At 29.8% G+C, this 57671-nt stretch carries 61 protein-coding genes and 1 pseudogene (1 of these 62 running past the window's edge); 59 read left to right on the top strand and 3 right to left on the bottom strand.

The window, feature by feature from the left end; genetic code table 11:
• The 38 genes and pseudogenes from ACQRC6_RS03215 to ACQRC6_RS03030 all read left to right on the top strand — a co-directional run.
• Window positions 1–428, top strand: partial view of a RelA/SpoT family protein gene (locus ACQRC6_RS03215; protein ID WP_427847717.1) — the 3' portion only. It extends 1717 nt beyond the left edge of the window; only the last 428 of its 2145 coding nucleotides appear in the window; its start codon lies beyond the left edge, outside the window; its stop codon occupies window positions 426–428.
• Between the two features lie 4 nt (window positions 429–432).
• Entirely contained in the window at window positions 433–882 is a 450-nt protein-coding gene (dtd, locus tag ACQRC6_RS03210) for a D-aminoacyl-tRNA deacylase (RefSeq protein WP_427847716.1), read from the top strand.
• 7 nt (window positions 883–889) lie between these two features.
• On the top strand, window positions 890–1516 hold the full coding sequence (locus ACQRC6_RS03205) for an MBL fold metallo-hydrolase (RefSeq protein WP_320850360.1): 627 nt from the start codon (window positions 890–892) through the stop codon (window positions 1514–1516).
• On the top strand, window positions 1513–2841 hold the full coding sequence (gene hemZ, locus ACQRC6_RS03200; protein ID WP_427847715.1) for a coproporphyrinogen dehydrogenase HemZ: 1329 nt from the start codon (window positions 1513–1515) through the stop codon (window positions 2839–2841). The genes ACQRC6_RS03205 and hemZ overlap by 4 nt, the downstream gene beginning before the upstream one ends.
• Window positions 2842–2844: 3 nt before the next feature.
• Window positions 2845–4380, top strand: coding sequence for a Mur ligase family protein (locus tag ACQRC6_RS03195; protein ID WP_427847714.1), 1536 nt, complete (start codon window positions 2845–2847; stop codon window positions 4378–4380).
• A 145-nt stretch (window positions 4381–4525) separates the two neighbouring features.
• Complete coding sequence (gene aspS / locus ACQRC6_RS03190) at window positions 4526–6307, top strand: aspartate--tRNA ligase (RefSeq protein ID WP_427847713.1); 1782 nt, start codon at window positions 4526–4528, stop codon at window positions 6305–6307.
• Window positions 6308–6321: 14 nt separating this feature from the next.
• Window positions 6322–6744, top strand: a complete 423-nt coding sequence (locus tag ACQRC6_RS03185; RefSeq protein ID WP_427847712.1) for a SoxR reducing system RseC family protein — start codon at window positions 6322–6324, stop codon at window positions 6742–6744.
• A 7-nt stretch (window positions 6745–6751) separates the two neighbouring features.
• Window positions 6752–7576, top strand: coding sequence for a hypothetical protein (locus ACQRC6_RS03180; protein WP_427847711.1), 825 nt, complete (start codon window positions 6752–6754; stop codon window positions 7574–7576).
• Window positions 7563–8537 carry a hypothetical protein gene (locus ACQRC6_RS03175; protein WP_427847710.1) on the top strand — a complete coding sequence of 325 codons (975 nt, stop codon included), beginning with the start codon at window positions 7563–7565 and terminating at the stop codon, window positions 8535–8537. The genes ACQRC6_RS03180 and ACQRC6_RS03175 overlap by 14 nt, the downstream gene beginning before the upstream one ends.
• 20 nt (window positions 8538–8557) lie before the next feature.
• Window positions 8558–9709 carry a TraB/GumN family protein gene (locus tag ACQRC6_RS03170; protein ID WP_427847709.1) on the top strand — a complete coding sequence of 384 codons (1152 nt, stop codon included), beginning with the start codon at window positions 8558–8560 and terminating at the stop codon, window positions 9707–9709.
• 185 nt (window positions 9710–9894) lie between these two features.
• Complete coding sequence (locus ACQRC6_RS03165) at window positions 9895–10026, top strand: hypothetical protein (protein WP_427847708.1); 132 nt, start codon at window positions 9895–9897, stop codon at window positions 10024–10026.
• Between the two features lie 158 nt (window positions 10027–10184).
• Window positions 10185–10505: pseudogene (locus ACQRC6_RS03160) on the top strand (single-stranded DNA-binding protein).
• Between the two features lie 3 nt (window positions 10506–10508).
• Window positions 10509–10667 carry a Maff2 family mobile element protein gene (locus ACQRC6_RS03155; protein WP_427847707.1) on the top strand — a complete coding sequence of 53 codons (159 nt, stop codon included), beginning with the start codon at window positions 10509–10511 and terminating at the stop codon, window positions 10665–10667.
• Between the two features lie 161 nt (window positions 10668–10828).
• A complete protein-coding gene (locus ACQRC6_RS03150; RefSeq protein WP_427847706.1) occupies window positions 10829–11047 on the top strand; it encodes a helix-turn-helix domain-containing protein in 219 nt (72 codons plus the stop codon).
• A gap of 44 nt (window positions 11048–11091) precedes the next feature.
• Entirely contained in the window at window positions 11092–11784 is a 693-nt protein-coding gene (locus tag ACQRC6_RS03145) for a response regulator transcription factor (protein ID WP_427847705.1), read from the top strand.
• A 5-nt stretch (window positions 11785–11789) separates the two neighbouring features.
• Window positions 11790–12707 carry a sensor histidine kinase gene (locus ACQRC6_RS03140; RefSeq protein ID WP_427847704.1) on the top strand — a complete coding sequence of 306 codons (918 nt, stop codon included), beginning with the start codon at window positions 11790–11792 and terminating at the stop codon, window positions 12705–12707.
• Window positions 12708–12847: 140 nt separating this feature from the next.
• Window positions 12848–13771, top strand: coding sequence for an ABC transporter ATP-binding protein (locus ACQRC6_RS03135; RefSeq protein ID WP_427847703.1), 924 nt, complete (start codon window positions 12848–12850; stop codon window positions 13769–13771).
• A complete protein-coding gene (locus ACQRC6_RS03130) occupies window positions 13764–14525 on the top strand; it encodes an ABC transporter permease (protein ID WP_427847702.1) in 762 nt (253 codons plus the stop codon). The genes ACQRC6_RS03135 and ACQRC6_RS03130 overlap by 8 nt, the downstream gene beginning before the upstream one ends.
• Window positions 14525–15298, top strand: a complete 774-nt coding sequence (locus ACQRC6_RS03125; protein WP_427847701.1) for an ABC transporter permease — start codon at window positions 14525–14527, stop codon at window positions 15296–15298. The genes ACQRC6_RS03130 and ACQRC6_RS03125 overlap by 1 nt, the downstream gene beginning before the upstream one ends.
• A 28-nt stretch (window positions 15299–15326) precedes the next feature.
• On the top strand, window positions 15327–15752 hold the full coding sequence (locus ACQRC6_RS03120; protein WP_174090469.1) for a hypothetical protein: 426 nt from the start codon (window positions 15327–15329) through the stop codon (window positions 15750–15752).
• A gap of 140 nt (window positions 15753–15892) precedes the next feature.
• On the top strand, window positions 15893–16183 hold the full coding sequence (locus ACQRC6_RS03115) for a DUF3847 domain-containing protein (RefSeq protein WP_037624761.1): 291 nt from the start codon (window positions 15893–15895) through the stop codon (window positions 16181–16183).
• A gap of 403 nt (window positions 16184–16586) precedes the next feature.
• Window positions 16587–18227, top strand: a complete 1641-nt coding sequence (gene mobQ, locus ACQRC6_RS03110; RefSeq protein WP_427847700.1) for a MobQ family relaxase — start codon at window positions 16587–16589, stop codon at window positions 18225–18227.
• Window positions 18228–18239: 12 nt separating this feature from the next.
• On the top strand, window positions 18240–18740 hold the full coding sequence (locus ACQRC6_RS03105; RefSeq protein ID WP_427847699.1) for a PcfB family protein: 501 nt from the start codon (window positions 18240–18242) through the stop codon (window positions 18738–18740).
• Between the two features lie 460 nt (window positions 18741–19200).
• A complete protein-coding gene (locus tag ACQRC6_RS03100) occupies window positions 19201–19959 on the top strand; it encodes a phage replisome organizer N-terminal domain-containing protein (RefSeq protein WP_427847698.1) in 759 nt (252 codons plus the stop codon).
• 117 nt (window positions 19960–20076) lie between these two features.
• Window positions 20077–20925 carry an ATP-binding protein gene (locus ACQRC6_RS03095; protein ID WP_427847697.1) on the top strand — a complete coding sequence of 283 codons (849 nt, stop codon included), beginning with the start codon at window positions 20077–20079 and terminating at the stop codon, window positions 20923–20925.
• A 252-nt stretch (window positions 20926–21177) separates the two neighbouring features.
• Window positions 21178–21381, top strand: a complete 204-nt coding sequence (locus ACQRC6_RS03090) for a hypothetical protein (protein WP_142954971.1) — start codon at window positions 21178–21180, stop codon at window positions 21379–21381.
• A 2-nt stretch (window positions 21382–21383) separates the two neighbouring features.
• Window positions 21384–23024, top strand: coding sequence for a recombinase family protein (locus tag ACQRC6_RS03085; RefSeq protein WP_427847696.1), 1641 nt, complete (start codon window positions 21384–21386; stop codon window positions 23022–23024).
• Between the two features lie 147 nt (window positions 23025–23171).
• Window positions 23172–23378 (top strand): helix-turn-helix domain-containing protein, encoded by a 207-nt coding sequence (locus tag ACQRC6_RS03080; RefSeq protein WP_427847695.1) that lies wholly within the window; start codon window positions 23172–23174, stop codon window positions 23376–23378.
• A 168-nt stretch (window positions 23379–23546) separates the two neighbouring features.
• Complete coding sequence (locus ACQRC6_RS03075; RefSeq protein ID WP_427847694.1) at window positions 23547–23960, top strand: BlaI/MecI/CopY family transcriptional regulator; 414 nt, start codon at window positions 23547–23549, stop codon at window positions 23958–23960.
• A gap of 310 nt (window positions 23961–24270) precedes the next feature.
• The gene (locus ACQRC6_RS03070; RefSeq protein WP_427847693.1) at window positions 24271–25314 is read left to right on the top strand and encodes a M56 family metallopeptidase; all 1044 of its coding nucleotides are present in this window, start codon (window positions 24271–24273) and stop codon (window positions 25312–25314) included.
• 168 nt (window positions 25315–25482) lie between these two features.
• The gene (locus tag ACQRC6_RS03065; RefSeq protein WP_427847692.1) at window positions 25483–26328 is read left to right on the top strand and encodes a hypothetical protein; all 846 of its coding nucleotides are present in this window, start codon (window positions 25483–25485) and stop codon (window positions 26326–26328) included.
• Window positions 26329–26362: 34 nt separating this feature from the next.
• A complete protein-coding gene (locus tag ACQRC6_RS03060) occupies window positions 26363–26716 on the top strand; it encodes an amidase domain-containing protein (RefSeq protein ID WP_427847793.1) in 354 nt (117 codons plus the stop codon).
• A 334-nt stretch (window positions 26717–27050) separates the two neighbouring features.
• Complete coding sequence (locus ACQRC6_RS03055) at window positions 27051–27779, top strand: hypothetical protein (RefSeq protein ID WP_427847691.1); 729 nt, start codon at window positions 27051–27053, stop codon at window positions 27777–27779.
• 11 nt (window positions 27780–27790) lie between these two features.
• A complete protein-coding gene (locus ACQRC6_RS03050; RefSeq protein WP_427847690.1) occupies window positions 27791–28168 on the top strand; it encodes a DUF3139 domain-containing protein in 378 nt (125 codons plus the stop codon).
• Window positions 28169–28628: 460 nt separating this feature from the next.
• Window positions 28629–29042: a hypothetical protein gene (locus tag ACQRC6_RS03045; protein WP_427847689.1), complete on the top strand. Its 414-nt coding sequence runs from the start codon at window positions 28629–28631 to the stop codon at window positions 29040–29042.
• 313 nt (window positions 29043–29355) lie between these two features.
• Window positions 29356–29535 (top strand): amidase domain-containing protein, encoded by a 180-nt coding sequence (locus ACQRC6_RS03040; RefSeq protein ID WP_427847688.1) that lies wholly within the window; start codon window positions 29356–29358, stop codon window positions 29533–29535.
• A 17-nt stretch (window positions 29536–29552) separates the two neighbouring features.
• A complete protein-coding gene (locus ACQRC6_RS03035) occupies window positions 29553–29822 on the top strand; it encodes an amidase domain-containing protein (protein WP_427847687.1) in 270 nt (89 codons plus the stop codon).
• Entirely contained in the window at window positions 29806–30513 is a 708-nt protein-coding gene (locus ACQRC6_RS03030) for a hypothetical protein (RefSeq protein WP_427847686.1), read from the top strand. The genes ACQRC6_RS03035 and ACQRC6_RS03030 overlap by 17 nt, the downstream gene beginning before the upstream one ends.
• 201 nt (window positions 30514–30714) lie before the next feature.
• On the opposite strand, the gene ACQRC6_RS03025 is transcribed toward ACQRC6_RS03030, so the two are convergent.
• Together ACQRC6_RS03025 and ACQRC6_RS03020 are read right to left on the bottom strand one after the other, a co-directional pair.
• Window positions 30715–31170: a threonine/serine exporter family protein gene (locus ACQRC6_RS03025; protein ID WP_427847685.1), complete on the bottom strand. Its 456-nt coding sequence runs from the start codon at window positions 31168–31170 to the stop codon at window positions 30715–30717.
• The gene (locus ACQRC6_RS03020) at window positions 31167–31946 is read right to left on the bottom strand and encodes a threonine/serine ThrE exporter family protein (RefSeq protein ID WP_427847684.1); all 780 of its coding nucleotides are present in this window, start codon (window positions 31944–31946) and stop codon (window positions 31167–31169) included. Before ACQRC6_RS03020 ends, ACQRC6_RS03025 begins: the two co-directional genes overlap by 4 nt.
• Window positions 31947–32054: 108 nt before the next feature.
• Between ACQRC6_RS03020 and der the strand changes: the two genes are divergently transcribed.
• The 15 genes from der to ACQRC6_RS02945 all read left to right on the top strand — a co-directional run bounded on the left by der (window position 32055) and on the right by ACQRC6_RS02945 (window position 49146).
• Window positions 32055–33395 (top strand): ribosome biogenesis GTPase Der, encoded by a 1341-nt coding sequence (der, locus tag ACQRC6_RS03015; RefSeq protein WP_427847683.1) that lies wholly within the window; start codon window positions 32055–32057, stop codon window positions 33393–33395.
• Window positions 33392–33982, top strand: coding sequence for a glycerol-3-phosphate 1-O-acyltransferase PlsY (gene plsY, locus ACQRC6_RS03010; RefSeq protein ID WP_293558979.1), 591 nt, complete (start codon window positions 33392–33394; stop codon window positions 33980–33982). The genes der and plsY overlap by 4 nt, the downstream gene beginning before the upstream one ends.
• Window positions 33979–34986, top strand: a complete 1008-nt coding sequence (locus ACQRC6_RS03005; RefSeq protein ID WP_427847682.1) for an NAD(P)H-dependent glycerol-3-phosphate dehydrogenase — start codon at window positions 33979–33981, stop codon at window positions 34984–34986. The genes plsY and ACQRC6_RS03005 overlap by 4 nt, the downstream gene beginning before the upstream one ends.
• 51 nt (window positions 34987–35037) lie before the next feature.
• Entirely contained in the window at window positions 35038–36285 is a 1248-nt protein-coding gene (locus ACQRC6_RS03000) for an HlyD family efflux transporter periplasmic adaptor subunit (protein ID WP_427847681.1), read from the top strand.
• A 9-nt stretch (window positions 36286–36294) separates the two neighbouring features.
• The gene (locus ACQRC6_RS02995; protein ID WP_427847680.1) at window positions 36295–37005 is read left to right on the top strand and encodes a YggS family pyridoxal phosphate-dependent enzyme; all 711 of its coding nucleotides are present in this window, start codon (window positions 36295–36297) and stop codon (window positions 37003–37005) included.
• A gap of 9 nt (window positions 37006–37014) precedes the next feature.
• Window positions 37015–37464 (top strand): cell division protein SepF, encoded by a 450-nt coding sequence (locus ACQRC6_RS02990; protein ID WP_293558971.1) that lies wholly within the window; start codon window positions 37015–37017, stop codon window positions 37462–37464.
• An 89-nt stretch (window positions 37465–37553) separates the two neighbouring features.
• Entirely contained in the window at window positions 37554–38240 is a 687-nt protein-coding gene (locus tag ACQRC6_RS02985; protein ID WP_427847679.1) for an RNA-binding protein, read from the top strand.
• Between the two features lie 11 nt (window positions 38241–38251).
• Window positions 38252–38707, top strand: coding sequence for a signal peptidase II (gene lspA / locus ACQRC6_RS02980; protein ID WP_293557435.1), 456 nt, complete (start codon window positions 38252–38254; stop codon window positions 38705–38707).
• 3 nt (window positions 38708–38710) lie between these two features.
• Entirely contained in the window at window positions 38711–39613 is a 903-nt protein-coding gene (locus tag ACQRC6_RS02975) for an RluA family pseudouridine synthase (protein ID WP_427847678.1), read from the top strand.
• A 1-nt stretch (window position 39614) separates the two neighbouring features.
• Window positions 39615–40991 (top strand): NAD(P)/FAD-dependent oxidoreductase, encoded by a 1377-nt coding sequence (locus tag ACQRC6_RS02970; RefSeq protein ID WP_293557439.1) that lies wholly within the window; start codon window positions 39615–39617, stop codon window positions 40989–40991.
• A gap of 80 nt (window positions 40992–41071) precedes the next feature.
• Window positions 41072–42469, top strand: a complete 1398-nt coding sequence (miaB, locus tag ACQRC6_RS02965; protein WP_427847677.1) for a tRNA (N6-isopentenyl adenosine(37)-C2)-methylthiotransferase MiaB — start codon at window positions 41072–41074, stop codon at window positions 42467–42469.
• A complete protein-coding gene (gene mutS / locus ACQRC6_RS02960; protein WP_427847676.1) occupies window positions 42450–45068 on the top strand; it encodes a DNA mismatch repair protein MutS in 2619 nt (872 codons plus the stop codon). Before miaB ends, mutS begins: the two co-directional genes overlap by 20 nt.
• Window positions 45068–46942 carry a DNA mismatch repair endonuclease MutL gene (mutL, locus tag ACQRC6_RS02955; RefSeq protein ID WP_427847675.1) on the top strand — a complete coding sequence of 625 codons (1875 nt, stop codon included), beginning with the start codon at window positions 45068–45070 and terminating at the stop codon, window positions 46940–46942. Before mutS ends, mutL begins: the two co-directional genes overlap by 1 nt.
• Window positions 46943–47863, top strand: a complete 921-nt coding sequence (gene miaA / locus ACQRC6_RS02950) for a tRNA (adenosine(37)-N6)-dimethylallyltransferase MiaA (RefSeq protein WP_427847674.1) — start codon at window positions 46943–46945, stop codon at window positions 47861–47863.
• Window positions 47860–49146 (top strand): aminotransferase class I/II-fold pyridoxal phosphate-dependent enzyme, encoded by a 1287-nt coding sequence (locus ACQRC6_RS02945; RefSeq protein ID WP_427847673.1) that lies wholly within the window; start codon window positions 47860–47862, stop codon window positions 49144–49146. The genes miaA and ACQRC6_RS02945 overlap by 4 nt, the downstream gene beginning before the upstream one ends.
• Before the next feature lie 280 nt (window positions 49147–49426).
• On the opposite strand, the gene lexA is transcribed toward ACQRC6_RS02945, so the two are convergent.
• On the bottom strand, window positions 49427–50047 hold the full coding sequence (gene lexA, locus ACQRC6_RS02940; RefSeq protein WP_427847672.1) for a transcriptional repressor LexA: 621 nt from the start codon (window positions 50045–50047) through the stop codon (window positions 49427–49429).
• Between the two features lie 194 nt (window positions 50048–50241).
• On the opposite strand from lexA, the gene ACQRC6_RS02935 reads away from it, so the two are divergent.
• The 6 genes from ACQRC6_RS02935 to ACQRC6_RS02910 all read left to right on the top strand — a co-directional run.
• On the top strand, window positions 50242–50538 hold the full coding sequence (locus ACQRC6_RS02935) for a LysM peptidoglycan-binding domain-containing protein (protein WP_427847671.1): 297 nt from the start codon (window positions 50242–50244) through the stop codon (window positions 50536–50538).
• 127 nt (window positions 50539–50665) lie between these two features.
• Window positions 50666–52198 carry a ribonuclease Y gene (rny, locus tag ACQRC6_RS02930; RefSeq protein ID WP_427847670.1) on the top strand — a complete coding sequence of 511 codons (1533 nt, stop codon included), beginning with the start codon at window positions 50666–50668 and terminating at the stop codon, window positions 52196–52198.
• Between the two features lie 49 nt (window positions 52199–52247).
• On the top strand, window positions 52248–53210 hold the full coding sequence (locus ACQRC6_RS02925) for a tyrosine recombinase XerC (RefSeq protein WP_427847669.1): 963 nt from the start codon (window positions 52248–52250) through the stop codon (window positions 53208–53210).
• A gap of 23 nt (window positions 53211–53233) precedes the next feature.
• The gene (locus ACQRC6_RS02920) at window positions 53234–53875 is read left to right on the top strand and encodes a copper amine oxidase N-terminal domain-containing protein (RefSeq protein WP_427847668.1); all 642 of its coding nucleotides are present in this window, start codon (window positions 53234–53236) and stop codon (window positions 53873–53875) included.
• A gap of 250 nt (window positions 53876–54125) precedes the next feature.
• The gene (locus ACQRC6_RS02915) at window positions 54126–55310 is read left to right on the top strand and encodes a M20 metallopeptidase family protein (protein ID WP_427847667.1); all 1185 of its coding nucleotides are present in this window, start codon (window positions 54126–54128) and stop codon (window positions 55308–55310) included.
• A gap of 642 nt (window positions 55311–55952) precedes the next feature.
• Window positions 55953–57671, top strand: a 1719-nt coding sequence (locus ACQRC6_RS02910) for an Rqc2 family fibronectin-binding protein (protein ID WP_427847666.1), incomplete at its 3' end; no start/stop codon positions are given.

The raw sequence follows: 57671 nt of genomic DNA, 5'->3' as shown, positions 1-57671 counted from the left end.
TTAAGGGCGTCGACGGTGTTAATGTAAGAATTGCAAAATGTTGTACACCAGTTCCCGGAGATGACATAATAGGATATATCACTATTGGAAGAGGCATATCTGTCCATAGGAAAGACTGCAAAAATATGCAAAACAATATTGATCCATCAAGACTTGTTGAAGTTAAATGGCAAAGTAGTAATGCCACAAGTTACAGTGCATCTATTGAGATAAGAGCCTTTGACAAACCAAATGTAATTGGAGATATTGCTAATAGAGTAAATGATTCAAAATTAAGCATTTCTTATTTAAATGCTAAAGTTGTAAAAAGTGGAGATGCTGTAATTGACATAACAGTTGAGATTACTGATAGTGAAGAACTTGAAAGATTGATGGAAAAATTAAAGAGAATAAATAATGTTCTCGAGGTATATAGAGTAAAGGCGTGATTAAATGCGAGCAGTAGTTCAAAGAGTAAAGAGTTCTAGCGTATCTGTTGATGGAGAAATTGTTTCAAAAATAGACAAGGGGCTAATGGTACTCCTTGGAATAGAAGTCAATGATGACGAAAAAGATCTAGACTATATTTTAAAAAAGGTGATTAAGCTTAGAGTTTTTGACGATGAAGATGGTGTGATGAATAAATCTTTACTTGACTATGGATTAGAAATTCTTGTAGTTAGTCAATTTACTTTATATGGAGATGTTAGAAAGGGGAACAGACCTAGTTATGTTCGTTCTGCTAAATTTGATGATGGAATTGTTTTGTACAAAAAGTTTATTGATGAACTTAAAAAGATGAATGTAAAAGTTTCTCATGGAGAATATGGTGCAAATATGGACGTAGAACTCATTAACGATGGTCCTGTTACAATTTTATTGGATTCTAGTAAGGAATTTTAGGTGAATTATGGAATATAAAATTATTAAATTAGTTGTCGGAGAATTGCAGGAAAATTGTTTTATTCTTTTTGACGAAAATAAAAGCGCATTTGTAGTTGATCCTGGCGGATCAAGCGAAAATATCATTGAGGCAATTGAAAAAAATGATTTGAAAATAAAATATATATTGCTTACTCATGGTCACTTTGACCATGTAGGGGCAGTGGCTCAATTGGTGAAAAAATTTAATGCACCAGTATATTTAAATAAAAATGACAAAAACTTTTTAGAAAATCCAAGAGAAGTGCGAGAATCAGCCTTTGGACTTCAAATTGAAGCTTCAGATGTAGATGTATTTGTAGAAGATGGGGACGAAATTCCTTTTTCTGATGATACAATAAAAGTTATTGCAACTCCTGGACATACAATTGGTTCAGTATGCTATCTTTTTAAAAATTATTTGTTTGCAGGGGATACGTTGTTTAACGGATCCATTGGAAGGACAGATTTTCCTGAATCTGACAATTCACTTATGATTGAATCTTTAAAAAAACTAAGGGAACTTGATGATGAAATTTATGTATTATCAGGTCATGGTCCAGAATCACAAATGGGTTATGAAAAAGCATCCAATCATTATTTGAGAAGTTTATGATTACAATTGAAAATGAAAACGAAGGTCTAAAAAAGTCGATTTTTGAATTTTTTAGGATGAAACTTCCAAAGGATTATAAAGAACTAGATATTGATTTAAAAATAAAAGTCGAAGGCAAGATTATTAATATTGAAATTCTTGGAAGTGGAATTAAAAAAAGTGAAGAATTAATAATAAAGAAGGAAAATCCACACTTTATTATAAAGAGATTTTTATTTGATTTATTCTCAAATTATAAAGATTTTGATAGTAGCTTTGGAATTTTAACTGGTGTAAGACCATTAAAGCTTATTTCAAAAGTATTTGAAAGTAATTCATATGAAAATTCAAAAAAAATTTTATTTGATAAATATAGAATAAGTATAGAAGATACAAATTTTTTATATAGAGTGTATAAGAATCAAGAAAAAATCAGAAATAATTCAAGTATAAAAAATTATAATGTCTATGTTCACATACCTTTTTGTCCAAGCAGATGTCTTTATTGTTCCTTTGACACAACTATTGAGAACAAGGAAAAGATAAATTTATACACAAAAAACTTAATTGAAGATATAAAAAACTACGAATTAAATTTTTTAAATTATCCAAATTCAATTTATATTGGAGGAGGGACCCCAACGTCAATTGGACTTAATAATCTAGAGAAAATTATTGATGCTATTTTAAAAAAATTTAAAAATACAAAGGAATTTACAGTTGAGTGTGGAAGAATTGACAGCCTTAACGTTGAAATTTTAGAAATGTTAAAGAATAATGGAGTTAATCGAATTTCTTTAAATCCACAAACTTTTAACGAAAGTGTAATAAGTAAATTGAATAGAACTTCAAATGAAAATATTAGGTATTGGTTTGATAATGCTAAGAAAATTGGTTTTGATGTTATAAATATGGATTTAATTATGGGATTACCTGGTGAAAGTAAAGAAAGTATATTAAATTCTATAAAAAAAGCAATAGAATTTTCTCCAGAAAATATTACACTGCACACTTTGGCACTAAAAAACGGTTCAAAACTTTTTGAAAATAGTTATATTAATAGAGAAGATTACAGCGATCTCTTGAAAAAATCTAAAACTCTTATGTTAAATTCAGGTTATGAGCCTTATTATCTATATAGGCAGAAAAAATCCGTTATCAGTTCAGAAAATGTTGGATATGCAAAAAAAGGTTATTCCTCAATTTACAATATTGTAATGATGGAGGAGCTTGAAAATATAATCGGTTTTGGACTTGGAGCCAGCACAAAAATTTTAGATTCAAAGGGAAAATTTAACAGAAATCTAAATTCTAAAAATCTTGAAGAATATTTAACAAGGAGATAAATTTTGAAATTAAGCAAAATTTTTAAAAATATAAATATTGTTGATGCAAATTTTAAAATAGATGAAAATAAAGAAGTAAAGAGAATAGCCTTTCATACGGATGATGTAGTAGAAGGTGCTATTTTTGTTGCAATAAAGGGATATATAACAGATGGACACAAATTTATTAAAAAAGCAAAGGAGCTAGGTGCAGAAATTGCTGTAGTGGAAGACTTTGTTGATGTTGATATAAATCAAATAAAGGTCCAAAATTCTAGAATTGCATTGGCAGACATGGCAACAAATTTTTATGAAAATCCATCAAAGAAAATTAAAGTGATTGGAATTACAGCAACAAACGGCAAGACAACTACGGCTTTTATGGTTGATTCTATCTTAAAAGAAGACAAAAGAAAGACTGCAATTATAGGAACAGTTTTAACAAGATATGCAGATGTAAAAATTCCTTCAGTTCTTACTACACCAGAATCCCTAATTCTTCAATCTTATTTAAGAGATATGCTAGATAAAAACATTACAGATGTTACAATGGAAGTTTCATCGTCAGCACAAGAACTTTTTAGAGATAAAAATATTGATTTTGATATTGTTACTTTTAACAATCTTGGAAGAGAACACATAGATCAACATGGAAGTTTTGAAAAATATTTTCATTATAAATCAAGACTCATTAGATATGCAAAGAAGGATGCTATTGCAATTTTAAATGCAGATGATGAAATGATCTATTCTTTAAAAGATAAAACGAAAGCAAAAGTACTATCATTTTCTTTGGAAAATGAAAATTCTGATTTTGGAATTTCTGATTTAGATTTATCTACAGGAAAGGGAAAATATACTTTTAATATTAATAGAGATGTAGAATTAAAAGGTTTTACAATAAAAAAATCTAGTATTTCTATTGAACTCGGTTCTGTTGGTTATTCTTCAGTAATGAACTCTGTAGTTGCTATTATTGTAGCATTATGTCTAAAAATTGATAGTAATGTAATTAAAGAGGCTCTTAAAAATTTTAAAGGCGTAGAAAGAAGATTTGAGTTAATTTTCGATGAAGATTTTAAGATTTTAGACGATCATTTTGCAAATGAAAAAAACATTGACGCTACTATGGAAACCCTTAAAGTGATGAAATACAATGATTTAAACATATTATATGCAATAAGGGGAAATAGAGGAGTAGAAGTTAATAGAGAAATTACAGAAAGATTAGTTAAGTGGATTAAAATTTTAAAGCCAAGAAATTTATCTGCAACTTTATCTAGAGATACTGTAAAGAAAAAAGATAAAGTTACAGAAGACGAATTAAATATTTTTAAGTCAATTTTAAAAGAAAATAATATTAATTGTAAAATTTATGAAACTCTAGAAGAAGGTATAAATAATTCAATAGATTTATTAAAAAGTGGGGATGTACTTTTACTTGCAGGCTGTCAAGGAATGGATAAGGGGGCAAGGTTTGTAAAAGAAAAACTATTATATGATAATAAAGTTAGAGATATTGAGGGATTTTCTAATAGAATAGATAACAGAATCTGTTAAAGTTGAATTTTCAAAGACCTTGTTTTATAATTAAATTAGAAAATTATGAGAAACATTTAATTAAATAGATCGCTAATCGTTTTATAGTGTTAACGAATAAGCTCCAAACCATTTGAGGCTTGGAGTTTAATTTTTAGGAGGAAATATGGCTGAAAAAATGGGAAATCTCAAAAGAAGTAATTATTGTAATGAGATTTCAGAAGAAATGATTTCAAATGAAGTCACATTAATGGGTTGGGTTGCAAAACAAAGATCCCTTGGCTCAATTATTTTTGTAGACCTTAGAGATAGAAGTGGAATTGCTCAAATAGTATTTGATGACACATCTGGTGATGATCTTTTAGAAAAGGCATCTCATCTTCGCGGTGAGTTTGTAATTGCTATTAAGGGTAAAGTTAGAATGAGATCTTCAATAAATGAAGAACTTGAAACAGGAAGAGTTGAAGTTCTTGCAAGTGAACTTAAAATTCTAAGTGAGTCTGAAGTTCCGCCAATCTATGTTAAGGACAACGACAATGTATCTGAAAACATGAGATTAAAGTATAGAACTTTAGATTTAAGAAAACCAAGTATGCAAAAAAATCTAATGATTCGATCAAAAATTTATAAGGTAACTCGTGACTTTTTTTATGAGAATGGATTTATTGAAATCGAAACTCCAATGTTAACTAAACCTACGCCTGAAGGAGCAAGGGACTATTTAGTGCCAAGTAGAGTCAATCCAGGCAAATTTTATGCACTTCCTCAATCTCCACAACTTATGAAACAACTTTTAATGGTTGCAGGATTTGATAGATATATTCAAATTACAAAGTGTTTTAGAGATGAAGATTTAAGAGCAAATAGACAACCTGAATTTACTCAAATTGATATGGAACTTAGCTTTGTAACTGAAGAAGACGTAATGGAAATTAACGAAAAATTTTTACAAAGATTATTTAAAGAAATTTTAAATAAGGATATTGAACTTCCAATTAAGAGAATGAAATATTCTGAAGCTATGGATAGATTTGGCGTTGATAAACCAGACTTAAGATTTGGAATGGAACTTCATAACATTTCTGATATAGTTAAAGACTGTGGGTTTAAAGTATTTGAAGGAAACACTGAAAGAGGAAAAAGCGTTAGAGGCATAAAAGTTGACGGTGGAAGTGAGTTTTACTCAAAGAAGCAAGTTAAAAAACTAGAATCCTTTGTTAAGGATTTTAAGGCAATGGGATTATCATGGATTAGAGTTGAGGATGAAATTGAATCTCCAGTTGCAAAATTTTTATCAGAAGATAAAATGAATGAAATTATTAAGGCTTTTGATGCCAAAAAAGGTGATTTAATTTTAATTTTAGCGGATAAAAATTCAGTTGTTTATAGCGGACTTGGAAATCTTCGAAATAAAATTGCTAGAGATATGGATATTATAGACGAAAATGATTTTAAACTAACATGGATAACGGAATTTCCACTTTTTGAATATGATGAAGAAGAACAAAGATATGTTGCTATGCACCATCCATTTACTAGTCCAATGGACGAAGATCTTGATAAATTAACCACGGACAAAGAAAACGCAAGAGCTAAGGCCTATGATATTGTAATTAACGGTGATGAAATGGGAGGAGGGAGCATTAGAATAAATGATCCAGAAGTTCAAAAGAAGATGTTTGAAGCTTTAGGACTTTCTGATGAAGAAGCAGATGAAAAATTTGGATTCTTATTGGAAGCTTTTAAATATGGAGCACCACCACATGGAGGACTTGCTTATGGTTTGGATAGACTTGTAATGTTATTTACAAAAGCTAACAGCATAAGAGACGTAATAGCTTTTCCAAAAACTCAAGCAGCTACTTGCTTATTAACTGGTGCGCCAACATCACTTACAGAAAAACAACTTGAAGAAGTTCATATAAAGGTATTAGAAGAAGAAAAATAAAAAAAGGTGATATAATGGAAAGTATTGGAATTGTTAGAGCAAAGAATAACAATAAAATTTTTGTGGAATTTACTAGAGAAAGTGCTTGCGGAGAAAGTTGTGAGTCTTGTAGTGCAAAATGTGCTGAATCAGAAAGCGAACTTTTTGAATTTCCAAACACATTATCTGCTAATATTGGTGATGTTGTAAAAATTAAAACTAGGGATAGATCTGTACTTTCATATAAATTTTTAGTATATGGACTTCCTTTAATTTTATTTATGTCTACAATTACAATTTCTTATTATTTAATGAGCAAAATGTTTATGAAAAATATTGAGCTAATGTCACTTATTATGGGAATAATATCTTTAATTATTTCCCATTTCATTATAAAGGGAATAGATAAAAAATTTCAAAAAGCAAACAAGGGTGATATTTTCCTCGAAAAAATGTAGGTGAGAAATGTTTAGTAAAGACTGGTATAAAATATTTTATATTTTTTCAGTTATAGTTTTTATTTTATCTTTGATATTTTTAATATACTCATTTGCAAACAAAAAATATTCTACTGAGTTAAATATTGAGAATAAAAAAATTGAAGAGCAAATAAATTCTATTGAAAATAAATCTAAGGACATCAGTGAGAATATTGATGCACTAGAAATTGAATTTAATTTAAAGTCACAGGAATTTTATGAAAAATATGGATATCAATTTGAATCAAATAAATCTGAAGAAATTAATAGATTAAAAGAAGATTATTTAAATAAAAATAAAGAAATAATTTCCGAAATAAAGGAAAGACTTATTGCTTATAGAGATTATTTTGATTCAGATATTTACAAAAAAGAAGGCTATGATAAATCTGTAAGTGACTTTTTAGAACTTTCTAGTAACTCAAATTTAGACAAACACGAGAATATTTATAATGAGCTTAATATAAAAGACTTAGTGGAAAATTCTAGTGGTTTTGTTAAAACTATTTTAGGACTAAATAAAAATTCTAAAGAGCTAAATGTACTGGTTTTTTACACATCAATATATAGTTCTAGTATTTATTCCTACATAAATAATGAGACATCTTCTATTAGTGAAATCTATTCAGATATGAATAATTTATTAAATATTTATAGGGAAATTGAGAGAAAGGGCTATAAGACTGGAAAATTAAATTCTGAAAACCTAGTTTATTTGAATAAATTTGTTCAAGAAAAAGTTTCTAATTATTATAGAAATCTTGGAATTTTAAAGGCATTAGAAAAGAGTGGTAAAAATGAACAAAAGTAAAAATATTGTGTTATCAGTCATTTTCATCATTTTTTCTATAATTTTATCTTTTTTGGGATTTTCTAATTTAAAAGCTACTGGGTCATCATACTTTAATCTTTCAAGAACAAATTCTTTGTTGTTGGATAAAAAAGCTAAAGCGGAAGAAAAGTTCAAGGACTTAAGTCAAGAGAGTAATAACAAGAAATCAAAACTTGAAGTTATAAATAATGAAATAAATAAATTTGACATTATAAAAAATAAAACTTTAGAAATTAATAATATGAATAAAGAAATATTAGATTCAATGATTTCTTTTCGCAAAAATAATTTTAATGAGTTTTATAATATTGAAAACAAAAAACTTTATGATTATAAGTCCTTAAAGGGAAATTTTATTAAAGATGATATAACAGAAGATGATATTAAATCTAACTTACTCATGATTCAGTTTATTTTAAATTCATATTATAATTATGATTTAAATAGAAGTATAGCAAAACACAATCTTAAAGCTTATGAAAATTTAGGCATTATTGATTATTTAAAAAATGGAAATAATTATATGCTGAAATCTATTTTATTAAATGACAGCTCAAAATTTTCACAATTAAACGAAGAAAAAGAAAATATATTAAAAGAGGAAGAAGAATTTTTTTCTATTTATGAAAATATTTTTGGCGAAAATGAAAATATAAAAACATTGAGTGCTGAAAAGAATATAGGTATAAATGCCATCAATAACGAAAAAGATGAACAAGAAAATAATTTTAAATTATTAAATGCTTTTTGCATAGATATTTTAAATTCATCTGTGAATTATCTAGATAACTTTAAAATTGTTACAGAAAATGGAATTAGGAATTTAAAAGTTTTTGATAAAACTATTATGAGTGAAAAAAATGAAGACAAAAAACTCACTATTACTTATTATAATAGAGTAAATGGCGAAACTTATACTTTGACAGAAGAAAGAGAATGACTCTTAAGTTTAGGAGAAAAATGAAGGATAAATTAATTAGAATAGATTACAATGGTAAGGAGATAATTTTAATACCAACAGCTCACGTATCTCAAGAAAGTGCTGAATTAGTTAGAGAAACTATTAAAAAAGAAAAACCAGATTCAATATGCATTGAACTGGATGAGCAAAGGTATAAAAATTTAAAGGATCCTGATGCTTGGAAAAATACAAATATTATAGATATAATTAAACAAAAGAAGGTTACACTCTTAATTGCTAATTTAATCCTTTCATCATACCAAAAAAATATTGCAAAAAAGCTAAAAACAAAACCAGGTCAAGAAATGATTGAAGGAATGAAAGCTTCAGAAGAGCTTGGCATTAATTTAGTTTTAGCAGATAGAAGTATTCAAACTACTTTTATGCGTATTTGGAGAAAAATGGGATTTTTTGAAAAAATTAAATTATTTTTCTCTTTAATGGCAATGGATGAAGATGAAGATGTGTCCGAAGAGGATTTGCAAAGGTTAATAGAAAGGGATAATTTAGAACTTGCAATTGAAGATATGGGGAAAGATTATCCTCAAATTGCCGCAACTCTTTTACATGAAAGAGATAAGTATTTAGCATACAATATTAAAAATGCACCTGGTAAAAAAGTTATTGCAATACTTGGTGCTGCACATACACTTGGTGTTGAAGAAGAAGTTTTTAAAAAACAAGATATTAATGAACTTGATAAAATTCCTCCGAAATCTTTTATGGGGAAGGTTGTTCCTTGGTTAATTCCAATTTTAATAGTTCTTTTAATTGCATTTGGGTTTAAACAAAATATGGATACAGGTATTGAGCAAATTAAGTCATGGTTTTTATTTAATTCAATACTTGCTGCTGTTTTTACAGCTCTTTGTCTTCCTCATCCACTTAGTGTGATTACAGCTTTTGTGGCAGCTCCCTTTACATCAATAAATCCAATGTTAGCATGTGGATGGTTTGCTGGTCTTGCGGAAGCAAGCCTTAAAAAGCCAACGGTGGAAGATGTAAATAATATTCCTGATGATATTTTTAATATAAAAAGTTGGCTTAATAATAAATTTTTAAAGGCATTATTAGTTGTAATACTAGCTAATCTTGGTTCATCAATTGGAACTATAATAGCAGGAAGTAAAATTATTCAAAGTTTATTTTAAAAAGGTAATGGAAAAATGATATGTACCCTCTTTACTGGACAAACCAGTAAGGAGGGTATTTTTATGAAATATAGTTATGAATTTAAAAAAGAATGCGTACAATTGTACAGAGAAGGAAAATAGGCTACCAGGCAATAAAATGTATGATGAGCGCTAAAAATTCATAAAACGAAATATATAATTACATGATAAAAAAAGAAAAAGAAGGAAAAGCCAAAAAAGTTTGCAAATTTGCAGGCTTAAACAAATTCTTAAGAATCTACTATGCAAGAGTCATGAATTCAAAAGCCAAGAAAAAAGAATTAAAAGTAGAGTAAAATTTGGAAAACTAAAAAACAAGCCGATTGATTACTCTCGGCTTATTTGCCATGCGCTAATTTAATTACTCAAATAATCAAAAAACCTGAAATTAATTTCAGGTTAGGCTTGACTTTTGTTAGCAGGTTTTATTTCATGAAAAGGAGAACTAAAAAATATGGAAAGAGAAATGGTAAAAATTAACGCTAATCTCGTAAAGGAGCTGAATTTTACAAGATTTGAAAGAGAAGGAGAAGAAGTTCAAGTCGTTAATTTTTATTAGTAAAGAAGTACGGCAAGGGCAAAGAGTATATCAATTGCTCAGCCGATGGAGACAAGATAGAAATAGCTAAGGATTTCGAAAAAGGAGACTTAATTCACGTCTTTGGCTACTTCAAAAAAAGAGAATATAAACGGAAAAACATATAAGAACTTTGTAGTGAAGTCTTATAACAAAATTGAAAAGAAAGATAATGGAGAAATTTCTGAGGAGGAATAAATAATGGAATTTTTTACACAAGCAGTAGATGTATTAAAGATTTTAGTAATGACACTTGGTGTTGGTTTAGGTACATGGGGTGTTATTAACTTGATGGAAGGTTATGGTAATGATAACCCTGGTGCAAAATCTCAAGGTATTAAACAATTGATGGCTAAATAAAGAGGGCAAAAGCAAGCAAGAAAAGGTTGAATTTCAGCTTATCAAAAGAATAGATTGCTAAAAAGCAATATAACTGGTATAATAATTAATGTTCTGCACGAAATAAAATTTTAAGGTACAGGACTGTATTTGAATCTAAAACATAAAGTAGGAGGAGGAATATGGCAGTTTCATATAGACCTATATGGGTAGAGTTAGCAAAGCGAGAGCTGATGAAAACCGAGTTTCAAAAAATAGCCGGAATATCCGGCAATGTCCTTGCCAAAATGGGTAATAACGAGTACATATCCATGAAAAATCTTGAGAAGATATGTATGGCTATGGATTTATCGCCGAGTGAAGTGATTGAGTTTAGAGAAGATGAGAAAAATGCAAAATAAAAGATTTCGTCAATTAATTTACTGCTTTGAAAAGGTTGATAAGTATGAATAAAATTTTGATTATAGATGATGATAAAGAACTTTGCTCTTTAATAAAGAGGAGTGTTTTGCCTGTAAACATAGAATCTGATGTTTGCAATACAGGTAAAGATGGATTAAGAAAATTAGCGGAAAACGAGTATCAACTTGTCATACTTGATCTTATGATGCCGGGAATGGATGGATTTGAAACATTGGTTGAAATCAGAAAGACGAGTAGTTTACCCATCTTAATGCTCACAGCAAAGGATGACAATATTTCTAAAGTACATGGTTTAAGAGTTGGAGCAGATGACTACTTAACAAAACCTTTCAATATGGATGAACTTATAGCCCGTATTCATTCACTTATACGACGCTATACTCGTTTTAATCAAAAAGATGAAATACCTCAACAACTCGAATTTGATAGTCTTGAAATTGATTTGAATAATCGTTCAATTACTACAATTAACGGAATCTTTAAGTTACCACCCAAAGAATTTGACCTACTATTGTTTTTTGCAAGGAATCAAGGAAGAATTTTGACAAAAAAACAAATTTATGAAGAAGTTTGGGGAGAAGTGTATTGCTATGATGACAGCAATATTATGGCGATTATCAGTCGTCTTCGTAAAAAATTGGAAGCAAATCCCAAAGAATCGAAATATATTCAAACGATTAAAGGCGTCGGCTATCGTTTTAACAAGGAGGTCTAAGTTATATGGAAATAGCAATGATTATATCTGTTATAATCACAACCTTGTCTCTTTTAACTTCGTATCTCCGTATCAAACAAGCAAAGAAACAAATATCGGAAATGAAGGATATTTTAGTCGATATAAAAAACGGCAACAGCAACAGGCGCATTTTATCGACACCGAATGAACTTGTTGCCCCCATTGCCTATGAAATAAATGAAATTATCATCTCTTACGAAGATAAACTGTCCGCGTTTCGCCAAACGGAAGATACCAACAAACAACTTATGACAAGCCTTTCTCATGATGTCAGAACACCGCTTACTACACTTATAGGCTATCTTGATGCAGCACATAAAGGAATTGTTACGGGAGAAGAAAGAGAGAATTATATCAGGATTGCCCGGCGAAAAGCATATAACTTAAAAGAGTATATAGATATGCTGTTTGATTGGTTTAAACTCAATTCCGATGAGTTTCCAATGGAGATGAATCGTGTTGAAATCGGGGAGCTTACAAGAAGCATACTTATTGATTGGATACCGATATTTGAAGATAAAAAAATAGATTACAGCGTTGAAATTCCGGAGCAAGCTCTTCAAGTAAAACTTGATACGGAAGCTTATATTAGAATACTCAGCAATCTTATTCAAAATGTAATCGCTCACAGCAGTGCAGATAAAATTGAAATAACATTATCAAAACAAGATAAAAATGTAAAAATTCTTTTAGCCGATAACGGTGTAGGAATTGAAGAAAAAGACTTGGCACATATTTTCGAAAGATTATACAAATGTGATAAAGGACGGTCTGAAAAAGGCAGTGGTCTTGGACTTTATATCGTATATCAACTTGTAAAGAGAATGAAAGGCAAGATAACGGTAGATAGTATTCGATGGAAAAAAACTGTATTTACTTTATGTTTTCCTCTGATTGATTAAGGCTCTCTCCATAATATGAAGGGAGCTTATTATTTTATCGACATATTTAATCTTATAATTGCAAGGTTAATGCAAGGTTGTGGCAAGGTTAATGCAAAGTTGGTTTGATACAATTTCTCTTACAAGGAGGAGGATTAAATATGAGTGATTATATTATTAAAACAAAAAACCTTACAAAACAGTATGGTACACAAAAAAGTGTTGCTAACTTAAATATGAATATTCGTAAAGGGAGAATTTATGGTCTCCTCGGAAGAAATGGAGCCGGAAAGACCACGACTATGAAAATGTTGCTTGGTCTTACCAAACCCACTTCAGGAGAAATAGAAATCTGGGGAAAATCGCTACAAGGAAATGAAACAAAAATTTTACCACGAATAGGCAGTATGATTGAATCTCCTGGATTTTATCCAAATTTGACAGCAAGCGAAAACTTAACTATATTTGCAACACTTAGAGGAGTACCTAATCGTCACGCAATCAAAGACGCTTTAGATTTGGTAGGTTTACCGTACAAAGATAAAAAACTTTTTTCTCAATACTCTCTCGGTATGAAACAGCGATTAGCCATCGCTCTTGCGGTTATGCACGATCCTGAACTTTTGATTTTAGATGAACCTATAAACGGACTCGACCCTATAGGAATTGCAGAGATAAGAACATTTATACGAGAACTATGTGATAAAAAAGGGAAAACAATTCTACTTTCCAGCCACATACTTTCAGAAATTGCCTTATTGGCGGACGATATTGGAATTATTGATCATGGCGTTTTATTGGAAGAAGCAAGTCTTGCAGAATTGGAGAAGAAAAGCAGTCATCATATTCATTTTATTGTTTCAGATACAGCACAAGCCGCAAGAATTTTAGAGCGTACATTCTATGAGAATAATTTTTCAATACAAGATGACCATAATTTACACTTGTATAATCTTGATATGTCCGTGGGGAAAATTGTTACCGAATTTGTAAATAACGGATTGGAAGTATCCGAAGCCCACACTTGCGAAGAAACTCTTGAAGATTACTTCAAGCGAGTAACCAGAGGTGAAGGAATTGCTTAAACTTATAAAATGCGAATTTTTGAAATTGAAACGACTAAGGTTTATACAAATTACTTTGATATTAGCTGTATTATTTCCTATTGTGCTTACCATGTATGTTTTCAAAACAGGAAATAATTTTGAAATGCTTTATCGATTTGTATTTTTATATGGCGATTTACTTTTCAAACCTTGTGTACTTGGGATAATTGGGCTTATGCTTCTTTCGACAGAGGACGATAATGATACATTCAAGAATTTGTTGTCCATTCCAATTTCCGGGAGGAAGCTGTTTTATGCAAAAATATCTTTACTTTTATTGCTATCAATGTTGTACTCTTTTTTTGAATTATTAGCAACTTCTATAGGCGGGCTTTTTCTCGGGGGAATTCAGGACATTACAACATACGCATATCATAGTCTTATCAATGGAACTATGATATTCTTTGATGTTCTACCGCTTATTTTACTTTTTTGTATATTTCATAGAAATAAGATTTTTTCTATAATTTTAACTATTTTTTATGCGATTGCCGGATTTTTGTTGGTGAATGCATATGCTTCAGGCCTGAATGTTTCGAGTGGTTTTATCTCTTATCTACCTCGTATTGTTGCATTTCGTTGGTTTTTGTATGTTTTTTCTTTAGGACAAAATTCTGCAACGCTTTTTGTTCCTGAACTTTCGACAGTGAAAGCTTTCCAAATCCTTATTTGCACCGGAGTGGTTTTTATAGCATTTGCATCCGGCTTGTATGGTAGAAAGGAGGTCGTATAATGATATACCGAATGTTACATTGTGAGTTTATTAAAATCAGAAGAAATCCAATTTTATTAGTCGGTTTTTTTGCAGTATTGATTTCGGTAGGGTATTCCGTCTTTCAAATGTATTTGGGCTATAATGCAGGCGAAGAAATGAGCTTTGAGATTCTGAATTATGTGCTGGTATTTAATAATACAACTTTGGTATTTCCGGCTACATTTACTTTATTTGGTGGATATCTAATTAATCGAGAATATGAAGCAGATACGATGAAGTCCCTTTTGACAGTGCCGATATCCTTGAGAAAAATATTTATTATAAAAATATTAATAACAGGTATTTTTTCGGTGTTTTTCGGTCTGATAAGTTTCATCTTAGTAATGCTTTCAGGGCAATTTCTCCTACACTTTGACATTACATTGGAACAAACTGTTTTTTCGATTAAACAAGTATGTGGTATGGCATTATTTAACTATATAGCTGTCTCTCCGATAATAATATTATCTACAAGAAAACGAGGGTACTATATGATCGGAGCAGGTATATCTTTTTTGCTTGGATTAATCAGCCTTTTTGTAGGGAAATCAAGCTTAACCAACTTTTTTCCAATTACTGCCGGATATAAGTTAGTTGATTATGCAGCTGCTTACGAAACGGCAAATCCTCTTGTATCAATTGCGGTTTATTTAGTAATAATTTTGATTTTAGCTATTTGTATTTACTATCTTCCGCCGTACGATGATTTGATGATTGTTAGCAAAAAAAAGGGTATAAAAAAAAGAGTATAAATCTTTTTAAATAATTGGAGGGATAATCATGGACAGACTAAAAGAACTTAAAGAAGCCAAAGTGGCGGCACAGGAAGTTATCGCAAGAATAGATAATGCAATATCTTCATTGAATAGTGCATCATCTTGGGGAATTGCAGACTTACTTGGTGGAGGAGCATTTTCAAGTTTTTTAAAAAGAGGCAAAATCAAAGATGCAAATAGCGATATTAAAGAAATTTCTCGTTCATTGAATTTACTAAATAAAGAACTGGAAGATGTAAATATGCACTTACCTACAGAAGTTAGCGATACAATAAGTGACAATGTCTTTGATGTTTGTTTTGACAATATTTATACAGATTTTAAGGTACAGGAAGAAATAAAAGAAGGACTAAACGGATTAAAAGATTTCAGAACATATGTCGTTGAACTGATTGAAAAGTTGAATTACGAGATTGAAACTTTTAAATAACAAATCCCAATTTTTCAGATAAATAAAAATACCGCCTTGCCTAATAAAATCAAAAATCAAATACACACTAATATAAGCGATTAAGAGAAAAATCTTAGTCGCTTTTTTCATGCTTGAAAATTGAAAGGAGATGTATAAAATTGAAAGAATTAGAAAAGACAAGACAAAATATAAGAGTGTTGGAAGATGAGCTTGAGAAAACGGAAAAGCAGTTAAAACAGCTTGAAAATCAAGAGAAGAAAATTCTCAGGCAAGACAAATTGAGAGAGCAGAAAAAAAGAAATCACAGATTGATTACGAGAGGAGCAATGCTTGAAAGTTTTATTGAGAATGCGGAGGAATTGACAAATGAGGATATTAAAATCTTGCTTAAAGTTGCTTTTAATACTTCGGACATCAAAGAAACCTTGAGCATAATTCGAGAAAGTTGAGCGAGACGAAATAACATAATTGTCCCTTAGATTTTCTAAGGGCGCAATTATACACCCTAAAGGGTGATTGCGACCTGCGGTGCTTTTGCCCTACCGGGAGTAAAGAAAAAAGCTGAAGCATTTTTACTTTGATGTTATCCGAGGAGCTGAACGAAAAATAATCGTTCGCTTTTTCAATGTCAAGGGTAAAATGCACTTCGCTACCGCTCAGCCCTTGACATTAAAAATTTGAAATGTAATCAGACGGCAAGCCGACACACTGAAACAACAAGAGTTGAAAATTCAGTAGTCGGCTTTTTATATTTTAACATTTCAAATCGCTCACTTACGGAGCGAAGATACACAAATCTTTAAAGTCTCCACCTAAAACAACAAGAGAAAAAAACAGAAAGGAAGTGATGAGATGGCAGACAGTTTTCATTTCTCTGTGTCTATTATTTCAAGAGGAAAAGGAAAAAGTGCTGTTGCAAGTTCAGCATATATATCCGGAGAGAAAATAAAAAACGAATGGGACGGAGTAACTCACGACTATACAAAAAAGCAAGGCGTCATTCATAAAGAAATATTCCTACCCGAACACGCACCGCAAGAATTTACAGATAGGACTACTCTATGGAACTCTGTCGAACTCTTTGAGAAAAATTCAAATGCACAGCTTGCAAGAAATTTTATTATTGCCCTACCGAAAGAGTTAAGTCTTGAAGAAAACAAAAAGCTGATAAGCGAATTTATTGAAACTAACTTTACCAATGAGGGTATGATAGCAGATTTGGCAATCCATGATGAAAGTCAAGACGGAAATAATAATATCCACGCACATATTATGACTATAGTTAGACCGTTGAATGAAGATGGAACATGGGGACAGAAAAGCAAAAAGGAATATATGCTTGACGAGAATGGCAAAAAGATTTTAGGGAAAAACGGCAAACCCAAAACGAGAAAAGTCGAACTTACAAATTGGAATGACAGAGGTAATGTCGAAAAATGGAGAGAATCTTTTTCTAATCTCTGTAACCGATACTTACAAGAAAATGAAATTGATAAAAGAGTGGATCATCGTTCATTCAAAAGACAGGCTGTCAAACAAATACCGACTATACATTTAGGAGCAGCTGCAAGTGCATTGGAAAGAAAAGGCATCAGAACGGAAAAGGGAGATATCAATCGGGAGATTAAAAAACAGAATCAACTTTTGAAAGCAATTGGAGAAGAAATCAGGAAAATCACAGGATGGCTCAGTGATTTTAAGGACAGATTAAAGACTGCCTACCAAAAGCATAAGGAAGAAACAAAACTATCGGTGGAAAAAGAATCAGGACTTTTCAATCTCTATGAATACCTAAGTTTTTATCAGGAAATGCAAGAAATGAAAAGGACTGCCCTCTCCCCTTATGCCAAACGGAATAAAACTCTTTATGACCTTAAGAAATACGCAAACGGAGTTTTGTATCTTAGGAGCAATAACTTAAGAACTGTTTCAGAATTACAAAGCCACATCTCAGAGTTAAGAACGGATAATAATCAAATCTTTACATCCGTTAAAGAGAAAACTCAAAAGATAGAAAACTTAAACAAGTGCTTCGGATATGCGGAAACGATTAAGGCAACTCAAAAAACTTTCACAGAATGGCAGAATAAAAAAATCTTCAAGGATAACTTCTACAATGCCCATAAAAACGAAATCGACCAACACCAAAGAGCAAGAGCCATGCTTGAAAATTTATCCGGCAATAATAAAATACAGCCGAAGAAATGGACACAGGAAATCAGCACACTTGAAAAAGAAATTGAAAAGCTGAACGGACAATCGGAGAGTATTAAAGAAAAATACAATCAGATAAACCATATCAAGTATGCGGTTGGTATCGTCAATGAGGAATACGGCATAGACCTATCCATCGAGATAGATAAGGCGATTAAGCGAGGGGAAAAGGAAAGTGTTATTAAAAAACTGCAAGAGTTTAAGAAAGACAGTGACAGCTACAACAGAAAAAGGCAAGCGACCAAAGATTATTATAAAAACAGGGATACAGAAAGATAGGAGGACTAAAAAATGATTAACGAAGAAATTAGTAGGGAGATAGTGCAAGGAACGAAAGATGGAATTACTATGGCAATTCAATTCTCCAAAGAGTATGGGCAGATCCAAGATTATTTTTCCGAGAAGTTCAAAGATAGTAATTTCAGCCTTAGTAAACTCATGCCGGAAAAGAACGAGATACAACTCAAAGACCTATACAAAAAAGGGCAACTCAAAGAAATAGATGTATCCAAAAAAGACCTTGCGGAGTTTAAAAAAGAGTTAAATCGGAACGGAGTTAAGTTTTCTCTTATGGAAGATAAGGCGACAAAGGACTATGTGGCATTCTTTCAAGCCGATAATGTGAAGATTGTCGAGGTAGCTTTAAGAAAAGCGGTTGATAAGTCCAATGCCAAAGAAAAAGGAAAAGAGAGTATCGAAAAGCAAATTGATAAATTCAAAAATCTTGCCAAAGAAAATCCGTTTAAGGATATCGCAAAGGCAAAGGACAAGAATATTGACCTTGGCGGATAAGGGAGTACCGAATCGTTACCCCCATGCCTATTCACTGAAATACTCAAGGAATATAAGGGCTGATAGAACGAATCGTTCTCCGAGGTCTGAACGCTTCGTTTACCCCTTGAAATAAGGGAGTGGCGAAACACGACACCCTTAATGGAGGACGGAATCCCAATTTGGGAATATGATATAAGCTGATATCACAAAATAAGCTAATGCACTATTTCAGTGCGTGAGCTGATGTCGGAATACACGACGGCAGATTAGATGATACCCCGAAACAGGGCATCACATTAAAAAAATTAATATAATGCCTTGCACCGCATTTTAGGAGCAAGGACAAGGAAAATCTATTCAAAGGCAAAATAAAAGGCTAAAAACACCTTTCCACCGCCTCAGAATAGAAGTTACGAGGGAAGTAGTAAAAAGAAAACAGCTACTTCCCTTTTTTTATTTCAAAAATAGGAGGAACAACATGACAAAGAGCAAGAGATACTATTGGCTTAAACTGAAAGAGGACTTTTTCAACGATGTCCGTATGAAAAGACTTAGGAAGATTTCCGGCGGAGAAACTTACACCATCATCTATCTTAAATTACTTCTACTCAGCTTGAAAAATGAGGGAAACCTGTATTTTCAACAAGTAGATGAAACTTTTCCAAAGGAATTGGCACTTGTATTAGACGAAACGGAAGATGATATTGCCGTAACCCTTAATTATCTTCTCAAAGTGAATCTCATAGAAACGATTGAAACGGACGAGATTTTTATGACGGAAATACCGAGTTTAATCGGCTTTGAAACGGAATGGGCAAAGAAGAAAAGAGAGTACAGGGACAAATTAAAAGAGGACAATGTCCTCGATAAGTCCTTGCCTTGTCCTCCCGAAGTCCGACAAGAGATAGAGATAGAGAAAGAGATAGAGATAGAGTTAGAGAAAGAGGGAGATATAGAAATAGAAAAGGACAATGTCCTCCCCCACCCCCGTTTTTACGGAAAATATCAAAATGTGAAATTATCTGATAAAGAGTATGGAAGCCTTAAAGATAAGTTAGGTACTCATACTGAAACGATGATAGATAAGCTTTCAAGATATATAAAGAGTTCCGGCAGACACTATCAAGACCACTATGTGACAATCCTCAACTGGTATGAGCAAGACAAGGAAAAACTAACACAGAAAAAAAACGGCAGAAAAACCATACCCAACTATGATGACAGTCCGAGCATATAAAGCGGTGGAAACATCTTTTAAGGAGCTTTAATTAAAGTCAGGTATAAAACTATGCCAAGACGACAAAAGAGCCTTACGACTAAAATATACGGCAAAATTGGAAGGAGAATTAAACGAATGAAAAACAATGAGAATAATATCATAAGCATAAAGATACAAGGGCTTGACTACAGCTACAATACCGATACCCATTATGAAAAAGACGGTCATATCTACTGCAAGACCTGTAATGAACAAATAGATGGCGAGCCTGTCGAGTTAATCAATACAAAATTTATCTTCACCAAAGCCTGTAAATGCGATCAGGAAAGAAAGAGATTGGAAGAGGAAAGAGAAAGACAGAATAAGATAGCGGATATCAAGAGAAGATGTTTTGTAGAGAGAAATCAGGAAAACTTCACATTTGCAAACTGTGATAGTCATACGGATAAAGCCTTAATCGGAAAACTTAAAAGGTATGTGGAAGAATTTGAGGAGATGAAGAAAAACAATATAGGCTTGATTATCTATGGCGGTATCGGTACAGGAAAAACATTTCTATCTTGCAGTGTCCTAAATGACGTTATTGAGAAGTATCTCTATGAGTGCAAGATTATCAACTTCTCACAAATACTGAACGACCTACAAAAAGGCGGTTTCAATCTTGATAGGAACGAATATATCGGCAATCTCACAAGTAAAACACTGCTTGTATTTGACGACTTCGGTATCGAAAGAGATACGGAGTATGCCTTAGAGCAAATATACAATGTCATCAACGCAAGGTATCAGAAAGAAAAACCGACCATCATCACCACAAACTTGGACTATAAAGACCTTGAAAACGGAGGACAAGACCTTATGCTTTCAAGGATATATTCACGAATCATAGAAATGGGCATACCCTTAAAGGTTGACGGTAGCGACAGACGAAAAGCAAAACGAATGCTGAAGATAGAAAAGGCAAAAAACTTAATGGATAAATAAGCTGCGTACCCGAATTGGGAACGGAGGTCAAATTAAAAACTTAAAAAATAGACACAGGAGGGATTTGTAACTGTAACCTACAACAACAAAACTCCTGAAATTAGGCAAAGCTTGATTTTTTGCAAAGGCTAAAACCCTTGCAAAGTCAGGCTTTTTTAGTTTTTACGGTCTTGATTTAAGAGGTTTTAAAACTTCGGTTACAAGTTACAAGGTTACAAAGTTACAATTTTCATTTCCCGGAAAGGAGCAGATATGAATAAAAAGAAAACGGAAATTATTGTTAAGAGAAAATATAGAAAAGGAAGAACACCGGCACAAGCCTTTGCTTCCTTGATACTGAAAGACAGTTATGTTTCTAATAAGAAAGATAGTATTGCAATAATAAAAGGAAAGGAGTATAATACAAATAATTCAACTCAATCTTGCTTGCTTAACCCTCCAAATAAGGAGGAATAGCAATGCAAAGTGATTTTCAAACCAATCGTGTGGCAATTTATTGCCGTCTTTCAAAAGACGATGAGTTTAAGAAAGGAGAGAGTGCCAGTATACAAAACCAAAGGGATATGCTCATTGATTACTGCAAGCAGAGAAATTGGACAATCGCTGATATCTATGTAGATGACGGCTATACAGGACTTAATATTGACAGACCCGACTTTCAGAGAATGCTTGTCGATATCAAGGCTAAAAAAATTGATACGGTCATCACTAAAGACTTATCAAGGCTTGGAAGAAATTATTTGCAAACAGGAAAGTTTACGGAAGAATTTTTCCCGAAAAACGGTGTCAGGTATATCGCTGTCAATGACGGTGTGGATACCAATCAGGATAACAATGAGATAGTCCCCTTTAAGAATGTTCTGAATGAATTTTATTCAAGAGATGTATCAAAGAAAATGAAATCTGCTTATTACACAAGGGCGAAACAAGGGAAGTTTACAGGTTGCCTTGCACCCTTCGGCTACAAGAAAGATGAAAACAATCCTCACCTTTTAGTGATTGATGAAGAAACATCATGGATAGTTGAAAAGATTTTTGACTATGCTGCAAGAGGTTATGGAGTGCAATATATCAGAACTTTACTGAGAGAAGAAAAAATCCCTACCCCGACATGGTGGAACAGAAAAAAGAGCTTACGAAATGCCGTTACCAAATGGGAAAAGACTATGGAGGGTGGCGAATATGTATGGGATTGCACAACGCTCACAGAGATGATACAAAACCCTGTTTATTTAGGGCATATTGCATCACAGAAAGCCAATCATAAATTCAAAATCGGTTGGATATCCGATAAACCTCAAGAAGAATGGCTTGTAGTTGAAGATATGCACGAGGCTTTGATTGATGAAGATACCTTTGAGATAGCCAATGAAAAGCTGAAAAGCAGAAAAAGACCTTTTAAAACAGGAGAACTCAGCTTGTTTGCCAGACTGATTAAATGCCCCGACTGTGGCAAGTCATTAAATCTTGCAAGGAATAACTCTAAGAAAAAGGAAAAACTCTTTACTTGCAACACATACAGAAGATACGGCAAAGACTTTTGCAGTCAACACCGCATTATGTATGATGAAGTCTACAGGGTAGTTTTGGAGGATATCAGGAGCAATGCAAAACTTGCCTTGAAAGATGAAAAAGAAGTCCTGAAGATATTAGAGTTAAACCAAGAGGAAGAATTAGACAGTCAGGTCGTGCTTGCCGGACAGATGATTGAAGAAGATAGCCTTAGATACAAGGAGCTTGAAACGAAAGTTGAAAGACTCTATGATGACTGGATTGACAAAAGGATCAATGAAACAAACTTCAATCGCTTGATGGAAAAAACGCAAAAAGAGCAAAATATTCTACTTGAACGAATAAAGGTCAATGAGGAAAAGATAAAAAATTCCGAAAGCAAAGATATCAACATCAGCAAATGGATAGAATCCATCAAAAAATATCAGAACATTAAAAAACTGGATAGACACATTCTCAACGAACTCATCGACAAAATTTTTGTCTATGAAAAAGAGATTATAGACGGTGAAGTCGTTCAAACCGTTGAAATCTTCTACAATTTTCTACTAAACACCAAAGAATTAAATATAAAATACCACCTCTAAGTAGGGATAAAGCAGCTAATGGCAAAATAAGGATGGAATAACACAACAAATTCTCTAAAACAAAACACTAAATCAATGTAAGATTGAATGAAATCAATATTTATACTATAATTAAATAAATTTAACAAAGAGAAAAATAGGGATATTATGGCACTTAACTATAAACCATTATGGATACAATTAGCGAAAAAATGTTTAAAGAAAACTGATGTAATTGCTATGGCAGGACTTACAACAAATGTTATGGCACAAATGGGCAAGGATATACTAATTACATTTAAGAATTTAGAAAGAATATGTAAGGCTTTATCTTGCACTCCTAATGATATTATTAGTTTTGAAGATGAATTTTAAAAAGAAATTTAAAATGGAACAGATATGTATTAAAATAAAAAAACATTATTTTAAATGGTCAAAACACTTGACTTTTTTTTAATCTATAATATACTCAGAGCGAAAATAATTAAATATATAAAAATATAAAAACTAATGAAACTGTAATTTATATAGGAGGTAATATAGTTGGAATTTTCAGATGGAGAACTACTAGTAATGGAAGAATTGTGGAAAGGCGATGTCTTAGATGAAAATGGAGAAATCCAAGCTCTTGCCTTATCAAAAATATTAATGGAAAGGCACAATATAAGCAAAACATCTTGCTACACCTTTCTTGGAAGATTAGTAGAAAAAGGGGCGATAGCTAGGAGATATCCTAAATACACAATTAGGGTCCTTGTATTAAGGGAAGATGCCCTTTTGAATAAGCAAAAAGAAGCCTTTCATAAACTTTTTAAAGGATCGCTTTTAAATATGTGTAAAACGTTTTTACAAAACGAGGAAGTTACAAAAGAAGAAATAGAAGGGATGAAAAAATTAATAGCTAGCTTTGGCGAAGAGGACCAAGAGGAAGACAAGAATGGCAATAAGTCTAGTTAGGGTAATTATTCTAGAAAAATCTATAAAAAGCCTTTTTTTGCTAGTTGTTATTCTTTTAGTTAGACCAACCTTAAATAAAAAAGCCTTTAGGTCAGCAAGCATTATTTTGTGGATGGTCTTATTAATCTATTTAATAAGTCCCTATGAACTTATGATAGGAATAGATTGTGCCAAGGAAAATAGTATTTTATCATATTTACTTATTCTAACAAATTTTTTTAATTATTGCTTATGCTGGTTAGTAAGTAAACTAGGCTATATATTTTTTAAACTAAACCGACTAATAGGTTCGATTTTGATTTTTACTTATTTGGGAATAAAAATAAGTAAATTCAATAAAGTTATGAAAGGCTCTACCCTTACCCACAATACTTTATGCAAGGAAAAAATAAGTGAATTTGGATTAAAAAGAAAAGTAAAGATTTATATCAATAACAATTTAAAAACTCCCCTTACCTTTGGCATTTTAAAACCCAAGATAATCCTACAAGATCATATCCTAGCTGATGAAAAATTACTAGACCATGTTTTGATCCATGAACTAATGCACATAAGGAAATTTCACATCTTACTAAACCACCTAATAAATATTTTAGCTTGCCTATATTGGTACAATCCACTCTTATGGCTGAGCTTTAAATATATAGACCAAGATATAGAAATAAATTGCGATAAGCTAGTGGTTCAACAATTAGGCGACACAATAAAAAATAGAAAAGAATATTGCATGTCAATGCTAAAGTTATTAGGAATAAAAAGCAATACAAATAATTTTGTTTTAAATTTAAACCCAAATAAAGAAAGGATGCTTATTATGAAAAAATGGAAAAAGACACTTGCAGGTTTGATGGTTTTTATGTTTGCGTTTACATTTTGCTTACCGGTATTCGCCAATGTGACCGACCTAAATCAAGATAGGATTGATACAAAAGGTGATATAGTCACTAATATAAACTCGGAATTTGGAGATAGGGTTCAAATAATAAGTGACGAAGAGTATCAAAAGTTAGAATTAGGAGAAGTATCGAGGACAGGTCTTAGAGCAGCAAATGTTGATGAGAATATAAGATTAAGTAGATTTGATAAGATAGACTATGAATTTAACATGGATACATGGATAGGTCCAGTCCATGATGGATTTACAGTTAGATTAAAAGATATGTCTTGCTCAGGTGGAATTAAATATCAGGTAATTATTGAAGAGGATGGAAAAATTATCTATGATGAAAGATTTGCTTCAGACTCAACATTAAAAGTAAAAGCTTATAGAGGTAGTAAATATATAGTTACAATTATTAATCAAACAAATACAACATTATCAGGAAAGGTAAAGATAAACTCATATGTAAGATAGATAGGAGGTGAAATAATGGATTTAAATCCTATGAGATATAGTAATGGCGATTAGTTTAGATGCTATATTTTATAATATAACTAGAAACAACAGTTGGAAAAATAGAATATATTTGATTTTAATGTCAAATATATTGAGGTTAAGCAAAATTATATGAGGAGGTTAGAAATGAAGAGAAGATTTGCTCTATTAATAGCCATGGTGATGCTGTTAACAGCGATGGCAACAAATGTATTTGCTTCATCAGCAAATAATAACTCAAAAGTCAGCCCTAAAGAATGGCAAGAATGGTTTAATGGTCTAAGCAAAGAGGAACAATTAAGTGTAAACTATGAGCCAAGTCAAGTTTTAAAAGCACTTAGTGCTAATGAAGTTTCAAAAGTTAATATTGACGACAAATATGAAACCAAAACCTTTCTGACAGAACTACAGAACCTATATCCGACCATGGAAAAAAAGTCTATAAATCAATATATATCATCTTATATTGAGATTTTCAATATGTACAGGGGTATGTATCCAAATCTTTCAAATAAGGCTATCGCAGAAAAAGCAAAAGCGAATATGTTAAATAAGATAGAGTATATGATTGATGATTCAGAGTATGAAGCTAAGGATATTATAATCCGCTCAGCTAAAGAACCTGATGGGTATGAAGCCATTGTCGACTATATAAATAAAAATCTCAAGCCTAATTACTACGCTACTTTGGACACGACAGAAGAAAATATAAATATTCTAAAAAGACATATTAATAGTTTACCAAACGAAGTCAAAGAATCAGCATTGTTATATATTGAAGATATGGAATCAGGAGATAATTTCGACGAAACAATTGCTAAAAAATATTTGAAAACAAACATTTTATATAGAAACTCTGAAAAAGATGCAGCTTCAAAAGGTGTTGCTTATGCAAAAAAGTATTGGGAGAATTATAATCCCACCTTTCCTGATTGGGTGTTGATTGTGCTAATTTTGTTTCTCAATGTCTGTATGCGGGAGAAAAAAAGATGAAACACAAATATCCTAAAATAGACGATAGTAGAAACTGGTTTTCTTATGGTTCAGAAAAAAACCAAGCAAAGTATCTTCTACGTGGCGTGGTGCAAATATGTTTAAGTGGCACTGGGTCACAAGATCATATGCTTATAAGGATTTCGATCTGAGTAAAAATGGAGAACTTTCAAGGTTATACAACTATGCACAAGCTGGATACCCTATATCTTTTTTAAACTCTAAAGATAGCGCATATCATACTTTAATAATCACTGGCTTCGACAATAATAGAAAAGATGTTGGCGTAAGAAACCATTCAGGTAGAGTCGATAATGAAAAAACAGGTGTAAGATGGCTTAGTGGAGATAATGTTAAAGTAAGAGTATATGTCGTTTATAAATTATAACTAGGGTTTGATGAGTTAAGTGTAACAAGACAATACATTAGTCTTTTGGAACAGAAGCTCAACCAACGATTCCAGTAGGAATAGAAATTGCAAATAAACTAAGTACATGTATTTATTCATTATTTGGTTTTGATAAATTTGAGTGTGAGCAGTGTCATGTAGGTACAGAGGCGATTAAATGGTATATTTAAATCCTTAGAGGTATAAGAACGGCGATTAGTTTAGATGCTATATTCTATAATATAGCTAGAAACAACAGTTGGAAAAATAGAATATATTTGATTTTAATGTCAAATATATTGAGGTTAAACAAAATTATATGATGGAGGTAATTATGAAAAAGTTTAATAAATTTTGGATGGCTTCGTTAATACTATGTCTGGTGGTTGGAATATTCTTACCTAGTTCAGCATTAGCACAAGAAAATAATCAAGCCAATACTTCGTATACTCAATATGAACAGTATATAAGGGAGGGCATATTAGGAGAAGATGTTAGTTATGACGAGTGGAAAAATCTAGTAGAGTCCTCTCAGAAACTAGAAGATATACTATCTAACTCAACAGATTTTTATGAAGTGTATTCTTCTGATGCCACAATGGCAAGAGCAAGTTTTACACCTAAAAAGGGAGACGTTATAATAACAAATGGGACAAGTTCAGCTGGGATTTTAGGGCATGCTGGGATTGCAACTTCTAGTGGGTATGTTTTCCACATTGCAGGACCAGGATATCATCCAGGATATATTGCTTTTTCTAGCTGGCATAACAACTACACAAATAAAAACAGAAGTTCATGGACAAAAGTATATAGACATAATAGCAGTATGGTAGCTAATGCGGCTGCAAATTGGGCAGTTAATACTTATTCGGGTTCTAATGCAGAATATAAGATAACTGGTAATTTAGCTAGTACAGACGTCACTTATTGTTCTAAATTGGTATGGCAAGCGTATTATTATGGTCCATCATCCCATCAAGTTAACGGTCCAACAATAGGATACAGGTTACCATATGATTTACCAGATACAATACACAGTTTAAGCTACAAGCACACTTACTAGGACTTAGTATTATGATAAAGAAAAAAAAGATGATATTACTAGTAGTAGTTATAATCATACTTGGTACAGCTATATACCAATATCCATTGCAAAAAAAATTAGCACAAAGAAGCTTCGAAAATTATATAACTAAACAAGGAATAGCTATCGATAATATTTCTAGTAAAAGATTTATTAAAGACTGGAAACAGGGAGGATACTTGGTAGTTGTAACTTTTAATGATGATATAAACAATAAATATTATTATCATTATGATGTGTGGACGCATAAAAAAGGCGAATCATTGAAATTTAATAGAATGACATTAACTATTATCGATGAAAAAAATTCTCTTACATTAGAATATCCTTGGGATGGTAAGTGCAAGTATCCTCCTATTGAAGAGTGATGAAGATGTGGATGAGTAAGCAAAGACTGATAAGGATAGAAAGGGTATATTCTTGAAGCTTCATTAAAAAACTAGACTGAATGATGTTGAAAAATACGGATAATGTAACAAATCATGAATAAAATAGATACGGGAAAAACAATTCCAAGTCCAAAAACTGTTAACGAGATTTCAAATGCGCTTGGCGTTTGTACATTTTAAGTATTTGATTTAGATGTACAAGGAATATTTATGTGTCCAAATTGTAGTGGATAACTGTGTGTTAAGATTTGTGCTTCAAATATATGAAAGTGGTTTAAACTTTATGAATTATAGTAATCCTCAGAGGTATAAGAACGGTTATTAGTTTAGATGCTATATTCTATAATATAGCAAGAAACAGTAGTTGGAAAAATAGAATTTATTTGATTTTAATGTCAAATATATTGAGGTTAAGCAAAATTAAATGAGGAGGTAAGAAATGAAGAGAAGATTTACTCTATTAATAGCCATGGTGATGTTGTTAACAGCAATGGCAACAAATGTATTTGCTTCATCAGCAAATAATAACTCAAAAGTCAGCCCTAAAGAATGGCAAGAATGGTTTAATGGTCTAAGTAAAGAGGAACAATTAAGTGTAAACTATGAGCCAGCACAATCACAACAATCACTTAGATTTTCGGATGAAGATATGGAGTGGTTAAACTGGTATAATTCTCTTTCTAAAGAAGAACAATTAGCCGTAAACTATGTTCCAAGTCAAATTTTAAAAGTGTTCAGTGATAATGAAGTTTCAAAAGTTAACATTGACGACTTAAAACTAATATGGAGTAATATTAACAGTTGCAATAAATTTTTTAGATGGAGATTTAAAATCAAGCTTAGAATATTTTAACTCTATCGTAATCAATAAGGAAACAGGATTAATAATTGCAGCTACAACAAATGATTTATCAGCTGGAACACTATTAAATAATCAGGTTATTCGTTCTACAAATGATTTAATAGAATTAAAAAATTATGAATATAAAAATTCTTTAACTAGAAGTTACAAAAAAAATAATAGCTATGATTTTGAGAATAGTATTAAAAAATTTGAAAAATATGTTGAAGAGATAAATAATGAGCAATTAGCTTATACTGAACAAACAAAAATAGTTTTGAGAAGAACAAGATACAGTAGTTTTTCAAGTGCTCAAAGAAAGACAATGAGAACATATCAGGACGATTGGTTTGAAGGATTCAACCCTAATTATGCAAACTTTGAAGGTTATGGCGAGGATTGTACAAATTATGCTTCACAAGTACTTTATTCAGGTTGCAAGACAATGTATGCGAAAAGAGGCTCAAGAATAGCTGGTTCAAATTATTGGTTTTATAGAAGCTAAAGAGATAGAAGTAGCTCTTGGACAGTGTTAATGAACTAAGGTCTTTCTTATTAAATAATAGCACAAAGGGTCCGTCTGGTAGTATATCAAGTACTTTTGGAGCTTTAGAATCAGGAGATATAATACAACTTGGAAGCAATGGAAACTTTTATCATTTTATAGTAGTTTATAACAAAGGTGGAGATCCAACTGTAACAGCACATACTGATAAATATTCAGGTTATTACTCATCAAGATATGGTGGTTCTCCTAATTCAAAAATCCATATAGATGGATATTATTATTGAACTGGTTTATGGCATGAAAATCTTAAAAGATAGCAAAAGGAAGTTAGTTTTTATCCTATTGATCTTTGTGATTGCTATTGTTTCTATTACTGCTTGCACAAATAAACCTGAAAAAGAAATCGAAAATGATTCTTATAAATTTGAACAAGATTCATCTCTCTCAAAATTTATAAATCCAAATATACAGAAAGAAGTTCTTGAATCAGATATTGGAGTAGTTGCACCAAAGTTAGCTTTTGCGAGTGATAATTATGCTGGCATTCTTAATTATAACGGACTTTTGATATATAACATAAATGACAAAAAATTAAGCTCAGCGATAGATATTAAAGGTCTGGGATTTGATCAAATTCAAGGCGATAAAGCAATTGATATATCATCAAATAATGAGTATTTAATCTTAAGCAAGTTTGGAGAAAAAAAGGGATATATCTATTCGTTTGAAGATAAATATTTATCTAAAACTGATGATATTTCAAAAATTGAATCTAAAAGGGCAAAATATCCAAATTTTGATGAAATCAACACAGTTAAATTAAAAATTGGAGAAAAAGATAAAGAAATTGATGTAATTAAAACAGAAAATCGATATGTAATTTTGATACTCGATTACAATAATTTAAAAAACTCAGACTTTCTTGAGGTTGATAAAAACTATGATATAGTTTCAAAGTTTAAATTATATAAATAGAATTCATTATAACGAGTAAAATAACTAAAATAAGAAACATATAAAGTAAAAAGCGATTAACATCAAAAAATCTTAGTCGCTTTTTTATAAAATCAGAAAAAAACAAAATGGATACCGCCTACAAAATATAGGTTAGCATCCACTATAACTAATTAATTAAATATTGTGTCCAGTTTTATGGGTACACATCATAAATCAAAATCATTGCCTTTTTTTATTTTTCATGCTTTTTATTACTTCTCTTATTATTCTAACTAAACCTTGAGATAAAACTATACCAAGAGCAAGTGCAGAAGTAGTTAAAGTTGTTTTAATAACCTGCTCGCGCATCAATACATAATTAGATTCAATAAAGTAATACATAATATAGTACATTCCAGCACCAGGTACTAGAGGTATAAGACATGGTAAAGTAAAAACTGTGGCAGGCTTTTTAAAATGTATTGCAAAAGTTTCAGAAAATATACCAATTAAAAATGATGAAATTAAAAAGGAAATTATATAATTCCCACTAAAATCAAATAATAATTCATAGATAACCCATATAAAGCCACTAAGAGCTGAAGTGACAAGTCTAACCTTTTTTGGAAGTTTAAAATAAATTGTAAAGCCATATGTTGCAAGCATTGATAAAAAAAATTGAATCAGTATCTTCATATTATAAACCTCATAATTTTTAATCCAACTCCTACACCAAAGGCAATAGCAAGTGCAATAAAAAAGGCTTTAATCATAGTTATAGCACCCGTAATAAATTCTCCACTCATAATATCTCGAACTGAATTTGTTATTGCAACACCAGGTACAAGAAGCATTATAACACCGATAATAATATTATCAATATTTGAACCAAAGCCAAAATACGTAAATATAATGGCAAGAACTGATGTGATAAAAGCGCAGATAATATTATTTATAAAGAAAGAAAGTTTAAAATAGCTTAATTTTTCAAGAACCACTGAAATAAAAATTCCAATAATAAAACTTGCAAAAAAGTCTTTTATACTTCCTCCAAATAAAACTGAGAAGAAAGAAGATGCTATTCCACCAGAAATATAAATCTTCAATGGATTTTCTTCTGTTCCATCAATGTGAAAAAGTATGTCATAAGCCTCTTTAATTGAGAGATCTTTTGAAACAAATTCCCTTGAAAAAGAATTTACAGCATCAATTTTATATAAATTTGTGTCGGAAATAGTAATTTTTCTGAAATTGCTAAGAGTTTCACCTTCAAACTCCATAGAAATAAAAATTGCAGAGGGAAGAGCATAGGCAGATACATTAGAAATGTTTGAAACAGATTTACAAATTCTTTCAATAGTATCTTCAGCTCTATAACTTTCTGCTCCATTTTGAATTAACAGTGCACCTGTGAATAATGAAAGATTCATTAAATCCTTTGCATCTTTTATATTATTTAATACTTTTGCCATTATATCACCACATAAATTATACTATGGAGATTTTTTATTCTCAATTGTAAATACTAAATTGAATCTAATAATTTAATTTGTTATAATCAATAAGATAGGGGTGATTATATGGAAATGCCCATAGTTTCAATAATTGGCAGACCAAATGTCGGTAAATCTACTTTATTTAATAAAATAGTAGGAAGAAAAATTTCAATAACAGAGGATACTCCAGGTGTAACTAGAGATAGAATTTACCAACCTGCATCATGGCTTAATTATAAATTTTTACTTGTTGATACTGGAGGACTTGATTTAAAAGATGAAGACATTTTTATGTCTAATATAAAGGCACAAATCGATATGGCATTAGAAACTTCTGATGTCGTAATATTTTTAGTAGATGGTGCTGAAGGATTGAATCCAACAGATAGAGAAATTTCAAATTTTTTGAGGAAAAACAAGACTAAAGTAGTTTTAGCGGTAAATAAATATGATTCAAAAATCACAAAAGAAAATATTTTTGATTTTTATGAATTAGGTTTAGGTGAACCCATTGGCATAAGTGCAGAACAAGGCATAGGTGTAGGTGATTTACTTGATGAAGTTGTAAGCGATCTTAAACCAATAAATGATATGGAAGACGATGATAATATCAGAGTAACTTTAATTGGAAAGCCAAATGTTGGTAAATCTTCGCTTTTAAATTATTTAACTGGAGAAAATCGATCAATAGTTACAAATATTCCAGGAACTACTAGAGATTCAATTGACTCTTTAATTAAATATAAGGACAATGAATATATTTTTGTAGATACTGCTGGGCTTAGAAAAAAGAAAAAAATAATTCCAGGAGTTGAAAGGTATTCTGTTATAAGAACTCTTACTGCAATTGAAAGATCTAATGTATGCGTTCTTATGATTGACGCTCTTGAGGGTGTAACAGAACAGGACTCTAAAATTGTAGGTTATGCTCATGATAATAATAAGGCAATTATTATTGCAGTTAATAAATGGGACGCTCTTGAAAAAGAAACAAAGACTATGAAAAATTTTGAGAAAGATATTAGAAGCAAACTTCCTTTTGTAACTTATGCTCCAATAATATTTATATCTGCAAAAACCGGTCAAAGAGTTAAGGATTTTTTGGATTTAATAGAAGTTGTAAACAACAATTACAATCACAGAATTCAAACAGGAGTACTAAATGATATTTTAAATAGAGCTGTTTTAATGAATCAACCTCCATCTGATAAAGGAAAGAGAGGAAAATTATATTACGGTTCACAAGTAAGTGTCAGACCACCTAAATTTTTGCTTTCTGTAAATGACAAAGAATTATTCCATTTCTCATATCTTAGATATATTGAAAATCAAATTAGAGATAGTTATTCCTTTGCTGGAACTCCAATTATTTTGGAATTAAAAAATAGAATTAGTTCAAGAGCTGACAAAGGACCTAGAAGATGAATTATCTTATAGTTTTAATCCTCTCCTATTTTATAGGAACAATTTCTGGCTCCTATATTATTGGTAAATTATTCTTAGATAAAGATATTAGAAATTACGGTTCTGGAAATGCTGGCACAACTAATGCAATGAGAGTACTTGGAAAAAAAGCAGGAGTTTTGACTTTTGCGATTGATTTTTTAAAGGGAGTGGCTGTAACTTATATTATTGGAAAAATTTTTGGAGTGGATTTTGTTCCGCTAGGAATACTTGGAGCGGTAATAGGACATGATTTTCCATTTTATATGAGTTTTAGAGGTGGAAAAGGCGTTGCAACTACACTGGGCGCACTTGCACTTTTTAATTTTCCACTCACTTTAATATGTTACATTGTATGGGTTCTAGGAACTGTTCTCACAAAAATGGTTTCAGTTGGTTCAATTTTATTTTTCATTTCAATTATCATTGTCTACACTTTTATGTCCCAACTAAGTATTGCAAATATAATTTTGATTATTGTAATTGCTTTAATTGGAATAATAAGACATAAGGAAAATATAAAGAGAATTATAAATGGAAATGAAAATAAAATAGGAGGTAAAAAATGAATATCACACTATGTGGTGGTGGAAGCTGGGGAACTGCTGTTGCAAGGCTTTTGTCAAATAAAGGACATAATGTAAACTTCTATATTAGAAATAAATCTGTAGTAAATGATATAAAAAAAAATAAAGAAAATACAAAATATCTTCCAGGAGCTAAGTTTAATAACGATATAAATCTAACCAATGAATTGTCTAGTGTTCTAGGCAATATTGATGTTTTTGTACTTGCAGTGCCAACTTCAAGTGCTAGAGAAATTCTAGAAAATATTAAGGGGAAGATTCCAAAAAAGACAATTATTGTAAATTTGTCTAAGGGTATTGAACTTGAAACACTAGATAGAATATCAGAGATTTCAGCTGAAGTTTTAAAAGATAATTCATTTGTTGCCCTTTCAGGTCCATCTCATGCCGAAGAAGTTGGAAGGGATATTCCAACAACAGTTGTGGTTTCGTCTACAGATTTGAAGGCAGCGAAAACTATCCAACATGAATTTTCTACTTCAATTTTTAGAATATACACAAATCCTGATTTAATTGGAGTTGAAATGGGAGGAGCTCTTAAAAATATTATAGCACTAGCTGCAGGAATGAATGATGGACTTGGCTATGGTGATAACTCAAAGGCTGCTCTTATGACTCGTGGAATTTATGAAATGAGTAAGCTTGGCATTGCAATGGGTGCAAATCCTCATACATTTAATGGCTTGTCAGGAGTTGGAGATTTAATTGTTACTTGCACAAGTATGCACTCAAGAAATAGGAGAGCTGGAATTTTAATTGGCAAGGGAAAATCCATGGATGAGGCTTGCAAAGAAGTTGGTCAAGTTGTGGAAGGTGTAAAAACTGTAAAGTCTGCTTATAAACTTTCAAAGCTAAAAAACATTGAAATGCCAATAACAAATGCACTTTACCAGGTACTGTATGAAAATTATGATCCAAAAAAAGCTGTATTTGATTTAATGACGAGAAAAAACAAGGACGAAATAGAGCAAATCTTTTTCGAATAATAACATATTGCGGGAGTTTGTGATATAATTATTTGATGAATAGGTGGTTATTTGAATAATTTTTTAAAAAAAAATAAATTTTTTAGGCGAAGGTTAATTGCTCTTTTATTATTTATTATTATCATGATATTTTTTACAAAATTAATAAGAGGCAATCGCACAAATAATTATAAAACAATATTTCCAACTTTGACCACTTTTGAAAAAGACATTGATACAAAAATTTATAATCTATTTGAGGAAAAAACATATTTTTCTATAGGCGATGGCATCGCCGTTTTTCATGCTAGTGAAGGACAAAAAGTTCCAGCGGGTTATGAAGTTGCAAATTTAAATTTGATGGAAGATGTTTCTTCTTTAAAAGATGAGTTAAATAAGGTTAAAGCAGCATTAAAAATTAAAAAGGGGATTGAACCCGTAGAAAAAGAAAACAATCATAGTTTTACAAGAGATCTTCAGGAACAAATTAAGAATAAAAACTATTCTGGAGTTTACTTTGATATTAATTCCTCTGATGAAGCTTCTATAGAAAATATTAACGAGGCAGAGTTAAAAGATTATCTTTCATTATCTGAAGATGCTCTTGTGCTTAAAGAGAAGGATTTAGAAGGGAGGATTTCAAAATATAATTATTCATATGTTACTGAATTTAGTGGCATTGTTTCTTACAAAATAGATGGAAATGAAGATTATTTCAAAATTGATAATCTTGATAAGTTTACTTATAAATATCTAGACAAAAATTATAATTTTAAAAGTTTAGAAATGGAAACTAAAGTAAAGAATGGTGATCCTCTTTTTAAGATTATAAATAATCTTAATTGGAAAGTCGCTTGCACTATAAATAACGTATCACAGATTACAAATTACAACATTGGTGATTCAGTAAAGATTCAAATTCCTGATATAGAAAATTTATATGGCAATGTGGAAAAAATAAATAAGGATAAGGATCATGCAGTTATAATTGTAAGTTTAGATAGATATTTTGAAAATGTGTATTCAAATAGGATTCATGATGGAAAAATTATTGTAAATAAAACTAAGGGATTTGAAATTCCAAAATCCACTTTAATTGATAGAAATAATTTGACGGGAGTATACGTTCAAGAGATAAAGGGTCTTGTTAAATTTGTGCCAGTTGAAATAGTTAATGAAAATAGCGACAATGTATTTATTAATAAGGGCAACAAACAATCGGTGATTAATATTGGAGATAAGAGTTATAAAACTGTAACTGTAAATGATGCCATTGTATTGAGTCCAAAAACTGTGGATGAGTCAAGGATATTAAATTGAGGTGATATTTTGAATTTAGAAGAAAATTTAAAAAAACTTTATGAAGACATTGAGCTTGCAAAAGATCATTCTAACTTTAGAAGGGATGTCAAGCTAATTGCTGTTTCAAAGACACATCCTGTTGAAATGATAAAGGAATTTAATAAACTTGGTGTCATAGATTTTGGCGAAAATAAAGTTCAAGAGCTTGTTTCAAAAATTGAAGATAAAGAAATTGAAAATAAATTAAAAAATAATAAAATAAATTTTCATTTAATTGGCAATTTACAGACTAATAAAGTAAAATATATTTATGACAAAGTAGAATTAATTCAGTCTCTTGACAGAATAAAATTAGCTCAAGAAATCGATAAAAGAGCAGCAAGGGATAATATAAAAGTAAATTGTCTTGTTCAAATAAATATTGGCAATGAAGAAACAAAATCTGGCATAAAATATAAGAATACTGAAGATTTTATTTATGAACTTTTAGATTATAAAAATATAAATATTAAAGGTCTTATGGCAATTGCACCCAATAGTCCTGATGAGATTTTTCTAAGAAAATTATTTGAAAAAATGAATAATATGTTTGAAAATATTTCGTCAAAAAGATACGAAGGTGTTGAAATGAAATATTTATCAATGGGTATGAGCCATGATTTTAAATTGGCAATAGAAGAAGGATCCAATATGATTAGGGTTGGTTCTAAATTATTTGGAAATAGAAATTATAATTAGGAGGATATTATGGCAGAAAAAACAATGGACAAATTAAAGAAAATTTTCGGTTTTGCAGATGAATATGAATACGAAGATTTTGACGATGAGTTTGAAAATGATGTTAAGGAAAATGAAGTGGCTGAACCTACTTATACAACAAAGAGTATTACTCATTCTAAAGCTAAACCTAGAGTATCATCAAATGGTATGGTAATTACAGTCCACGAACCACTTTCTTATGATGAATCACCACTTATTGTTGATGATTTAAGAGATTTCAAAGCAGTTGTTTTAAATTTTGAACAACTTGATGTTGATGTTAAAAGACAAATTTTCGATTTCGTAAGTGGAGCTCTTTATGCAGTTGATGGCAAGATGCAAAAAGTTAATAAAGATATTTTTATCTTAGCACCAAACAATGTTGAAATTGATGGATTAAAAGAGCAACTTAAAAACAATGGAATGTTTCCTTGGTAAAATTAAATAGAATAGATTTAATTAATCATATAAACAGACCTGAGGAAAGGACTGCTATAAGGAAAGTTATTGATAAGATGGAGCATGTAATGAATAGTTATATAACTACATCTACTGACTTTTTAAATCCTCATGAGATTAATTTATCTATTTCCATTTTAAATAGGTTTAAAAATGAGATTTCCTATGAAGTTTTTGGGGGATATGAAGACAGTGAATCTAATATCATATATATTTATCCAAGTTTTAAATATAAAAATGATGCAGAGGATATTGTCTTATTCAAATTTGAATCTAATGAAAAAATTAAACATAGCGATGTGCTTGGATCAATTTTGGGTTTGAGCATAGACAGACGAAAAATAGGTGATATTTTAATTGGAGAAAAATTCACTTATTTTTTTGTTAAAAGAGAAATTGCAAACTTCATAGAAATAAATCTCACAAAAATTTCCAAACATAATGTTATTCTTAGTCGTGAAGAAAAAGCTCTAGATCTTCCTAAAAAAGAATTTGATTATAAAAAAATTATTGTATCATCTTTTAGACTTGACAATTTAATTTCAAAAGTTTTTAATTTATCAAGGTCAAAGGTAAAAAACATGATAAATAATGAACTTGTGAAAGTCAACTTTTCTGTTGAAACTAGATCTCATTTTGAATTAGATTTAGGCGACTTAGTTTCATTAAGAAAGTACGGGAGATTTAAAATTTATGATGTAGAGGGAAATACCAGAAAAGGAAATTTTGTAGTTATAGTGAGATTAAACAAATAAGGGAGATTATTATGTTTGTTGCTATTTTTAGCATTATTTTAATAATTATAGATCAATTCACAAAATATTTGGTAGTTACTAATATTGCAAACGAAAATCCAATTGTATTAATAGATGATTTTTTGAGGCTATACTATATAGAAAATAGAGGTGCAGCCTTTGGAATTTTGCAAGGATTTAGATTTTTATTTGCAATAATTACAATTGTAGTTTTACTAGTTTTAATAATATTTTTGGTTAAAAATTACAATAAGGTGCCTTTTATTTATTTATTAAGTTTCAGTCTTCTTATTGGTGGAACTATTGGAAATTTTATTGATAGAATTAGACTTCATTATGTCGTTGATTTTATTAGCATGAAGTTCTTTGGACATGATTTTGCAATTTTTAATTTTGCCGATATGTTTATTGTTATTGGGACAATTTTAATTTCTATTGGAATAGTTCTTCACGACAATAAAAGGTGATGTATGTATAAAAATACTTTTGTAATAAATTCAGAGGCTGTTGACACTAGACTTGATAAATTTTTAGATAAAAAGCTTGAAATAAATAGATCTCAGATAAAAAAGTATATTAAATCAGGTAATATAATATTAAATGGGAAAATTGTAAAAGCTGGGTATAGTTTAAAAAAGGGCGATATAGTTACAGTATCTTATGAAAATGAGAAGCAACTTCTCCCAGAGAAAATTGATTTTAAAGTTTTATATGAGGATGATTATCTCGCTGTAATATCAAAGCCACAGGATTTAGTTGTGCATCCTGGAGCTGGGAATATTAGTGGTACTCTCGTAAATGGTTTACTATATAGATTTAAAGATTTATCTAATCCGATAGATGAGGAAAGACCGGGAATTGTACATAGGCTTGATAAAGATACATCTGGTCTTATGATTATTGCAAAAAAAGACGAAGCCTACTACAAACTCATAGAAATGTTTAAAAATCACAAAATTGAAAAACATTATTTGGCAATAGTCCACGGATTTATCGATGAAGATTTTAAAGTTGATGCATCCATTGGACGAGATCCTAATAATAGAATAAAAATGAAAGTAATTGAAGAAAACTCTAAGCCTTCTTCTACAAGTTTTCATGTTTTAAAAAATTTTGATAAATTTACTTTGCTTGATGTTCTACTGCATACTGGAAGAACGCACCAAATTAGAGTACATTTATCATATGTAAATCATCCAGTTGTAGGGGATGAAACTTACGGTATAAAAAATAAATATAAAGTTAATAGACAACTTTTACATGCTTATAAACTTAAATTTATTCACCCAATAACAGGTGAAGTTATTGAAATTATAGATGAATTTCCAAAAAGATTCACTGATTTTATGAGTATTTTTAGCGAGGAGAAATAATTTGAATAAGTACGATGTGATAATTGTTGGAGCAGGTGCCAGTGGTGTCTTCGCTTCCTATGAATTTAAAAAATTAAATTCAGATTTAAAAGTTTTAGTAATTGATAAGGGAAATACAATTTATAAAAGACAATGTCCAATAAAAACAGGTAAAGTTGAAAATTGTATTGGATGTAAACCTTGTAACATCATGAATGGATACGGTGGTGCAGGAACTTTATCTGATGGAAAATATAATATAACTACGAATTTTGGCGGACAAATGCATGATTATATTGGAAAAGATGAGTCAATTGAATTAATGGAGTATGTGGATTCTGTTCTTTGTAAGTTTGACGGTGGAAATTCTAAACTTTATGAAACAACTGCTTCAAATTTAAAGACTCTTGCACTAAAGCATGATCTTCATTTACTAGATGCTAAAGTCAGACATTTTGGAACTGATAGAAATGTAAAGATTTTAGAAAAGATTTTTGAGTGGACAAAGGATACTATTGACATGATTTTTAATACAACCATTGTCGATGTTGAAAAAAATGATGAATTTAAACTAACAACTGATAAGGGTGAAATATTTTATTGCAATAAATTAGTTCTTGCTTCAGGAAGAAGTGGGTCAAAATGGATTTCACAAATTTGTAAGAAGTTTAATATTAATTTATTTTCAAATCAAGTGGATATTGGGGTTAGAGTTGAACTTCCCGCTGAAGTTTTTAAGCATATAACAGACGCTGTATATGAATCAAAAATAGTTTATCAAACTAAAGCTTACAATGACCTTGTGAGGACTTTTTGCATGAATCCTTATGGACAAGTAGTAGCGGAAAACACTAATGGAATTATAACTGTAAATGGACATTCCTATGCGGATCCAAAACTTCAATCTGATAATACAAATTTTGCTCTGTTAGTTAGCAATACATTTACAGAACCTTTCAAAGATTCAAATGAATATGGTGAATCCATAGCAAAGCTTAGCAATATGTTAGGTGGTGGAGTTCTTTTACAAAGATTTGGAGATCTTGTTAAGGGAAGAAGATCTGATACAAGAAGAATGCTTAAATGTTTTACAGAGCCTACTTTAAAAGCAACACCAGGAGATTTATCTCTTGTAATTCCAAAAAGACAATTGGATTCAATTATTGAAATGATATATGCACTTGATAAAATTGCACCAGGGACTGCAAATGACGACACTCTTTTATATGGAGTTGAGGTTAAATTTTATAATTCAAGAGTAGAAACTAACTCAAATTTTGAAACTTCAGTAGAAGGTCTCTTTGTCGTAGGCGATGGTGGAGGTGCAACTCATTCACTTTCTCAAGCTTCTGCTTGTGGTGTATATGTTGCGAGATATTTAAATAGTATTTTAGGCTAAGAGTATGTATTTGCATACTCTTTTCTTGATAAATAAGCTATTTTTCAGTTATAATATAAACACATGAAATGAGGATGTAAATGGAAAATAAAGAATTAATTAATGATATAAATAACAATATTAATGAATATATTAGAAATATAAAAGAAAACGTTGATGAAAAAAAAGCTCTTGTTATAACTCATGGTTGTCAAATGAATGAACATGACTCTGAGAAAATAACTTGGCTTCTTGAAAAAATGGGGTATACTTTTGTAAATGATGTTGAAGATGCAGATCTTGTAATTTTAAATACCTGCTCTGTTAGACATTCTGCTGAAGACAAAGTATATGGTCAACTTGGAAATTTGAAAAATTTAAAGTCTAAGAAAAAAAATATTAAAGTTGCAGTATGTGGGTGTATGATGCAAAGGGAGGAATCTAGAAATTATGTGATAGAAAAGTTTCCAAATGTTGATATTATTTTTGGAACAAATAATATTTGGAAGCTTCCTGAACTTTTAAGTTCATCCTATGGTGGCAGAAAACTTTCAATTGACATTGAGGAAAATCCACTTAGCATAGATAATTCTCTTGGTGCAAATAGACTTTATAATTTCAAATCCTATGTGAATATTATGTATGGTTGCAATAATTTTTGCTCCTATTGCATAGTTCCTTATACGAGGGGAAGAGAAACTAGTAGAAAACCAATTGAAATAATTAGAGAAATTGAAGAATTAGCAAAAAATGGAACTAAAGAAGTGACTCTTCTTGGGCAAAATGTAAATTCTTATGGCAAAAATTTTGACGATAAATTTTCTTTTGCAAATCTAATTGAAGAAATTAATGATATCAAAGGAATTGAGAGGATAAGATTTATGACATCTCATCCAAAGGATATCTCCGATGAATTAATTTATTCCTTCAAAAATTTAAATAAACTTTGTAACTTTTTGCATCTTCCAGTTCAAGCTGGTTCTTCAAGAGTTTTAAAAATGATGAATAGAAAATATACTAAGGAAGATTATCTAAGAAAAATTGACAAAGTAAAAAATGTTAATCCAAATATTGCCCTTTCAACAGACATAATGGTAGGCTTTCCTGGGGAAAGTGAAGAAGACTTTCTCGACACTTTAGATTTAGTTAAAAAAGTTGAGTATGATACATCCTTTACTTTTATATATTCTATGAGAGAAAATACTCCTGCTGCGAAAATGGAGCAAGTTCCTGATAAAGTTAAGCATGAGAGATTTGAAAGACTTTTGGAAATTTTATATCCAATACAAGAGAAGAAAAATAAAGCATTTATTGGAAGAGATGTAGATGTATTGGTTGAAGATTTTTCAAAAAAGGACAACACATATGTAAGTGGAAGAACTGATGAATTTAAGCTTATTAATTTTAATGGAAATAAAAATGATATAGGTAAAATTTTAAAAGTTAGAGTAAAGGATGCTAATAGTTTTTCTCTAGTAGGTGAAAAAATTGAATCGTGAAAATTTAACACCTATGATGCAGCAATATCTTGCTGTTAAAGATAAAAATCCTGATGCAATTTTATTTTTTAGACTTGGCGATTTTTATGAAATGTTCTTTGATGATGCACTACTTGCTTCTAGAGAGTTGGAAATAACTCTTACAAAAAGAGATGCAGGACTAGAAGATAAGGCTCCGATGTGCGGAGTTCCTTATCATGTGGCATCAGGTTATATTTCAAAATTAATAAATAAGGGCTATAAGGTTGCAATTTGCGATCAAGTAGAGGATCCAAAACTTGCAAAAGGCATAGTAAAAAGAGAAGTTACTCAAATTATTACTCCAGGAACATTTACGGATACAGAATATTTAAAGAGTGATTTAAATAATTATTTGCTTTCGATTTTTATTCACGGATATTCTTTAAATTTAACATATTCAGATTATTCTACTGGTGAAATTTATTTTACTGAAAAAACTTTTTTGTCAAAAACAGAGCTTTATAATTTTTTACAAGATGAAATTGACAGAATTAGTCCCAATGAAATACTTTTAAACGAAGAGATTACTTCTAAATTTAAAGATAAAATTAAAAGAGATAATATTTTTATTAATCCTTATATTTCTGAAAATTTAAAAGATATAAATTTATTTAAAGAACTAGGAGAATATTTTAGTGAAAATTTTAAGAGCAGTTTAAAAAATTTTATTTATGAAAATAATATTTCTGATTACACATCATTAAAAAAGATTTTACAGTATTTAGTAGTTACTCAAAAAATAAATTTAAAACACATAAATAATATAAAATATTACAATAATTTTGATTATTTAATTTTAGATGAAAGTTCAAAAAGAACTCTTGAAGTGGTAAAGGGTCTTAACACCTTTACCAAGAAAGGTTCTCTATTAGATGTTTTGGATAAATGTAGTACATCTATGGGTTCACGTAAATTAAAAAAATGGGTTGAAAGTCCTCTTGTAAATATAGATAAAATATTAGAAAGGCAAAACTTAATAGAAGCTTTTACTAAGGATTTACTTCTTCAAGACAAATTAGAAAAATTGTTAAAGGAAGTTTATGATATTGAAAGACTTGTTGTAAAAATTTCCAATGGAAGCATAAATCCTCGCGAAGTTGCATCACTTAAAAATACAATTATAAATTCGAAAAAGATAAAAGAAATTTTAGAAAATTATAACAATGAAAATTTAAAATATTTGGGAAAAAAATTCATAGATCTAACTAATATTTATGAAAAAATTCAAAATATTTTAATTGAAAATCCTCCAGTCGTTATTGAGGATAATAGAATAATTAGAGAAGGTTATTCTGAAGATTTAGACGAACTTTTTAAATATGCAATTGAAGGTAAAAATTGGTTACTTGATTTTGAAAACAAAGAAAGAGAAAGAACTGGGATAAAAAAATTAAAAGTTAAACATAATAAAATTCTTGGATATTTTATTGAAATAACAAAATCTTTTTTAGACCAAGTTCCCGATGACTATATAAGAAAACAAACCTTAGTTGGTTCAGAGAGATTTTTTTCCTTAGAATTAAAAAACATGGAGGGAAAGCTTCTTGGTTCAAAGGAAAGAGCCCTAACTCTTCAATCTGAAATTTATAATGAATTAAAGGATTATATTGCAAGCGAAATTTATAGAATACAAATTTTGGCGGATAATCTTTCAAATTTAGATTCTCTTTTATCCCTTGCAAAAGTTTCTAATTTAAATAATTATGTAAGACCAAAGTTTAATGAAGATGGCTTTATAGAAATAATAAATGGAAGACATCCAATTGTAGAAACCTATATGAAGGATGATTTTTTTGTTCCAAATGACACATATATTGACACAAAAAAGCATATGATTCACATAATTACTGGTCCAAATATGGCTGGTAAGTCAACTTACATGAGACAAGTTGCTCTTATAACAATTATGGCTCATATAGGATGCTTTGTGCCTTGCGATAGTGCAAATATATCCTTAGTGGATAGAATCTTTACAAGGATAGGTGCTAGTGACAATCTTTCTAAAGGACAATCTACATTTATGGTTGAGATGCAAGAAGTTGCAGACATAATCGACAACGCAACTCCTAAATCATTATTAATTTTAGATGAAGTTGGCAGGGGAACAAGCACTTTTGACGGTCTTGCAATTGCAAATGCAATAATCGAATACATTGCAGAAAATATTAAAGCTAAAACTCTTTTTGCAACTCACTACCACGAGTTAGTTCATCTTGAAGATAAATACGATTCTGTAGAAAATTTAACTATTGCAGTTGATAGACAAGATGATGAAATAATCTTTCTAAGAAAAATAATTAAAGGATTTTCAAATAACTCCTATGGAATTGATGTTGCAAAGCTTGCAGGTATTGATGATTCAATAATAAATAGAGCCAAAGAGATTTTGAATGTAATTGAAAGGGAAAACGAAGATATTAGCATTGACTTAAACAAAGAATATATTAAAAAAGAAAACAATAATCCCGAAATATTAAATTTTATTGACAAATTAAAGGAAATTAACATTCTTGAAATAAGTCCAATGGAAGCTTTTAATTTACTAAATGAAATTGTAAATAAATCCAAGGAGTTATAATGATTAGACTTTTAGATGAAGCAACTATTTCTAAAATAGCTGCAGGAGAAATAATAGAAAATCCTGCTTCAATTGTAAAGGAATTAGTAGAAAATTCTATTGATGCAGGTGCAGATAATATTCTCGTAGAAATTAGAGGAGAGAGTACAGATTTTATCAAGGTTTCAGATAATGGATCTGGATTTTCTGAAGAAGATCTTAATGTTGCATTTTTACGTCATTCAACTTCAAAACTTGAAAAAATTGAAGATCTTGAAAAAATTAGAACTCTTGGTTTCCGAGGAGAGGCTCTTGCAAGTATTTCAAATATTTCAAAAATAAAACTTATGACAAAAAGAGAAGAAGACATTGCAGGTAATTCTCTTGTAATAGAAAATGGAAAAATTATAAAGAAGAATAAAGTAGGAATGCCAAAGGGAACAACTTTTGTAATTAATGATGTTTTTTATAACACTCCTGTTAGAAAAAAATTTTTGAGAAAAGATTTAACAGAGATAAATAATATAATTGATATTGTACAAAAAATTGCCCTTAGCAATAATAATATTAAGTTTACATTAATAAGAGATGGAAAAACTATTTTAAATACTGGAAGCGACAGGGACCCAATTAACAGAATATTTAGCATATTAGGTTCAGAAATAGCATCTTCATTAAATGAGGGATCTTTTGAATCAGAAAATTATAAAATTAAAGGATTTTTCTCTGACAATAAAGTTTTTAGATCAAATAGAGACAGTCAATATATATTTGTAAATGGAAGATTTATTAGAAATGTTAATATTTCAAGAGCCGTTGAAAAAAAATATCACTCTTTAATTCCGCTAAATAGATATCCTGTGTTTGTTCTATATATTGATATTGATCCAAAGTTAATTGATGTTAATATTCATCCAAAGAAAAATGAAATAAAAATTTCTAATGAAAATATTTTAAATGCTATTTTAACTGAAATTGTTGAGGAAGTAATTTACCCAAATCGAAGTATAAGGGAAATCGAAATTGAAGATAAAAAAGAAAATATAAATGTTTTTGATATTTTTGGAGATGATGAGGAACCAAGAGATGATTCTCAAAGCAATGAATCTCATACAAATTTAAAAAGTATATGGGATTTAAAAAAAGAATCACAAGATAGAAATTATGAAGACAATTTATTTAATGCCTTTAATGAAGATGCAGTTTTGTATAAAGAAAATGAAATTGAGAAGAATGAGGAAAAAACTTTAAATCAAGAAACTCATGAAGAAAATAATTTTTTATTTAATAATAAAAAAAGTAAAATTGACGAAAAACTTTTAAATACAAATATTGTAGGAATTCTCTTCAAAACTTATATTCTTTTAGAAAATCAAAGAGATGGCATTGTTTTTGTAGTTGATCAACACGCAGCGCATGAAAGAGTAAATTATGAAAAGTTTTTGCACATGTATTTAAATAGTGAAATTACTTCACAAATATTATTAAAGCCAGAGATAATTCAACTAAATCAAATTGAGTATGATAAAATTTTAAATTATTTAGATTTATTTACTAAACTCGGATTTAAAATCGAAAACTTTGGAGATAATTCTATTGTATTAAGGGAAGTTCCAATGATTTTTGGTCTTCCAACTTATGTAAATTTTATAAGAGATATCATTGATTCTCTTGATAAAGACATTTCATCGAATTATGAGGCAGACTTATATAAAATTATGAAAAAGGCTTGTAAGGCGTCTGTGAAGGCTGGAGATGACCTTTCTGAAATGGAAATTAAATCTTTAATTAGAGATTTAAAAAATTGCGAAAATCCTTATACATGTCCTCATGGCAGACCGACAATTGTAGAAGTATCAAAGCATACTATTTCAAAATTATTTTTGAGGGAGTAAATGGAAAATTTAATTATAATTACTGGACCAACTGGAATAGGAAAGAGTGACCTTTCTCTTAAACTTGCTAAAAAATATTGTGGCGAAATAATTTCCTGTGACTCCATGCAAATTTATAAAAAACTAAATATAGGAACGGCAAAAATTGATATAAATGAAACATCTATTCCTCATCATATGATTGATATTATTGAACCTTCAGATAATTTTTCTGTTGCTGATTTTAAAAATGAGGCAAAAAAAATTATAACTAGTATAAATAATAGGGGAAGAGTGCCATTTTTAGTTGGAGGAACTGGACTTTATATCAATTCAATAGTCTACAATTTAAATTTTACGGAAACTAAACCTGATTATGAGTATAGAAGAAAGCTTAACAATATTTTAGAAGAAGAGGGAAGCGAATTTTTATACGAGAAACTTTTAAGCAAAGACAGTGAAATGGCTGAAAAAATTCACCAAAACAATGGTCAGAGAATTATTAGAGCCTTAGAAATTTTAAAAAGTGGAAATAAAAAGGGAAATAATTTTAGAGAAGAAAATGAGGACTACAATCTAATTTATATTGGTTTAAACATGAATAGAGATAAATTATATGAAAAAATCAATATTCGTGTAGATAAAATGATTGATTTAGGACTCGTAAATGAAGTAAAAAACCTTTTAGATGCTGGTTTAGATAAAAATTCTCAATCACTTAAAGCAATTGGTTATAAAGAAGTTATTTCATATTTAGATGGAGAAATTCAGTTTGATGAAATGGTGGATTTAATTAAAAAAAATTCAAGACATTATGCAAAAAGGCAGCTTACATGGTTTAGAAGAGATGAAAGAATAAAATGGTTTGACAAAGAGTCGGACACTATTTTGTATGATATAGAGGATTATATCAACAGCAAATTAATACAGGAGAAAAGATGACATTATACGATAAATTATTTGAAGAAGAGTACAATATCGATGGGAAAATAATTGAATTTGTAAATAAAAATGAAGCAAAAATACAAGATAGATTTCAAAAGTTCAGCGACATTGCACAGTATAATCAAATTAAAATTTTAAAAGCTATGCAAAAAGAAGGGTTAAAATCAACTGACTTTAACTGGACAACTGGCTACGGCTATGGAGATATTGGAAGAGATAAAGTAGAAAGCATATATGCGAGAATTTTTAAGACAGAAGATAGCCTTGTACGACCTAATATTGTCTCTGGAACTCATGCAATTACTCTTGCAATAAAATCAGTTTTAAAGCCTGGAGATCACTTTTTGTCAATTACATCAACTCCATATGATACATTGCAAAAAGTAATAGGCATAAGAGGAAATAGTCCTGATTCATTAATAAAAACAGGCTATGAATATTCTGAAGTGCCACTTGTTGATAATAAAATCGATATTAAAAACATAAAGAATTATATAAAAGACAACACAACTCTTGTAATAATGCAAAGATCAACAGGATATTCAAATAGAAGAGCTTTTACTATATTAGAACTTAAAGAGGCAATTGATGAGGTTAAGAGAATAAATAAAGACATAAAAATTTTTGTAGACAATTGTTATGGAGAATTTACAGAATTAATTGAACCCAGTGAACTTAACATAGATATTATGGCAGGCTCTCTTATAAAAAATCCAGGTGGAGGAATTTCTTATACTGGAGGATATCTAGCAGGCAAGTCCCAACTTATAAATAGAGCAGCAAATATTTTGACTGCTCCAGGAATAGGAAAGGACTGTGGACTTACATTTGGCATGACTAGACAAATACTCCAAGGACTATTTATGTCTCCAAAAATTGTTGAAGATGCAATAAGAGGAGCAACACTTTTTGCAAAATGTTTTGAAGAATTAGGTTTTAAAACTATTCCATCAAGTGATGACCCAAGAAGTGATATTGTAACAGCAATTGAATTACAGAGACCAGAAATTCTAGAAACATTCTGCAAATACATCCAATTCTCTTCACCAGTTGACTCAGAATTCACTCCAACCCCTTGGGATATGCCAGGATATAACGATAAGGTAATAATGGCAGCAGGCGACTTTATAGAGGGTTCATCAATTGAACTTTCAGCAGATGGTCCTATGAGAGAACCTTATTATGTATATTTCCAAGGAGGATTATCTTACTATCACATAAAATTTGCATTGATACATTTGTTAAATGCACTTGATAAAGAAAGACTAATCGAAATATAATAATTAATATTTTTTAAGATTTTATATTTTTGTATGTTAAGTAATTAGATTATGATTATTTTTGAACATTTTTTCAAAAAGCCAACAAGTGTAATAAATATATTTTTTTATATAGATGTCAATGAAAGATTGTAATATTTAGAATTTTACAAACAAAATTATTATTAAAATATGAATAGATGGGAATTTTAATTATTGTAGTCGAGATGAACTTCATAAAGCATTAAAAAAATAACCTTGATGTGAGATAACAGCAAGGTTATTTTTTAGCCTAATTTTCTTAATTTATTTTTCTATAAAGCCCAACGATTTTACCTAAAATATCAACTTTATCAAAATAAAAAGGTTCCATTGTGTCATTTTCAGGTTGAAGTCTATATCTATTTTTTTCTTTGTAAAAAGTTTTAATAGTTGCCTCATCATCAATTAAAGCTAAAACTTTTTCTCCATTTCTAGCAGAATTTGTTTTCTCAATTATTACATAATCTCCATCAAAAATTCCTGCGTTAATCATACTTTCTCCTCTTACTTTTAAAATAAAAAGTTCTTTATTTGAAACAAAGTCAACAGGAAGAGGCATAGTATCTTCAATATTTTGAACAGCTAAAATAGGAGCACCAGCTGTTACTCGACCAACTATTGGAACGTCAACAGTTTTCTTTTTAAGCATAAGAATGTCATCATCTTGTGGAACAATTTCTATAGCTCTAGTTTTTGATGCGTCTTTTTTAATATAATTTGTTGATTCTAATTTTTCGAGAGCATAATAGACAGTAGAAGTTGATTTAATGTTGCAACCAGAACAAATTTCACGAACAGTAGGTGGGTAGGATTTGGACTCAATAAATCTTTTAATAAAAAATAAAATTTCAAGTTCTCTTTGGTTTAGATCTTCGTACATAGTTTACCTCCTAATATTTCTAAATTTATAATAACACATTTAAACAAGTATTTCAAACTAAAGTTTAAAAAATTGTAAAATTTTCTTGACATTTCAGAACTTTAGTTGTAACATTTGTTTAGAACTTATATTTGACACTGTTGTTTGATACTGTTGTTTAAACTTATTACGAACAAAATATTTGAGGTGATTTTATGAAAAGAATTATTATTAACAAGCCAAAAGTTTTTTTATTTCTATTACTAATATTTATTTTTAATTCAGGTCTAGTTATAAAAAATCTTGAAGATGAAAATTTGATGATGCAAGAAAAAAATGGTATTCAAGTTTACACTGTAAAAAAAGGAGATACTTTATGGACAATTTCTGATAATTATGAATATAACAACAAAATGAAATTTATTATGGAGATAGAAAATCTTAACAATATCTCATCCTATGATATTAAGCCAGGTTATAAATTAGCAATTCCAATTTATAAAAGTAAATAGATAACACGCATGCACATACTTTTATGTTTGACTTATTCTTTTAAAAGATATAAAATAATTTTAAGGCTTATGCCTTGAAAATGATTTTATATTTGAAACATGAAAACTAAATAGGAGGTGTGTATGAATGGGTTTTAATACTTTAACTATTATTATTGGTATTATAGGTATAGCCTGTGGCTATGCTATTAGAAAATATATTTCTGAGGGAAAACTAAAAAATGCTGAAGAATTAGCTAATAAAATGATTTATGATGCTGAAAGTCAAGCTCAAACACAAAAAAAAGTTTTGCTTGTTGAAGCTAAGGAAGAAATCCAAAAATTGAGATCTGAGCAAGAAAATGAAGCTAAGATTAGAAGAGCCGAAATAAAAGAAATGGAAGAACGTGTTTTATCTAAAGAAAAACTTTTAGATAAAAAGTCTACTCAAGTAGAGCGTAAAGATGAAAAGCTTAACAAAAAATTAGAGGGTCTTAAGGAAAAAGAAGAACAAGTTGATGGACTTATTAAACAAAGAGAAGAAGAGCTCCAAAAGGTTGCAGGTCTCACAAAAGATGAAGGCAAGGAAATTTTACTTAATGAATTAAAAAAAGAAATTACTAATGAATCAGCACTTATTATTAAAGAAAATGAAAATAGAATAAAGGAAGAATCCGGAAAGTATGCTAGAAATGTTATAGCACAGGCTATTCAAAGATGTGCTGCTGATCAAGTTGCTGAATCTACTGTGGCTGTTGTAAATCTTCCAAATGATGAAATGAAGGGAAGAATTATTGGACGTGAAGGTAGAAATATTAGGGCTATTGAATCAATAACTGGAGTAGATTTAATTATTGATGATACTCCTGAAGCTGTTGTATTATCTTGTTTTGATCCTATAAGAAGGGAAATAGCAAGAGTAGCTTTGGAGAAACTTGTAAATGATGGCAGAATTCATCCAACAAAAATCGAAGAAACTGTTGAGAAAGCTAAAAATGAGGTTGAAACAATTATAAAAGAATCTGGTGAACAGGCAGCATATGATGCTGGAGTTCATGGACTTCATCCAGAAATTATTAAATATTTAGGTAGACTTAAATATAGAACTAGTTATGGACAAAATAACCTTAAGCATTCTGTTGAAGTTGCTGAAATCGCTGGTATTTTAGCTGGTGAAATTGGTGCAGACGTTAAGCTAGCTAAAAGAGGGGGACTTCTACACGACATAGGAAAATCTGTAGATAGAAATTTAGATGCTCCACATGTTGATATTGGAGTTGAAATTGCAAGGAAATATCACGAATCAGAATATGTTATTAACGCAATTCAATCTCATCATGGTGATGTAGAGCCAAACTGTGTTGAATCAGTTTTAGTTCAAGCTGCTGATGCTATTTCCGCAGCAAGACCTGGTGCAAGACGTGAAACGGTTGAATCTTATATTCAAAGACTTGAAAAACTAGAAGAAATTGCAAATGAATTTGAAGGTATTGAAAAATCTTATGCTGTTCAAGCTGGTCGTGAAATTAGAATAATAGTAAAGCCTGAAAAAATCTCAGAAGCAGAAATTACAATTACTGCTAGAGATGTAGTAAAGAGAATAGAGTCTGAGCTAGATTTTCCAGGACAAATTAAAGTTAATGTCATTAGAGAAACTAGAGCAGTTGAATACGCTAAATAATTAGGAACCTGACTTATGTCAGGTTTTTATTTTTATAGGAGGTGAGAAATTGATAAAGTCAAACTTAGTTGATGATTTCTTAGATTACATGAAATCTACAAAGGGATCTTCGGAGAATACTGTAAAAGAGTATTACTATGACTTAAGAATCTTCATAAGATTTATTAAAAAAAGAAAAAATTTAGTAAGTGATTCTATTGATTTTGACGATATACCTATTGAAGATATTACTCCGGAGATTTTAGAAAGCGTTACAAAACAAGATATATATGCCTATAATGCTTTCTTAGAAAGAGAAAGAAAGATATCAAATAGATCTAAGTTTAGAAAAATATCATCTATTAGAAGTTTTTATAATTATCTTTCTACAAAAATAGAAATTATAAAGAAAAATCCAGTAATAGATATTGATATGCCTAAAGTTGAAAAGACTCTCCCAGTATATTTATCACTAGATCAAAGTTTAAATCTTTTGCAAACTATTGAAAAATCAAAGATAAAGCCAATTTATAAAAAAAGAGATTATGCAATAGTCACATTATTTTTAAATTGTGGAATGAGACTTTCAGAACTTGCTGGGATTAATATTTCTCACTTAAAGGATGATAATACATTAAAAGTAATAGGAAAGGGCAACAAAGAGAGGACAATTTATCTTAATGAGGCTTGTATTTATGCTGTAAATGAGTATTTAAAGCTTCGACCACAAATCAAAGATGATGCGTTATTTTTATCAATGAGACAGCAAAGAATGAGCAATAGATCAATTCAGCACATGATTGAAAAGCACATGAAAAATTCTGGCTTGGACACAAATAAATATTCGGTTCACAAACTTAGACATACTGCAGCTACACTTTTATATGAGTATGGAAATGCAGATATAAAGTCTTTGCAAGAGATATTAGGACACGAATCTGTTAGTACAACGGAAATTTATACACATATAAATAAAAAAGCACTTAAAAAGATGGTTGAATCTAATCCACTTTCAAAAGTTAAAGAAAAATAAATTTAAAATAACAAGGAGAAAATATGAAAAAATTAAAAAAAATTGTTTTGGCTGGAATTATGACTATAATGTTAAGTACATCTGTTTTTGCAGTTGGAAAATTACCAAAGGAAGCCTTAGATAAAAATATTGACATTTACATTAACAATAATATTCAATCAATTCCAGAAAACATGGGAAGGGCATACATCGATAAAAACACAAATAGGGTTATGGTACCAATTAGATATATTTCTGAAAATATGGGTGCGCAAATTAATTATTACCAAAAAAAGGAAGCAAAAACTAGTGGGATTTTAATTGGTGCCGTAGATGTATTAGTTGAAATTGATATCAATTCAACAAAGGCAAAGGTTAATAAGGCAGGAATAGATAATATAGTTGATTTAGATTCTCCAGCAATTTTATATGATGGTAGGACTTATGTTCCAATTAGATTTATTTCAGAAACACTAGGACTAAGTGTAGATTGGAAAGAAAACTCTGTTTATATTTCTGGTAAATTTAAAACTAAGGGAAAAAGATATAATTACGAAGAAAACAATAAAGAATCAAAAGGAAATGAAAATAACACAGATGATGCAAAAAAAGATAAGACTTTAGAAGAATTGAGAACTTCAAGTGATAAAGTACAAGATAATAAATCATCATATTCTATATTTTAATATAGTTTTATTGTTTAAAATAGGAATTGATATAGAATAATTAAAAATTAATTGGAAAATAAGGCATGAAAATGTATCGCTAACTTTTATAACTATTATTAATAATAAAGTATGTATTAACATGTTTCTTATGGCAAATATTGTGGTAGGTTCTAGAATAACGCACAAGTATGAGGTTCCATATATATTCGACTTATTCAGTAATATTGGTTGGAATCATATGTAATATGATTTAAATAAAGGAGTATTTATGAAATTTATAAGTGATAATCTAGAGAATTTAATTATAAAGTGGAGAAGACACATTCATGAAAACCCCGAATTATCAAATCAAGAAACAAATACTGCAAAGTATATTAAAGATGAACTTAATTCTTGTAGGAATATTGAGTTTAAAGAATTAACTAAGAATAGTGTTATTGGTTATTTAAAGGGGAAAAACGACGGGCCTACAATTGGGCTTAGAGCAGATATGGATGCACTTCCAATAGAAGAAAATACAGGTTTATCCTTTTCCTCAAAATACAAAGGAATTATGCACGCTTGTGGACATGATGCACATACAGCAATGTTAATGGGTGCTGCTACTGTACTTAATGAAATTAAAGATTCTATAAATGGAAATATTAAATTTATTTTTCAACCATCAGAAGAAGAACAGCCAGGTGGAGCAATACCGTTAATTAAAAAGGGTGTGTTAGAAGATGTCGATATGATATTTGGACAACATATAATGTTAATTGGAGATTTAGAGCCAGGAACAATTGCCATTAATAAGGGACCATTTATGGCATCAGGAGATATTATTGAAATAACCTTAAAGGGTAAAGGAGGACATTCTTCCACTCCAGAAAAATCTATAAATCCTATTATTTTGGGTCAAAAAATTATTAATTTAATTAATGAAATTAATAATTATATTTTAAGTCCTTATGATATATCTTCAATAACAATATGTAAATTTATATCTGGAAATGCTCCTAATATTATTCCTGAATATGCAAACATATCTGGCTCTATTCGAGTTTTTGACAATAAAAACAGAGATATCATAGAGAATAAGATAAGAGGGATTATTGATGGAGTATGTAAAATATATGGTGCAGAATATGAATTTAATTATATTAGAGGATATGATCCTGTTATAAATAATGATTTAGCATCAGATATTGTTATTAACACAGCTGTGGAACTTTTCGGTGAAGAAAAAATATTTTTTACAAAACCAATAATGGCAAGTGAAGATTTTTCAAGTTATTTAAACTTTAAACCAGGTGCCTTTTTTATTTTAGGTGGTGGAACAGTTAAGGACGGATATAACTTATTGAATCACAGTCCTGGTTTTAAAATAGATGAAAGAGCTTTAAAATTTGGGACTGAAATGTTAGTTAACATTGCAATAAATGCATTAAAGGAACTTAAACAAAAAGATTAAAATTTTATTTATTAATTTTAGTTAAAGTATAAATAAAATAATGAGTTTCATATAAGTAATATTTATAAGGTTGGGAATAAGTACTAACAATAAATATTCTAATAAAAGAATTGATCTTAAAAGACAATAATAGTCACAAAATAATAATTTTGTGACTATTATTGTCTTTTTGCTCATTTTTCAACTAAAACTTATTAAAATTTACGATTTTATATAATTCAAGCAAAATAAAACAAATACGAATTTTTTGCCGTATTTTTATATTATCCTTATAGATGTTTAAATTTAAATTTTCTAAATATAAATTTTTTAAAATACATTTTTATAGCAAATTTTATCTAAATGCTATTCATATTAAAGCTATTAATTTTTATAGCTTGCTTTATTCTATATCTAATAATTTGAAATGAGTAAAAATTTTATTGTCTTGATTTTGACATCTTCTTTAAAATTATAAATTTTAATATTACATAAATTAATTATATATTTTCACTCTCATTAAGAATTATTTTGATTTTCTTTTATAATATTTTTTATAAATTGCTACTATTTTTAATCTAACATTTGTTCTAAACAAACATTCCGAAACCATCCTTTCATATTAATTTATAAAATATGTTATAATAAATTTCAGGTGATAAAATGTCTTTAGACGGTACAGTAGTAAAAAATTTAGTTTATGAAATAAATAATCGCATCATAGATGGCAGGATAGATAAAATTTACCAAAATAACAATGATCTTTTAATTAATATTAGAGCTAAGGGTAAAAAAGAAAGGCTTTTTATATCCATTTCTGGAAGTCCTAGAATCTATTTAAGTGAAGAGATTTTTGATAGTCCACAAAATCCACCTGCCTTTTGTATGCTTCTTAGAAAACATTTAGAAAACAATCAAATTCTTGAAGTTTCACAATATAAAATGGATAGAATTATAAAGATACTTGTGAAATCTCGTGATGAATTTGGTGAATTTTCTAAAAAAGCACTTATAATTGAACTTATGGGAAAGCATTCTAATGTTATATTAATTGATGATGAATCAAAAAAAATTATTGATTCCTTAAAAAGAATTAATTTTAATTTATCTAGTGTTCGAGAAATTCTGCCAGGGCTTATTTATAATCCAGAAGATATTTCAAATGGATTTAATCCTTGTGAAGTAAACTCTATAGGTGAATTAATTAATAATTCAAAGGAAAACTTAAACGTAAAATCTTTTTTCTTAAAAATTTTCACTGGTATTAGTCCACAAATATGTAGTGAAATTGAATATAGATCTAATATTGATTTTAGAAGAATTGTATCTTCATTATCTGAAAGTGAAACCAAAATTTTAGAAGAAGTTTTTTTAGAAATATTTAAAGAAATAAAAGAATGCAAATTTTCGCCAATAAAGATTTATAGGAATGAAATATTTAAGGACTTTTATTCAATAGATTTAAAAGAGTTAAGTGAAAATGAAAAATTCAAAGTAGAAAGTATCTCTTCCCTTCTTGAAGAATTTTATAATTCTAAATTTTTAAGGGATACTTTAGGTTTAAAAAATAAGGAACTAAAAAAATCTATAAAAAAAAATATAGAGAAATTGAAAAAAAAGGTTTCTAACCAATCAAATGAATTAAACATTGCATTAGATAGAGATAAATTTAAGGTTTATGCTGATTTAATCTCTTCAAATTTTTATAAAATAGAAAAAGGTGCAGAATCAGTAAAAGTTGAAAATTTTTATAACGAAATGAAAGAAATTGAAATTCCCTTAGATCCAAAGCTGGATGGTCCATCAAATGCATCAAAATATTACAAAAAATATTCTAAATTAAAAAATGCGGCTAAGTTTCTTACAGAACAAATTGAAATAGGAAATTCGGAAATTAGTTATTTAGAATCAATTTTGTTAAACGTTGATTTTGCAGAAACTCCAGAAGAAATAGATGAACTTTATGAAGAATTAGAAAAAGAAGGATATATAAAAAAGAAGAAAAGTTATAAAAAGAAAAAGGATAATAAAGATAATTATATTTATGTAAAAACAGATGATGGCTTTGATATTTTTATAGGTAAAAATAATAAGCAAAATGATTATTTAACACATAAAAAAGCAAAAAAAAATGACTTATGGTTTCACGTGAAAGATGCTCCAGGTTCTCATGTAATACTAAAAAATGATAATAGAGATTTTACAAATAATTCATTAATTACTGCTGCAAAATTAGCTGCAAAGTATAGTTCACTTTCAAAATCAAAAAATATTGCTGTGGATTATACTTTTAAAATGAATGTTAAGAGGCATCCCGCAAAAAAACCAGGACTTGTAATTTACACAAACTATAAAACTATAAATGTAAGCATAGAAAAAGAA

The organism is Peptoniphilus sp. SGI.035 (genome assembly GCF_050315115.1).
GTDB lineage: Bacteria > Bacillota > Clostridia > Tissierellales > Peptoniphilaceae > Peptoniphilus_A.
The sequence above is the reverse complement of the archived record's forward strand: the minus strand, read 5'-3'. Positions and strand labels throughout refer to the sequence as shown.

Coding starts and splice junctions, on each gene's coding strand:
- ACQRC6_RS03180 (WP_427847711.1), top strand. CDS start 6,752: ATGTTTAGTAAAGACTGGTATAAAATATTTTATATTTTTTCAGTTATA.
- ACQRC6_RS03175 (WP_427847710.1), top strand. CDS start 7,563: ATGAACAAAAGTAAAAATATTGTGTTATCAGTCATTTTCATCATTTTT.
- ACQRC6_RS03040 (WP_427847688.1), top strand. CDS start 29,356: ATGAGAACATATCAGGACGATTGGTTTGAAGGATTCAACCCTAATTAT.
- ACQRC6_RS03125 (WP_427847701.1), top strand. CDS start 14,525: ATGATATACCGAATGTTACATTGTGAGTTTATTAAAATCAGAAGAAAT.
- rny (WP_427847670.1), top strand. CDS start 50,666: ATGGGTTTTAATACTTTAACTATTATTATTGGTATTATAGGTATAGCC.
- dtd (WP_427847716.1), top strand. CDS start 433: ATGCGAGCAGTAGTTCAAAGAGTAAAGAGTTCTAGCGTATCTGTTGAT.
- mobQ (WP_427847700.1), top strand. CDS start 16,587: ATGGCAGACAGTTTTCATTTCTCTGTGTCTATTATTTCAAGAGGAAAA.
- ACQRC6_RS03020 (WP_427847684.1), bottom strand. CDS start 31,946: ATGGCAAAAGTATTAAATAATATAAAAGATGCAAAGGATTTAATGAAT.
- ACQRC6_RS03185 (WP_427847712.1), top strand. CDS start 6,322: ATGGAAAGTATTGGAATTGTTAGAGCAAAGAATAACAATAAAATTTTT.
- ACQRC6_RS03055 (WP_427847691.1), top strand. CDS start 27,051: ATGAAAAAGTTTAATAAATTTTGGATGGCTTCGTTAATACTATGTCTG.
- ACQRC6_RS03050 (WP_427847690.1), top strand. CDS start 27,791: ATGATAAAGAAAAAAAAGATGATATTACTAGTAGTAGTTATAATCATA.
- ACQRC6_RS03135 (WP_427847703.1), top strand. CDS start 12,848: ATGAGTGATTATATTATTAAAACAAAAAACCTTACAAAACAGTATGGT.
- ACQRC6_RS03140 (WP_427847704.1), top strand. CDS start 11,790: ATGGAAATAGCAATGATTATATCTGTTATAATCACAACCTTGTCTCTT.
- ACQRC6_RS03145 (WP_427847705.1), top strand. CDS start 11,092: ATGAATAAAATTTTGATTATAGATGATGATAAAGAACTTTGCTCTTTA.
- ACQRC6_RS02945 (WP_427847673.1), top strand. CDS start 47,860: ATGACATTATACGATAAATTATTTGAAGAAGAGTACAATATCGATGGG.
- ACQRC6_RS02915 (WP_427847667.1), top strand. CDS start 54,126: ATGAAATTTATAAGTGATAATCTAGAGAATTTAATTATAAAGTGGAGA.
- ACQRC6_RS03120 (WP_174090469.1), top strand. CDS start 15,327: ATGGACAGACTAAAAGAACTTAAAGAAGCCAAAGTGGCGGCACAGGAA.
- plsY (WP_293558979.1), top strand. CDS start 33,392: ATGAATTATCTTATAGTTTTAATCCTCTCCTATTTTATAGGAACAATT.
- ACQRC6_RS03045 (WP_427847689.1), top strand. CDS start 28,629: ATGAAGAGAAGATTTACTCTATTAATAGCCATGGTGATGTTGTTAACA.
- ACQRC6_RS03085 (WP_427847696.1), top strand. CDS start 21,384: ATGCAAAGTGATTTTCAAACCAATCGTGTGGCAATTTATTGCCGTCTT.
- ACQRC6_RS03025 (WP_427847685.1), bottom strand. CDS start 31,170: ATGAAGATACTGATTCAATTTTTTTTATCAATGCTTGCAACATATGGC.
- ACQRC6_RS02920 (WP_427847668.1), top strand. CDS start 53,234: ATGAAAAAATTAAAAAAAATTGTTTTGGCTGGAATTATGACTATAATG.
- ACQRC6_RS02935 (WP_427847671.1), top strand. CDS start 50,242: ATGAAAAGAATTATTATTAACAAGCCAAAAGTTTTTTTATTTCTATTA.
- lspA (WP_293557435.1), top strand. CDS start 38,252: ATGTTTGTTGCTATTTTTAGCATTATTTTAATAATTATAGATCAATTC.
- hemZ (WP_427847715.1), top strand. CDS start 1,513: ATGATTACAATTGAAAATGAAAACGAAGGTCTAAAAAAGTCGATTTTT.
- ACQRC6_RS02975 (WP_427847678.1), top strand. CDS start 38,711: ATGTATAAAAATACTTTTGTAATAAATTCAGAGGCTGTTGACACTAGA.
- der (WP_427847683.1), top strand. CDS start 32,055: ATGGAAATGCCCATAGTTTCAATAATTGGCAGACCAAATGTCGGTAAA.
- ACQRC6_RS03090 (WP_142954971.1), top strand. CDS start 21,178: ATGAATAAAAAGAAAACGGAAATTATTGTTAAGAGAAAATATAGAAAA.
- ACQRC6_RS03105 (WP_427847699.1), top strand. CDS start 18,240: ATGATTAACGAAGAAATTAGTAGGGAGATAGTGCAAGGAACGAAAGAT.
- mutL (WP_427847675.1), top strand. CDS start 45,068: ATGATTAGACTTTTAGATGAAGCAACTATTTCTAAAATAGCTGCAGGA.
- miaA (WP_427847674.1), top strand. CDS start 46,943: ATGGAAAATTTAATTATAATTACTGGACCAACTGGAATAGGAAAGAGT.
- miaB (WP_427847677.1), top strand. CDS start 41,072: ATGGAAAATAAAGAATTAATTAATGATATAAATAACAATATTAATGAA.
- ACQRC6_RS03100 (WP_427847698.1), top strand. CDS start 19,201: ATGACAAAGAGCAAGAGATACTATTGGCTTAAACTGAAAGAGGACTTT.
- ACQRC6_RS02990 (WP_293558971.1), top strand. CDS start 37,015: ATGGCAGAAAAAACAATGGACAAATTAAAGAAAATTTTCGGTTTTGCA.
- ACQRC6_RS03150 (WP_427847706.1), top strand. CDS start 10,829: ATGGCAGTTTCATATAGACCTATATGGGTAGAGTTAGCAAAGCGAGAG.
- lexA (WP_427847672.1), bottom strand. CDS start 50,047: ATGTACGAAGATCTAAACCAAAGAGAACTTGAAATTTTATTTTTTATT.
- ACQRC6_RS03005 (WP_427847682.1), top strand. CDS start 33,979: ATGAATATCACACTATGTGGTGGTGGAAGCTGGGGAACTGCTGTTGCA.
- aspS (WP_427847713.1), top strand. CDS start 4,526: ATGGCTGAAAAAATGGGAAATCTCAAAAGAAGTAATTATTGTAATGAG.
- ACQRC6_RS03030 (WP_427847686.1), top strand. CDS start 29,806: ATGGATATTATTATTGAACTGGTTTATGGCATGAAAATCTTAAAAGAT.
- ACQRC6_RS03165 (WP_427847708.1), top strand. CDS start 9,895: ATGATAAAAAAAGAAAAAGAAGGAAAAGCCAAAAAAGTTTGCAAATTT.
- ACQRC6_RS03065 (WP_427847692.1), top strand. CDS start 25,483: ATGAAGAGAAGATTTGCTCTATTAATAGCCATGGTGATGCTGTTAACA.
- ACQRC6_RS02985 (WP_427847679.1), top strand. CDS start 37,554: ATGAATAGTTATATAACTACATCTACTGACTTTTTAAATCCTCATGAG.
- ACQRC6_RS03080 (WP_427847695.1), top strand. CDS start 23,172: ATGGCACTTAACTATAAACCATTATGGATACAATTAGCGAAAAAATGT.
- ACQRC6_RS03095 (WP_427847697.1), top strand. CDS start 20,077: ATGAAAAACAATGAGAATAATATCATAAGCATAAAGATACAAGGGCTT.
- ACQRC6_RS03155 (WP_427847707.1), top strand. CDS start 10,509: ATGGAATTTTTTACACAAGCAGTAGATGTATTAAAGATTTTAGTAATG.
- ACQRC6_RS03170 (WP_427847709.1), top strand. CDS start 8,558: ATGAAGGATAAATTAATTAGAATAGATTACAATGGTAAGGAGATAATT.
- ACQRC6_RS03205 (WP_320850360.1), top strand. CDS start 890: ATGGAATATAAAATTATTAAATTAGTTGTCGGAGAATTGCAGGAAAAT.